This is a genomic window from Streptomyces sp. NPDC050658 (assembly GCF_044457025.1).
GTDB lineage: Bacteria > Actinomycetota > Actinomycetes > Streptomycetales > Streptomycetaceae > Streptomyces.
In genome coordinates, this window is sequence record NZ_JBITGM010000015.1 from 49,161 (window position 1) to 106,831 (window position 57,671).

General features: G+C 66.2%; 40 protein-coding genes and 2 pseudogenes (1 of these 42 only partly in view). 23 read left to right on the forward strand and 19 right to left on the reverse strand.

All coding sequences use genetic code 11. The features are described from left to right. The first annotated feature begins 243 nt into the window (after positions 1-243). Positions 244-444: a CsbD family protein gene (locus ACIBKX_RS37025; protein WP_363275661.1), complete on the forward strand. Its 201-nt coding sequence runs from the start codon at positions 244-246 to the stop codon at positions 442-444. A gap of 209 nt (positions 445-653) precedes the next feature. Here ACIBKX_RS37025 and ACIBKX_RS37030 read toward each other — a convergent pair whose 3' ends face one another. The 3 genes from ACIBKX_RS37030 to ACIBKX_RS37040 are packed head-to-tail and all read right to left on the reverse strand — an operon-like array spanning position 654 to position 2,640. Next, the gene (locus tag ACIBKX_RS37030) at positions 654-1,343 is read right to left on the reverse strand and encodes an HAD family hydrolase (RefSeq protein WP_363275662.1); all 690 of its coding nucleotides are present in this window, start codon (positions 1,341-1,343) and stop codon (positions 654-656) included. Next, positions 1,340-2,302, reverse strand: coding sequence for a TIGR03557 family F420-dependent LLM class oxidoreductase (locus ACIBKX_RS37035; protein WP_363275663.1), 963 nt, complete (start codon positions 2,300-2,302; stop codon positions 1,340-1,342). The genes ACIBKX_RS37030 and ACIBKX_RS37035 overlap by 4 nt, the downstream gene beginning before the upstream one ends. Before the next feature lie 11 nt (positions 2,303-2,313). Beyond that, positions 2,314-2,640 carry a plasmid stabilization protein gene (locus ACIBKX_RS37040; RefSeq protein WP_363275664.1) on the reverse strand — a complete coding sequence of 109 codons (327 nt, stop codon included), beginning with the start codon at positions 2,638-2,640 and terminating at the stop codon, positions 2,314-2,316. A gap of 569 nt (positions 2,641-3,209) precedes the next feature. Here ACIBKX_RS37040 and ACIBKX_RS37045 point away from each other — a divergent pair. Beyond that, positions 3,210-4,451, forward strand: coding sequence for a cytochrome P450 (locus tag ACIBKX_RS37045; protein WP_363275665.1), 1,242 nt, complete (start codon positions 3,210-3,212; stop codon positions 4,449-4,451). Positions 4,452-4,553: 102 nt separating this feature from the next. Here ACIBKX_RS37045 and ACIBKX_RS37050 read toward each other — a convergent pair whose 3' ends face one another. Both ACIBKX_RS37050 and ACIBKX_RS37055 read right to left on the reverse strand, forming a co-directional pair. Continuing rightward, positions 4,554-5,681 (reverse strand): Ppx/GppA family phosphatase, encoded by a 1,128-nt coding sequence (locus tag ACIBKX_RS37050; RefSeq protein ID WP_363275666.1) that lies wholly within the window; start codon positions 5,679-5,681, stop codon positions 4,554-4,556. Positions 5,682-5,831: 150 nt separating this feature from the next. Then, positions 5,832-6,233, reverse strand: coding sequence for a VOC family protein (locus ACIBKX_RS37055; RefSeq protein WP_363275667.1), 402 nt, complete (start codon positions 6,231-6,233; stop codon positions 5,832-5,834). A gap of 658 nt (positions 6,234-6,891) precedes the next feature. Here ACIBKX_RS37055 and ACIBKX_RS37060 point away from each other — a divergent pair. The 3 genes from ACIBKX_RS37060 to ACIBKX_RS37070 all read left to right on the forward strand — a co-directional run bounded on the left by ACIBKX_RS37060 (position 6,892) and on the right by ACIBKX_RS37070 (position 10,076). Further along, on the forward strand, positions 6,892-8,412 hold the full coding sequence (locus ACIBKX_RS37060) for a catalase (protein ID WP_363275731.1): 1,521 nt from the start codon (positions 6,892-6,894) through the stop codon (positions 8,410-8,412). 86 nt (positions 8,413-8,498) lie between these two features. After that, a complete protein-coding gene (locus ACIBKX_RS37065; RefSeq protein WP_363275668.1) occupies positions 8,499-8,678 on the forward strand; it encodes a hypothetical protein in 180 nt (59 codons plus the stop codon). A gap of 294 nt (positions 8,679-8,972) precedes the next feature. Next, positions 8,973-10,076, forward strand: coding sequence for an amidinotransferase (locus ACIBKX_RS37070; protein ID WP_363275669.1), 1,104 nt, complete (start codon positions 8,973-8,975; stop codon positions 10,074-10,076). A 204-nt stretch (positions 10,077-10,280) separates the two neighbouring features. On the opposite strand, the gene ACIBKX_RS37075 is transcribed toward ACIBKX_RS37070, so the two are convergent. Continuing rightward, entirely contained in the window at positions 10,281-10,502 is a 222-nt protein-coding gene (locus tag ACIBKX_RS37075; RefSeq protein WP_363275670.1) for a helix-turn-helix transcriptional regulator, read from the reverse strand. Then, the gene (locus ACIBKX_RS37080) at positions 10,502-10,993 is read right to left on the reverse strand and encodes a DUF2975 domain-containing protein (protein WP_363275671.1); all 492 of its coding nucleotides are present in this window, start codon (positions 10,991-10,993) and stop codon (positions 10,502-10,504) included. Before ACIBKX_RS37080 ends, ACIBKX_RS37075 begins: the two co-directional genes overlap by 1 nt. A gap of 233 nt (positions 10,994-11,226) precedes the next feature. Here ACIBKX_RS37080 and ACIBKX_RS37085 point away from each other — a divergent pair, with 233 nt between their 5' ends. From ACIBKX_RS37085 to ACIBKX_RS37115, 7 genes are all read left to right on the forward strand, one after another. Continuing rightward, a complete protein-coding gene (locus ACIBKX_RS37085) occupies positions 11,227-12,183 on the forward strand; it encodes a peptidase (protein ID WP_363275672.1) in 957 nt (318 codons plus the stop codon). A 1,110-nt stretch (positions 12,184-13,293) separates the two neighbouring features. After that, positions 13,294-14,889, forward strand: coding sequence for a SulP family inorganic anion transporter (locus ACIBKX_RS37090; RefSeq protein WP_363275673.1), 1,596 nt, complete (start codon positions 13,294-13,296; stop codon positions 14,887-14,889). 216 nt (positions 14,890-15,105) lie between these two features. Then, positions 15,106-15,258: a hypothetical protein gene (locus ACIBKX_RS37095; RefSeq protein ID WP_363275674.1), complete on the forward strand. Its 153-nt coding sequence runs from the start codon at positions 15,106-15,108 to the stop codon at positions 15,256-15,258. A gap of 95 nt (positions 15,259-15,353) precedes the next feature. Then, positions 15,354-16,580, forward strand: a complete 1,227-nt coding sequence (locus tag ACIBKX_RS37100; RefSeq protein ID WP_363275675.1) for a hypothetical protein — start codon at positions 15,354-15,356, stop codon at positions 16,578-16,580. A 102-nt stretch (positions 16,581-16,682) separates the two neighbouring features. Then, positions 16,683-17,213: a hypothetical protein gene (locus ACIBKX_RS37105; RefSeq protein WP_363275676.1), complete on the forward strand. Its 531-nt coding sequence runs from the start codon at positions 16,683-16,685 to the stop codon at positions 17,211-17,213. Continuing rightward, positions 17,210-18,553, forward strand: a complete 1,344-nt coding sequence (locus tag ACIBKX_RS37110) for an MFS transporter (RefSeq protein WP_363275677.1) — start codon at positions 17,210-17,212, stop codon at positions 18,551-18,553. The genes ACIBKX_RS37105 and ACIBKX_RS37110 overlap by 4 nt, the downstream gene beginning before the upstream one ends. A 98-nt stretch (positions 18,554-18,651) precedes the next feature. After that, positions 18,652-20,277 (forward strand): NAD(P)/FAD-dependent oxidoreductase, encoded by a 1,626-nt coding sequence (locus tag ACIBKX_RS37115; protein WP_363275678.1) that lies wholly within the window; start codon positions 18,652-18,654, stop codon positions 20,275-20,277. A 1,349-nt stretch (positions 20,278-21,626) separates the two neighbouring features. On the opposite strand, the gene ACIBKX_RS37120 is transcribed toward ACIBKX_RS37115, so the two are convergent. Next, complete coding sequence (locus tag ACIBKX_RS37120) at positions 21,627-23,051, reverse strand: lytic transglycosylase (RefSeq protein WP_363275679.1); 1,425 nt, start codon at positions 23,049-23,051, stop codon at positions 21,627-21,629. 118 nt (positions 23,052-23,169) lie between these two features. Beyond that, positions 23,170-26,235, reverse strand: a complete 3,066-nt coding sequence (locus tag ACIBKX_RS37125; RefSeq protein ID WP_363275680.1) for an FG-GAP-like repeat-containing protein — start codon at positions 26,233-26,235, stop codon at positions 23,170-23,172. Between the two features lie 439 nt (positions 26,236-26,674). Between ACIBKX_RS37125 and ACIBKX_RS37130 the strand changes: the two genes are divergently transcribed. After that, complete coding sequence (locus ACIBKX_RS37130) at positions 26,675-32,953, forward strand: RHS repeat-associated core domain-containing protein (RefSeq protein WP_363275681.1); 6,279 nt, start codon at positions 26,675-26,677, stop codon at positions 32,951-32,953. Between the two features lie 1,351 nt (positions 32,954-34,304). Here ACIBKX_RS37130 and ACIBKX_RS37135 read toward each other — a convergent pair. The 5 genes from ACIBKX_RS37135 to ACIBKX_RS37155 all read right to left on the reverse strand — a co-directional run bounded on the left by ACIBKX_RS37135 (position 34,305) and on the right by ACIBKX_RS37155 (position 40,632). Beyond that, entirely contained in the window at positions 34,305-35,909 is a 1,605-nt protein-coding gene (locus tag ACIBKX_RS37135) for an FAD-dependent oxidoreductase (protein WP_363275682.1), read from the reverse strand. A 147-nt stretch (positions 35,910-36,056) separates the two neighbouring features. Further along, positions 36,057-37,139: a cytochrome P450 gene (locus ACIBKX_RS37140; protein WP_363275683.1), complete on the reverse strand. Its 1,083-nt coding sequence runs from the start codon at positions 37,137-37,139 to the stop codon at positions 36,057-36,059. Between the two features lie 162 nt (positions 37,140-37,301). Further along, positions 37,302-38,648, reverse strand: coding sequence for a cytochrome P450 (locus ACIBKX_RS37145; protein ID WP_363275684.1), 1,347 nt, complete (start codon positions 38,646-38,648; stop codon positions 37,302-37,304). Beyond that, on the reverse strand, positions 38,645-39,865 hold the full coding sequence (locus tag ACIBKX_RS37150; protein ID WP_363275685.1) for an aminotransferase class V-fold PLP-dependent enzyme: 1,221 nt from the start codon (positions 39,863-39,865) through the stop codon (positions 38,645-38,647). The genes ACIBKX_RS37145 and ACIBKX_RS37150 overlap by 4 nt, the downstream gene beginning before the upstream one ends. A gap of 296 nt (positions 39,866-40,161) precedes the next feature. After that, positions 40,162-40,632, reverse strand: coding sequence for a hypothetical protein (locus ACIBKX_RS37155; protein ID WP_363275686.1), 471 nt, complete (start codon positions 40,630-40,632; stop codon positions 40,162-40,164). A gap of 683 nt (positions 40,633-41,315) precedes the next feature. Between ACIBKX_RS37155 and ribA the strand changes: the two are divergent. Further along, positions 41,316-41,939 (forward strand): annotated as a pseudogene (ribA, locus tag ACIBKX_RS37160) (GTP cyclohydrolase II); the annotation flags it as partial. A gap of 157 nt (positions 41,940-42,096) precedes the next feature. Then, positions 42,097-43,044, forward strand: a complete 948-nt coding sequence (locus ACIBKX_RS37165) for an SUMF1/EgtB/PvdO family nonheme iron enzyme (protein ID WP_363275687.1) — start codon at positions 42,097-42,099, stop codon at positions 43,042-43,044. Positions 43,045-43,640: 596 nt separating this feature from the next. Here the strand turns inward: ACIBKX_RS37165 and ACIBKX_RS37170 are convergent. Together ACIBKX_RS37170 and ACIBKX_RS37175 are read right to left on the reverse strand one after the other, a co-directional pair. Next, positions 43,641-44,089, reverse strand: a pseudogene (locus ACIBKX_RS37170) (LysR family transcriptional regulator); the annotation flags it as partial. A gap of 126 nt (positions 44,090-44,215) precedes the next feature. After that, entirely contained in the window at positions 44,216-44,536 is a 321-nt protein-coding gene (locus tag ACIBKX_RS37175) for a hypothetical protein (protein WP_363275688.1), read from the reverse strand. A 264-nt stretch (positions 44,537-44,800) separates the two neighbouring features. Here ACIBKX_RS37175 and ACIBKX_RS37180 point away from each other — a divergent pair, with 264 nt between their 5' ends. From ACIBKX_RS37180 to ACIBKX_RS37190, 3 genes are all read left to right on the forward strand, one after another. Further along, positions 44,801-45,121 (forward strand): hypothetical protein, encoded by a 321-nt coding sequence (locus ACIBKX_RS37180; RefSeq protein WP_363275689.1) that lies wholly within the window; start codon positions 44,801-44,803, stop codon positions 45,119-45,121. A 1,574-nt stretch (positions 45,122-46,695) separates the two neighbouring features. Then, positions 46,696-47,631, forward strand: a complete 936-nt coding sequence (locus ACIBKX_RS37185; RefSeq protein WP_363275690.1) for a DUF11 domain-containing protein — start codon at positions 46,696-46,698, stop codon at positions 47,629-47,631. Between the two features lie 166 nt (positions 47,632-47,797). Further along, a complete protein-coding gene (locus tag ACIBKX_RS37190) occupies positions 47,798-49,045 on the forward strand; it encodes a hypothetical protein (RefSeq protein WP_363275691.1) in 1,248 nt (415 codons plus the stop codon). A gap of 155 nt (positions 49,046-49,200) precedes the next feature. Here ACIBKX_RS37190 and ACIBKX_RS37195 read toward each other — a convergent pair whose 3' ends face one another. Then, complete coding sequence (locus ACIBKX_RS37195) at positions 49,201-50,709, reverse strand: polysaccharide biosynthesis tyrosine autokinase (RefSeq protein ID WP_363275692.1); 1,509 nt, start codon at positions 50,707-50,709, stop codon at positions 49,201-49,203. 272 nt (positions 50,710-50,981) lie between these two features. Here ACIBKX_RS37195 and ACIBKX_RS37200 point away from each other — a divergent pair, with 272 nt between their 5' ends. The 5 genes from ACIBKX_RS37200 to ACIBKX_RS37220 all read left to right on the forward strand — a co-directional run bounded on the left by ACIBKX_RS37200 (position 50,982) and on the right by ACIBKX_RS37220 (position 56,268). Next, positions 50,982-51,485, forward strand: a complete 504-nt coding sequence (locus ACIBKX_RS37200; protein WP_363275732.1) for an LPXTG cell wall anchor domain-containing protein — start codon at positions 50,982-50,984, stop codon at positions 51,483-51,485. Between the two features lie 16 nt (positions 51,486-51,501). Next, positions 51,502-53,337 (forward strand): DUF4012 domain-containing protein, encoded by a 1,836-nt coding sequence (locus tag ACIBKX_RS37205; protein WP_363275693.1) that lies wholly within the window; start codon positions 51,502-51,504, stop codon positions 53,335-53,337. Next, the gene (locus tag ACIBKX_RS37210) at positions 53,330-53,851 is read left to right on the forward strand and encodes a BPTI/Kunitz domain-containing protein (RefSeq protein ID WP_363275694.1); all 522 of its coding nucleotides are present in this window, start codon (positions 53,330-53,332) and stop codon (positions 53,849-53,851) included. The genes ACIBKX_RS37205 and ACIBKX_RS37210 overlap by 8 nt, the downstream gene beginning before the upstream one ends. A 203-nt stretch (positions 53,852-54,054) precedes the next feature. Continuing rightward, positions 54,055-55,404 carry an O-antigen ligase family protein gene (locus tag ACIBKX_RS37215; protein ID WP_363275695.1) on the forward strand — a complete coding sequence of 450 codons (1,350 nt, stop codon included), beginning with the start codon at positions 54,055-54,057 and terminating at the stop codon, positions 55,402-55,404. 33 nt (positions 55,405-55,437) lie between these two features. Further along, on the forward strand, positions 55,438-56,268 hold the full coding sequence (locus tag ACIBKX_RS37220; RefSeq protein ID WP_363275696.1) for a class I SAM-dependent methyltransferase: 831 nt from the start codon (positions 55,438-55,440) through the stop codon (positions 56,266-56,268). 40 nt (positions 56,269-56,308) lie between these two features. On the opposite strand, the gene ACIBKX_RS37225 is transcribed toward ACIBKX_RS37220, so the two are convergent. Both ACIBKX_RS37225 and asnB read right to left on the reverse strand, forming a co-directional pair. Continuing rightward, on the reverse strand, positions 56,309-57,589 hold the full coding sequence (locus ACIBKX_RS37225) for a polysaccharide biosynthesis C-terminal domain-containing protein (RefSeq protein ID WP_363275697.1): 1,281 nt from the start codon (positions 57,587-57,589) through the stop codon (positions 56,309-56,311). Further along, positions 57,582-57,671, reverse strand: partial view of an asparagine synthase (glutamine-hydrolyzing) gene (gene asnB, locus ACIBKX_RS37230; protein ID WP_363275698.1) — the 3' portion only. Its footprint extends 1,830 nt past the window's final position; 90 of the gene's 1,920 nt are visible here — the last part of the coding sequence; the start codon falls outside the window, past its right edge; it ends in the stop codon at positions 57,582-57,584. The genes ACIBKX_RS37225 and asnB overlap by 8 nt, the downstream gene beginning before the upstream one ends.

The following is a 57,671-nucleotide window of genomic DNA, read 5'->3' on the forward strand; positions in this document are numbered from 1 at the left end:
TCCCAACACCGCCCCCGCCGCGCTCCCCCGGACCGCCCCCGCGGCGGGGGGGGGGGGGGGGGGCGCGGGGGGGGGGGGCGCGCGGGCGGGGGGGGGGGGCGCCGGCGCGCCCCCCCCCCCCCCGAGACCGGCGCCCGACAGGGCCGCATGAGCCGACGACCACACACAGTGAGGTTCCAAGGTGTGCGAGAGGTGGGCCCCGCCTACGTTGGAAGCGCAAGTCTTTCCGAACAAGGAGGCGTCATGGCCGACAAGGGCGGCATGGACAAGGCAAAGGGCAAGGCCAAGGAAATGGCCGGGAAGCTCACCGGCGACCGCGAGCAGGAGATCCGGGGTAAGACCGACCAGGCGCGCGGTGAAATGAAGAAGCGCCGTAGCGAGGCGGAAGAGCAGGCCCGCAAGGCACGGCGCTCGGCGCCGGAGGGTCCTGCGGACCCCATGTGACATGAGCACCGGTGAGCCCGGAGCGCCGCAACCCGCCAGCACACGCGGGGTGGGCACGCCGGGCTCTCGCCGTTCCCGGCCACCACGTCCCCCGAGGTTCCCGAGCGAGCCGAGGACGCACAACTCCGCGCCGACGACGAGCAGAACGGCACCGATGGTGGTCGTGAGAGGTGGCCGCGAGTCGTAAGTGGTGGCCGCGCATCCCCTGTTCAGTTGCGGCGTACGCGGTCGAACACGCCCGTGTCCAGCCGGGCGAGCAGGTCGGCGGGGCCCTGATGGATTTCCTCGGCACCGGCCTCGCGCAGGTCGGCGCGTGGGATGCCGCCCGAGAGGAGGGCGACGGGCCGTACGCCGGCCCGGGTCGCGGACTGCATGTCCCAGACCGTGTCGCCGACGAACACCGCCCGGCCGGCGTCGGCTTCGGCCAGGTCGAGTGCGCGCCGCACCGGCTCCGGGTCCGGCTTTCCGTCGGCCACATCGTCCGCGCTCGCTGTTCCCGTGATCGCGTCGTCCGCGTCGATCGCCCGCTTCAGGGCTTCCAGTTCCCGGCCGCCGGCCGAAGTGACAAGGATGGTGCGCCAGCCCCGGTCGGAGAGTTCGCGCAACAGATCACCCGCGCCGTCCAGCGGCGCCAAACGGTCCGCGTAGGTGCCGTAGAGGGCCTTGTGCGCGGCACTGATCTGGTCGTCCTCGCCCGTGTCCCGGTCCTCGCCGAGCACGTGCTCGACAAGGTCGCCGGACGGGAGGCCGATCGCCCGGTGGATGGCGTGCGTGGACACCCGGTGCCCGGCCTGGCGGAAGGCCTCCCACCAGCAGGTCACGTGCAGGTGGTTGGTGTCGACCAGCGTGCCGTCGACGTCGAACAGCGCCGCGCACCGACCGTCCGGCGCGGCCGTCATGCGGCGCCTCGCAGGCGGGGCAGGACCTCGGCCCCGTAGAAGTCGAAGAAGCCCTGCTGCTCGCCACCGATCTGACCGATGTACACCTCGTCGAAGCCTGCGTCCTCGTACGCGCGGACGGAGCGCAGGTGCTCGTCCATGTCGTCGCCGCACGTCATCGTCGAGCGGACCATGTCCTCGGTGACCAACTCGGCGGCCTGCTCGAAGTGCCGGGGCATCGGCAGCAGTTGGCCCAGCTCGCCCGGCAGGAAGAGGTTGGCCCAGAGACGGTGCGCGGTCTTGACGGCCTGGTCGCGGTCTCGGCCCCAGCAGACCTTCAGTCCGCCGAGGACCGGTTTGCCGCCTCCGCCCGCGTCACGGAAGTGCTCCACGAGGTCCGCGTCGGGCGTCATGGTGACGAAGCCGTCGCCGATCCGCCCGGCCAGGGCCGCCGCCTGCGGGCCGAAGGCAGACACGTAGAGCGGCGGCGGCTCGTCGGGGAGGGTGTAGATGCGGGCGTTCTCCACGGTGTAGTGCTGTCCGCGGTAGGTCGTCTGCTCGCCCGTGAAGAGCTGCCGCATGATCTGAACCGCCTCTTCCAGCATGCCGAACCGTTGGTCGGCGGCGGGCCAGACGCCGCCCAGGACATGCTCGTTGAGTGCCTCGCCCGTGCCCACGCCGAAGCGGAATCGGCCGTTCGTCAGGACCGCGGACGTGGCTGCCGCCTGCGCGTTGAGCGTCGGATGCATCCGCACGGTGGGGCAGGTCACCAGCGTCGTGACCGGCAATGAACTCACCTGGGAGAGAGCACCGATCATCGACCACACGAACGGGCTCTGCCCCTGTTCATCGTTCCAGGGGTGGTAGTGGTCCGAAATGGCCAGAGCGTCGAACCCTGCTTCTTCCGCCGCCTTCGCCTGAGCGATGAGTTCGGCGGGGCCGAATTCCTCGCTCGCCAGGAAATACCCGTACACAGTCATCGAGAATGACCTCAGCCGCCAAGAGCCTTGCGCAGTTCAGCCTTGTTCATGGAAGAGCGACCTTCGATGTTGCGCCGCTGCGCCTCTTCGTAAAGCTGCTCCTTGGTTCGCCCCTGCTTACCCGTGTGCGAGCGCTCGCCGCCCTTCTGGGACGGAGACTTTGAACCACTGGTGGAGCTCTTGCTCGCGGTCTTCGATTCCCCGGAGCGTGCTCGTTCCTTGTTCACCGTCCGCGCCGCGATCTCCTTGGCACGGCTTTCCGAGGCGCCACGTTTCTGGGCGCTTTCCTTGATGTGCTCGTACTGCCGCTCTCGTTTGGCACTCGATCCTGATGGCATGGCACGGCTCCCCTTTACGCTGATGGGTGACTGTTTCGCTGTGACTTTCGGTGACTGTTTCGCCGTAAGCCGAGGCCACCGGGCGGGCGTGCCCCCGAGTGCCCACCAGCTTCCACCCCAAACCCATATGACCGAGCGCCGCGACTAATGCGGGCCCAGTCGAGCTAAGGCTGCACGAATGCCCCACCGGAACCTCCGGCGTGATGTCGGCCGCCTTCCAAGTGGTGACGGGATGGAGCGCGGGAGACCATGGAGAAGCGCCGCAGCACGGCGAGAGCGGCTCACCCTTCCAAGCCCCGATCGTGGATCGTCATCGCGGATCGTCGCGTATTCGACGCCCAAGAGGCGCTTTATGGCCGCCGTTAAGGTGCGTCGGCCGGGCCCCCACCTCATGACCCCACCTGGGGTGTACACCCCGTACTGACGGCACCGATGCCACGCTGCGCGGCCCCTTCGAAAGGCACGGGCCAGGTGACGTGACGAAGCCTGAGCAGGGCACTCGGCAGCCCTCAGGCACCATCACACGCTCACGCCGGCCACCCGAGACGCGCACCCACCAAGGGGATTCCATGATCGACAGCACCTTGTCCCTGCTCAGTCAGGGCTACGCCTGGCTTCCCGATCTGACCCGCCGCAAAGAGCCCGACGTCGTACGCACACGGCTCCTCGGCAGCCCCTCCGTCGCCCTGCGCGGGCCGGCCGCCGTCGGGTTCTTCTACGACGGGGGCCACGTGCAGCGCCGATCGGCATTGCCCGACCCCGTCCTCAGCACGCTCTTCGGCAAGGGGGCGGTGCACACGCTCGACGGTGCGACGCACCGTCAGCGCAAGGCCCTCTTCGTATCACTGCTCAAGGACACGCCCGACGTCGCTGCCCTGGCGGAGCAGGTCTCTGAGGAATGGGACCGGTCACAGACGGAATGGGCCGGTCGCGGGTCGATCTCCTTGTTCGACGAGACGAGCGTCCTCCTCACACGAGCGGTCTGCCGCTGGGTCGGCATCCCCTTGCCGGAGCCCCCGGACGACGAGGTGTCACGTACCGCGCGGGACCTGGTGGCCATGGTCGACGGCTTCGCCACCGCCGGGCCGCGCCACTGGCGGGCCAGGCATGCCCGGCGTCGTCAGGAGCAGCGCCTCGCCGGCCTGGTCGAGGAGACCCGCCGATCCGGCCGTCCCGCGGACGGCACCGGACACAGCACCGCCCTCCAGGCCGTCGCCGGACATCGGGACGCCGACGGGGAGTTGCTCGACGCGCGGACGGCCGCCGTCGAACTCCTCAACATCATTCGGCCCACGGTCGCGATCACCTGGTACGTCGTCTTCAGCGCGCACGCACTACAGCGCCGGCCTCGACTCCGGGAACCGCTTGCGACCGAACGGGAGGGGTACGCGCGCGGCTTCGCACACGAGGTGCGTCGCTTCTATCCGTTCGCTCCCTTCGTGGCGGGGCTCGCCCCCGACCACATCGAGTGGCGTGGAGAAGCGATCGCCGAGGGAACACTGGTCCTGCTCGATCTCTACGGGCAGAACCACGACCCCGGCCTGTGGGACGAGCCCTACACCTTCGACCCCGAACGCTTCGTTGGCCGCGAACCCGGACGGGACGAGCTGGTCCCACAGGGCGGCGGCGAGGTGGCCGAGGGACATCGGTGTCCCGGCGAGGACATCACGCTCGCCGTCCTGAACACCGTGCTTCCTCGCCTCGCGCGGCTCGCGTACACCGTGCCCGAACAGGATCTCCGTATTCCCCTCAACCGGATGCCCACACGGCCTCGCAGCAGGTTCGTGATCAACTGTGCGCCCAAGGACTGAGCCCAAGGACTGAAGGTGCCCATGCCGGTGCGCAGGTCACCCATCAGGGCGCACCATGTCGTCGCACGAGCGAGCGCGGCTGAGCAGTCCCCCTGCGTGGACTCACTTCCGGCCCTGTGAAGCTGCGGGACTGGCGTCGCTCGGCAACTCAGACGAGTACGCGGACAGGCGGACCGGGCGAGGCGGAGAGTGTGGCACTACCGCGTCGGGTGACCCGCCCGGATCAACCCTGCCTGGCTGCGACCGCAGTCCCAGTGGGTCCGCGTGCTGCGGCGCCTGGCCGTCTTGGGAGATCTCCGCCCACCACTGCCCGCCGTCTTCCATGTGCCGCAGCAGCACCCCTTCGCGGATGGCCCAGGGACAGATCGTGACCGTCTTGATGCCCATCAGCTTCATGGCCGAGTGCCCCACCACCGCTCCGGCCAGGCTCTGCGCGGCCCGCGGTGCCGAGACGCCGGGCAGCCGGGCCCGCTCGGACGCCGGCAAGGAAGCGAGCCGGTCACGACAGCTGCGCAGATCGGCCCGGGCCAACTGCCGTGCCGCGAAGAGGCCCTGACGCCCCGGTGCGGCACCCGCGAGCCGGGCCAGCTGCTGGAAGGTCCGTGACGTGGCCACGACCGTCTGCGGCCCCTCCCAGCAGATCCGTGCCGCCACGTCCCGCAGCTGGTGGCGCACCTTGCGGCGAAGCTCCTTCACGCGCTGCTCGGTCGGCGGGGCGTCACCGTCGAAGAACTCCCGCGTCAGACGCCCGGCTCCGAGCGGCAGCGAGGCCACGAAGGTGGGCAGGCGGCCCCTCCCGAAAGCCACCTCCAGCGAGCCGCCGCCGATGTCGAACAGCGCCAACGGACCGGACCGCCAACCCATCCAACGTCGAGCACCGAGGAACGTCAGCTCGGCCTCAAGCTCTCCCGGCAGGGTGCACAGCCGTACCCCGGTCTCCGCGCGCACGGCCCGCAGCACGTCGAGCCGGTTCGGCGCGTTCCGCACGATCGCGGTCGCGAAGGCCAACGGGTCTCTCGAGCCCCACCGCCGGGCCGTCACAGCGGCCGCCGACACCGCTGTGACGAGCTGTCCGACGCACCGCTCCGGTATCGCTCCATGCGGCTCGACCTGCTCGGAGAGGCGCAGCCTCCACTTGGCCGTGTGCACCGGCAGAGGCGCTCCGTCCCCGGTGTCCACGATCACCAGTCGAACCGTCTTCGAACCCACATCCAGAACACTCAAACGCATGTCGCCGTGAGTACCCAACCCGCCTGCTGTCAGTCAGCCCAATCGGTTTCTATCCGACCCGGGAACCCGTTTGTCCGACCCCGGGAACCCGTCGTTGTTCGGTCAACTTCCGAGCGAGAGTTCGCTCTTGCGGGGCTGTTGGAACCCTGCTCAGTCCGTCTTCGGGCTGTGGCTCGGTGACGCGCGGACGGTAAAGGAGTGGCCGGCCGGGTCTGCGTACAGGAGTGCCTCAGTGGGACCGCCGCGGCCGGATGCGTCGATGGGCGTGCCTCCCAGAGCCACGATGTGGCGTTCGAGTTCGTCCAGGTCATCGGCTTCGACGAGGAATTCGACATGGGCCTGGAGCGAGTCCTCGGGCCGGGGCCAGCTGGGTGGCGTGGCGTTGAGGTCGCGGCGGAATCCCATGCGCAGTCCGCTCTGCGTCTCGATGTCAGTGCGATTGCTGCTCATGTCGGTGCCCGGCTCGGCGTCGAGCAACTTCAGGTAGAAATGGGCGAGTTCTTCCGGTTCCGAGCAGTCCAGCACGATCGCGCCCGCAGTGATCAGCCCCATGTCGCCTCCCTTGACCTAGGCTCCGGGTCTCCGGGGCGGGCGGTCGGCAAACCGCCTCTTTCAGGCATCTCGCGCGGCCTCCAGGTACCCGGCCGTACATGTCCGTGGATCGTGTATGGCCCCCGTCCTCCCCGGCCAGTCATGGCATGGCCTCGGCGACCTGGCTCCTGCTCGTCCGCAGGATGCCGATGTTTCGCAGGATGCCGATGTTGAGGACGAATGCGAGGATGAGAAGGATGACGCCGAGGGTGAGCACGGCCTTCTCCCCTCTGCCCGGGCCGCATGGCTGCCGGAGACGCCGCCGGATGGTTGCGGAGGTGGCCGTGCGCTTCCGTCACTCGGTATCAGTCGGTATCAGTCGCTTCGGCCGTGACCGTCGTTCGAGTCAGATTTCTCTTCTCGTCGGTCTTGCCGAAGTAGGCCAGTGGCGGCGAGGTGCCGCTCAGCGATTGATCGATGAATTCCGGGTACCCGTCTTCCCTTCAGCCCCCTGAGGCGCGGAGAGAGGTCGGACGAGAAGGCCCCAGAGCCGCCGGAGTGCCCCGGGCCTGACAGATCAACGTTGGCGGGTCTCTCCGAAGGAAGTTTGGCGCGGCTGCCAAGGGTCACGCGCCTCGTGGGTCCCGAAAATGTCAACTGCGACGAAGGGAAGCGAGTCATGACAGACATCCACGCCGCCACCACAACCGACTCGGGTGCCCCGGTGGAGAGCGACGAACACTCGCTGACCGCTGGACCTGGTGGGCCGGTACTCCTGCAGGACGCCTATCTGATCGAGCAGATGGCGCAGTTCAACCGGGAGCGAATCCCTGAGCGTCAGCCGCACGCCAAAGGGAGCGGCGCCTTCGGTCACTTCGAAGTGACGCACGACGTGAGCGCCTACACCAAAGCGGCCCTGTTCCAGCCCGGCACGCGGACCGACCTGGTCGTCCGGTTCTCGACCGTGGCGGGCGAGCGGGGCAGCCCGGACACCTGGCGTGACCCGCGTGGCTTCGCGGTGAAGTTCTACACCAGCGAAGGAAACTACGACATGGTCGGCAACAATACGCCGGTCTTCTTCGTGAAGGATCCGATGAAGTTCCAGCACTTCATCCGGTCCCAGAAGCGTCGCGCGGACAACAATCTGCGTGACCACGACATGCAATGGGACTTCTGGACGCTCTCTCCGGAATCTGCCCATCAGGTGACCTGGCTGATGGGAGACCGTGGGATTCCACGGACGTGGCGCCATATGAACGGGTACTCGTCGCACACGTACATGTGGATCAACGCCGACGGTGAGCGATTCTGGGTGAAGTACCACTTCAAGACGGACCAGGGCGTCGAGTTCTTCACGCAGCACGAGGCCGACCAGATGGCCGCCGTCGACACGGATTACCACACGCGCGACCTGTTCGAGCACATTCGTGACGGGCAGTATCCCAGCTGGTCCCTCAAGATGCAGATCATGCCGTACGGGGACGCGGCGCATTACAGGTTCAACCCCTTCGACCTCACCAAGGTCTGGCCGCACCGTGACTACCCGCTCATCCCGGTCGGCCGCATGACGCTCGACCGCAACCCGACCGACCACCATGCCGAGATCGAGCAGGCTGCCTTCCAGCCCAACAATCTCGTCCCCGGGATCGGACCGAGTCCGGACCGGATGCTCCTGGCCCGGTTGTTCTCGTACGCGGACGCGCACCGCCACCGCATCGGTGCCAACTACCAGCAGCTGCCGGTCAACGCGCCTGTCGTTGACGTCCACACCTACTCAAAAGACGGAGCGATGGCGTACCGCAAGTCGACCGACCCCGTCTACGCCCCGAACTCCAAGGGTGGTCCGGCCGCGGACACGGCCCGTTACGGAACCCCGCCCAGCTGGCAAGTGGACGGCGAGATCACCCGTGCCGCATACGTTTCGCACCCGGAGGACAGCGACTGGGGCCAACCCGGCACTCTCGTACGCGAGGTCATGGACGACGCGGCCCGCGACCGCCTGGTCGACAACGTCGTAGGGCACCTCCTCAACGGGGTGAGTGACCCCGTCCTCCAACGCGCCTTCACGTACTGGTCGAACATCGACGAAACCATCGGCAAACGCATCGCCGACGGCGTGCGAGCGAAGTCTCACGAAAAGGACCCGAAGAAGGCGGAACAGGGCAACCCTGCTCGCCGAACCATGCAGCACAAGGCATAGGACCCGTCAGCTGCGTCCGCGTTGAGCGGCACAGCCAGGGAATCGGAACCGGAAAAGGGACTCGGAACCGGAAACAGGAGAACTTCATGAAGCACCGCCGTGACATCGACACACCCCAGGCCGACGGCAAGACGCGCCAACGGTCCGCGGAGCAGCGGAACATCGTCGCACCCACACCGCGAGACATCCGGGACAAGGCCGAGGACGAACGGGACAAGGCCAGGAGTGAGGACGAGCCCGAGGACTCGGTCGAAAACGGTTCCTGACTGCCGGTTGCCGGTTGCCGCTTGCCACTTGCCGGGCAGCCGCGTTCTTGACTACGCGGGGACGCATTTCTCTTGGACGGGCTCGGGGATGCCCGGCGCGCTCGTTTCGTCGCATCATGCGAGAAGCGTCCAGATTGAGGGTTTGGGAACCAGGTCGTGTGACGCTGGAGCAGCGTCGGCGAAATTGACCCAACGGGCGCTGCTGCGTGCCGCCGGGCACCCTGTCAGGCTCCACTGAGTAGGATTCCAGGTCAAGGGGTCACCGAATCCTGTGAGTGAAGGCAGTGGATCGTCATGACCAATGACACCGCGGAACCCCTTGTTTCGCCGGTAAGTTCCCACAATGAATGGGACCCCCTGGAGGAAATCATTGTCGGGCGCCTCGACGGCGCTGTGATCCCCACCCGTCATCCGATCGTGGCCTGCAATATTCCGAACTGGGCAGCCCGTCTGCAGGGACTCGCCGCCGGCTTCGAGTATCCGAACATGCTGATCGAGCCGGCACAGGAAGAACTCGATCAGTTCATCGATCTCCTGAACTCCCTCGGGGTCACGGTCAGGCGCCCGGACGTGGCCAGGCACCAGGAAACGTTCAGCACCCCCAAATGGTCGTCGCGCGGCTTTTGCAACGCCTGCCCCCGCGACAGTTTGCTCGTGATCGGCGACGAGATCATCGAGACGCCGATGGCATGGCCCTGCCGATATTTCGAAACCCACTCCTACCGCGCGATCCTCAAGGACTACTTCCGCCGCGGCGCACGCTGGACCGCTGCGCCGCGACCGCAGCTCACCGACTCATTGTTCGAGCCGGATTTCTCCCTCCCTGAAGCCGACGAACCGATGCGCTACATCCTCACCGAGTTCGAGCCGGTGTTCGATGCAGCCGATTTCGTGCGGGCCGGACGCGACTTGTTCGTCACGCGCAGCAACGTCACGAACAGGATGGGCATCGCCTGGTTACGCCGTCACCTCGGCCCCGGCTACCGCATTCACGAAATCGAGAGCCGCTGCCGTGCGCCCATGCACATCGACACGACCTTCCTCCCGCTCGCCCCGGGCAAAGTGCTGGTCAATCCCGAATACATCGACGTCGACCGCCTGCCTGACGTTCTGAGCTCATGGGACGTGCTCGTCGCCCCCGAACCCAATCCCATCGACGCGTCGCTGCTCAAGCTCACCTCGATGTGCGGCAAGTGGCTCAGCATGAACGTTCTCATGATCGACGAGAAACGAGTGATCGTGGAACGGCACCACACCAACATGCTCCGCGCGCTCGAAGGGTGGGGATTCGAGCCGATCCCCTGCAGCCTTCTGCACTACGCACCGTTCGGCGGCTCATTCCACTGTGCCACGCTCGACATCCGGCGCCGCGGCACCCTCGAATCGTATGTCCAGTGATCGCCTCTGCTTCTCCCGGCCGCGCAAGCCTTCCTCACGGCAGGGATCGGGGCATTCGCCGCCCGATGCGTAGACCGGCTGCTCGGTCCGAAGCGGAGGACTCGCACGCAGCCAACCCCTCTTTCACCAGAAGACGGCCCCGGGCCGCTCACCGAGTCGGTCAACGTCACGCGGGATCGGCGATGACGCGTCGGCAGGCACGGTTCATTCGCCCGCGGTGTCCTCGGCCTCCCACCGAAGCAGGTCGCCCGGCTGGCACTCGAGCACCTCGCACAGCGCGGCGAGCGTCGCGAAGCGCACCGCCTTGGCGCGGCCGTTCTTGAGTACCGCCAGGTTGGCGGGCGTGATCCCCACGCGGTCCGCGAGCTCGCCAACAGACATCTTCCGCTTGGCCAGCATCACGTCGATGTCGACGGCGATCGGCATCAGATCACCTCGTCCAACTCGGCCTGCATCTGCGCCGCTTCGACGTCGCGCGCTACCGCCTGGGCGAGCAACATCCGCAGCACGAGCACGATGAGCGCGACCCCCAGGATGGCCACGCCAATCCCGCCCATGATGAGGGTGACGCCCGGATCGTCCCGCTGGCCCGGCGCGTTCACGGCCGTGACCGCGAACCACACCAGAGCAGCCGCCACGATCGAGCCCATGATGATGTCCACGTACCGGAAGGCGGCGTAGGAGAACACAGTTCCGCGCCGCACCATCGATACCAGCCGCCATACACAGACCAGGGCAACCTGGACCGTCCCGATACCCAGGATAGTGATCAATCGCAGCGGGGTCAGCGGGAGCGACCCGTCCTCCGGATCGCTCCCGCTGACCAACGCCCACACCATCAATGCCTCTACGAACACGGTGCCGGTGAGCACCACCACGAGCACGGCGCGCAGCGCGCGCATTGCCAGCTTTCCCATGCTTCATCCTCCCATCGAGTTTCGATGAGAATCTATCGACTTTCGATAGGTCAAGCAAGGGTTGAGATTTGCAACCTGATGTACGGGGACGACGTCACGCACGCGATGGCCTGACGCGCTCCTGACAGACCTGTTCCTGCGTGGCAGGCTGCCTCACGCACGTCGATCCGCACCGTTCTCATCCCCACCTGCCCCGGCGCCACCCCGGCCGGGCACGGCAGAAGGAGACATGCGTGAGACGCCATCGCACTGCCGCAGGCATCCTGTTGACCGTCGGAGCCCTGCTCACGGGCGGACTTTCGGCCGCCACCGCGGCCAACGCGGCCGCCCCCGCACCCGTTTCGGCCCACAGCCCCTCGGCCGCCGAGAAGGAGAAGGCCGGCACCTTCTGGACCGCGGACCGCATGCGCGGCGCCACCCCGCTCGATCTGCTGCTCACCCGGAACGCGGCCAAGACCCTCAAGGCCCCGAAGCCCGCAGGGAAGGCGACGACCGTCGCCCCGACCGCGTTCCCGCAGGCCGGCGGCCCCTGGACCGGTGGCGGCGCCGTCGTGAAGACGTCCGGCCGGGTGTTCTTCACCTTCCAGGGCCGTACGGCGTCCTGTTCCGGCAACGCCGTGACCAGCCAGAACTCCAGTACGGTCATCACGGCCGGGCACTGCGTCAAGTACCAGGGCAGCTGGCACACCAACTGGGTCTTCGTTCCCGCGTACAACAACGGCCAGGCGCCGTACGGTCAGTGGACCGCCTCCAAGACGCTCACCACACCGCAGTGGGAAGCGAGCGAGAACATCAACTACGACGTCGGCGCGGCAGTCGTCGCCCCGCTGAACGGCCAGAAGCTGACGTCGGTGACCGGCGGACAAGGCCTCCAGTTCAACGGGGGCTACAACAAGCAGATGTATGCCTTCGGCTTCCCGGCGGCTTCACCGTACGACGGCACCAAGCTGATCTACTGCAGCGGCAACAGCTCGAAAGACTTCCTGTTCTCGCAGGACCACAGCCTGGGCTGCAACATGACGGGCGGCTCCAGCGGCGGCCCCTGGTTCACCGGCTTCAGCGAGACGGCCGGCACCGGCCTGCAGGTCTCGGTGAACAGCTTCGGCTACACCTTCCTGCCGAATCGGATGTTCGGTCCGTACTTCGGCAACGAGGCGAAGGCGCTGTACGACAAGGCACAGGCCTCGTGACGACATAGGCGCATGGCGTAGGACGCCTTGTGGAGCCAAGATGCCCTGTAGCAGGGCATCTTGGCTCCACAAGGCTGGCCGCACTCCTCCCGTCAGCGCTTGGCGCCGGAGTACGGGTTACGAACGGCGGGCGAGCGTCGGCCGGTTCGGTGCGGAGCGGACACTGGCGAGGGCTCGGTAGGCACAGTCGGCGACGGGCCCGGAAGGCCACGCCCCGCATCCCGACGCGAACGTGACGCGGGCCAAATCCGATCTGCGGTCACTGCTCCGCCACGTTCGGGGCGCCGACCGCCGGTGGTTCAGTACCGGGCAGGCGGGTCAGTGGTCGAGCGGACCAGCAGTCCAGCAGTCCAGCGGGAGTTGCCCCCCTCGCATCCGGCCAACCATCATGACAACTCGCCGTCAAAAGAACCACTGCCGAACGAACGCGAGAATGGCGTATATCTCTCCCCTATCTGATGTGCACTCATCAAGTGGCGAGTCGGCGAATTCCATTGCCCTCAACCTGGCCGGAATCCAATCTGCCGTTTCCAGGTAATGCGATGGCAAAGTAGGCATCTCGAGGCGCATCACGCGGCGTCCCGGATTGATTTCCCCTGCCCCGAGTTCCCGCAGTGCTGTTCTTCACCGACCCGACCCAGCCTTGACCCGACCCGACCTGACCCGACCACACCGCGCCGACGCCCGACATCGCTCCGACGCAGGAGGCAGGCCACCATGACGTCACCGCTCGTCTCCACACGACGGCAGACACGGCCCGGGCCGCACGTGGCCGTGCCGTCGCGCACGACGGGTGATCGCAGGACCGCCACCGCGCCCGCGCCGCACCCCGGCACCAGTCAACTGGCCCCATGCGCCCGGCACTCCGGGTAGCGCGCCGAGACCGCACTGTGCACCGGGCCATGCCGACATAGGCCTGCGCCCCGGTCCACGCACGTCGTCCGGCGCACCAGACCTGACTGAGCACCCCATCTCCGTACCACTGCGAGCCGCGCCTCGTCGTCGACCGCGCAGCGCGGCCCGGCAGCACCTGGAGGCTCTCCCTGCACATCAGTGGACCGCCCCTGTACCGACGCCGTTCCTTCACGCCGACAAAGGAACCCCCAACTCATGGCATCTACCCGCACCTATCTGAACGCCACCTTCGGTGAGTTACGCAGACCCGGCGTCCTGCGCCAGGACGCGCTCGCCTCGCTCGTCGTCTTCCTCGTGGCCCTGCCCCTGTGCATCGGGGTGGCCGTGGCGTCCGGCGTCCCGGCCGAACTCGGTCTGATCACCGGCATCGTCGGCGGGCTGGTCGTGGGCTTCTTGCCCGGCAGCGCCCTACAGGTCAGCGGCCCCGCGGCCGGGCTGACCGTGCTCGTCTTCGAGGCGGTGCAGACGTTCGGCCTCGGAATGCTCGGCGCGATCGTCCTGCTCACCGGCGTACTGCAGATCGTTCTCGGTCTCTTGCGCTGCGGACGCTGGTTCCGCGCGATCTCCGTCTCCGTCGTCCACGGCATGCTGGCCGGCATCGGGCTCGTTCTGATCTTCGGCCAGCTGTACACGATGGCCGGGCGTGAGCAGCCCCGCTCCGGCCTCGACAAGGTCCTCGACGCTCCAGGCCTGGTCGTCGACACGCTGCGGGACCGAGGTGCGCTGACCTCGGCGGCCGTGGGCCTCGGCACCATCGCCGTACTCGTCCTGTGGCCCAGACTGCCCGCACGGGTACGGCTGGTGCCCGCGCCGCTGGCCGCCGTCGTGCTCGCCACCGCCGTGGTCGCCGGGTTCGGACTGGACGTGGCGAACGTGACGGTGCGGGGTCTGTTGGACACCATTCAAACTCCGGGCCTGGATGATGTCGCCGCGCTGGGCGGGCTGGCCGTCATGGGGACCGTCATCGCCTTCACACTCATCGCCTCCGCCGAGTCCCTCTTCAGCGCGGCGGCCGTGGACCGGATGCACAGCGGCCCCCGTACCCACTACGACAAAGAGCTGGTGGCCCAGGGCGTCGGCAACAGCGTGTGCGGGATGCTCGGCGCGCTGCCGATGACGGCGGTGATCGTACGCAGCTCCGCCAACGTGCGGGCGGGCGCGCGTACGGCGCTCTCGCGCATCCTGCACGGCGCCTGGCTGCTGCTGTTCACTGCCCTGCTGCCCATGACGCTCGGTGTCATCCCGCTCGCCGCCCTGGCGGGGGTCCTCGTGCACGCGGGCTGCAAGCTCATTCCGGTCGCGGAGATCCGCCAGCTCGTGCGCCTGGACCGCGGCGAAGCGGTCATCCTGAGCGTCACCGCCGTCGCGATCGTGGTGGCCAACCTGTTCGAAGGTGTCCTGCTGGGCCTGGCGATGGCGTTGGCGAAGCTGGCCTGGGACACCTCGCAGGTCCAGGTCGACGTACGCGAACTGACCGGCGGCCGACAGGTGGTGGCCCTGACGGGGTGCGCCACCTTCCTGCGGCTGCCGCGGATCCTCGAGACGCTGGAGGCCCTGCCGAAGGACCGTCAGATCGAGCTGGACCTGACCGGCCTGCACCACCTCGACCACGCCTGCCGGTCCACGCTGGGGAGTTGGGCGGTCCGGCACAACGGCGCCGCCGCCCGGTCGACCGCATCGTTGCCCGGCCCGCCACCCGGCCCACTGCCCGGCTCGGTGCTCGCCGGTGCCGATCCGGTGGCGGGAGCTGGGGAGTCGGGCCACGCCGATCCGGCGGAGCGACGCGACTGATCTCCTCGCCAGATGCACAACTCTCCGACCACCACGAGCAACCATTTCGAGCCACTGCGCTTGACCGTCTATTGACACATGCTTGACCTTCTCTTTACGTTCGGTGCGCGGCTCGGCGAAGATCTATTTCACTGCCCGTTCCGCATTCCCCAGGCAAAACGAGTCCAAGCAAACGAGCCCAGGCAAACGAGTCCAAGCAAATCGAGGAGGTCCGTCATGGACAAGCTCATCAAGCAGCTGACCCAGGACACCAATTGGTCGAAGTGGGTGGCCGCCAATTCGGCGCAGGGCGCCAAGGACGGCTGCATCAGCGCCACCCCGAAGGCCGGCTGCATCAGCGTGGCAGGCAAGAGCGGCTGCATCTCCTGACCCACGCCCGCCCACAAGGGGCCGCCGACGTCCCTTCGCGGCGGCGGCCCCGGCCTGCCATCCCGGACCCCGGCCCGTCACCCCAGGGAGACCTGATGAACCCGCTGCCCAGCCCGCACGTCGTCGACCGGGTCCGGGACATCCCGATCTATCGCGCGTCCGTCGCCCGTGGAGACTTCCCGATCCTGGAGAAGACCGAGATCGCCCGCGGTTTCCCGGACAACTGGATGACACCCGACCTCGCCACGGCGCTGGAGTCGGGCGAGGCGGAGTACGTCCTGTCGACCGGCACCAACCACGCCCGGATGCAGCTGATCCGGCCGCCGTACTTCCTGCTCCGCTCCTACTACCGGCTGTGGAGCGAACATCCCGACCTGCGCGCCACCTGGGAGGCGGGCGCCAAGCGCATCTCCCTGACCACCGTGCTCGCCACCGAGCACGTCGCCCGGGTCAACGCCAAGAAGCCCGGCGCCACCCCGGGAGAGCGCTGGCTCGACGACCGTACGCTCTACCTCAACCGCACCCTCGACCCGGCCGACTGGGACCGAGCCGAGGTCCGCCGCATGCTCACCGAGATCCGCGCAATCAGCGACGCCCACCCCACCGGCACCTACCACTTGGACTGCTCGGGCCACCATCTCGCCCACCTCGTACGGAAGGTGGACGCCTGGGGGCTGTGGGACGAGTTCCCCCAACCGGGCAGCATCGTCCTCGCCTACGAGTACACCCCGCTAAACGTACGCGCCCTGCTGCGCCGGCACTTCCACTGCCCCGTCGTGGACCTCTTCGGCAGCACCGAACTGGGCTATCTCTACTCCAGCGACCCCCTCACCGGACGTTACCGGCCGCACCTGGACGACATGAGCGTCGAGCTCATCCCCATCGCCCCCGGCAGCGGCATCCACTGCCTCATCGTCACCAGCCTGCGCAACCCCTTCATGCCGCTCGTGCGCTACCGCTCCGGCGACTGCGTACGCACCTTCGACGGCTCCGCCGACCCCGGCCGCATCTCGGTCTTCTGCGGCCGGGAGAAGGAACTCCTCGACGCGCCGCGCGGACCCGTCGCGCAGGCCGACCTCGACGCCCGCGTCCACGACGCGTCCGACCGCGTCTTCCTCACCCAACTGCACCTCTCCGAGACCTCCGGCGACGTCACGCTGCGCTACTCGACCTTCGATGGCACGCCGCTCGACACGGCCGCGACCGAGCACCTCGAAGGACTCGTCGGTGAACTCACCGGCCGGCCCTGCACCTTGGTGCACCGGACCGACCTGCCGATCGGCCGCTCCGGCAAGTACAGCTGGCTGGTGCGTCCCGCCTGACCGAGGCCCCGACAGGCCCCTCTCCTCTCCTCACCTCGCCTCGCCTGCGCTTCTCTTGCGCCGCCCCTCCCTTCCCTTCACGCCCGAACAGGACCCCGCCCCTTGACCACGTCAGCAGTTCCCGCCCCCACCGCCGAAGAACTCCTGGGCAGCGCCCTGCACGGGGAGGTCGTCGGGTACTTCGCCGCCAAGACGGAACACCACCGCACCCATGTCGAACACCAGGTGCGCGAATGCCTGCGCTACCTGTACCTGGTCTCCCGTCATCCCGACCGGCTCGGCGGACTGTTCCTGCCGGTGGAGCAGGAGATCGACGAGATCTGGCACTTCCTCATCCTGCAGACCCGCGAATACCGGGAACTGTGCGAACAGCGCCTGCCCGGCGGGCACTTCATCCACCATCGCAGCATCGCCTACACCGACTACCAAGGCGGCGGCGACGGGGCGAAGGCGGGACGTCGGGTCGCGGCGGAGGAGGCCCTGCGCTGGATTCCGCTCTACACCGCGGCGTTCGGCGCGTTCGACGAGGACGCGCTCCCGCACTGGACCATCGTCCGCTTCCTCCACCAGGAGATGGGCATGAGCCTGGCCGAGATCTCTGCCCTGGAACCCTCCGTGGGGCCGCTGGCGTGACAGCGGCGACCGGCACCCCGCAGTTCGCCGGACCCGAGGTACAACGCCGCGTCCTGACCGTGCTCGTCGCCTCACAGGCGCTGGGCGGGGCCGGAATGGCGGCGGGCATCACCGTCGGCGCGCTGCTCGCGCAGGACCTCCTCGGCTCCACCGCCCTCGCCGGGCTGCCCGTGGCCCTGTTCACCGCGGGTGCGGCGGTCGGCGCGCTGCTCATCGGCCGGATCTCCGAGCGGTGGGGGCGCCGCCCCGGGCTGGCCCTCGGGCATGCGGCCGCCGCTCTGGGCAGCATCGGCGTGATCGTCGCCGCCTGGGCCCGTACCGTGCCGCTGCTGCTGTCCGCCCTCGTCGTGTACGGCGCCGGCACGGTCACCGGCCTGCTCGCCCGGTACGCCGGAACCGACCTCGCGCCACCCGGGAGACGCGGTCGCGCCACCGGCGCCGTGCTCGTCGCCACCACGCTCGGCGCGGTGGCCGGGCCCGCCCTCGTCGGCCCCACCGGAACCCTGGCCGACTCCCTCGGTTTGCCCCGCCTCACCGGCCCCTTCCTGCTGGCCGCCGTCGTCTACATGGCCGCCGCACTCGTCGTCGCCCTGGGGCTGCGTCCCGATCCCCTCCTGCTCGCCCGGAGTCTGAGGCAACATCAGGACGCCGCTGGGCCGCAGGTCGGCGAGGGGCACGGCCCCGCTACGGGAACAGGAGTCGTCACCAGTACGGGAACAGGCGTCGTCACCCGAGCGGGAACCGGTGTCGTCACCCGAGCCGGAACCGGTGTCGTCACCGGGGCGGCCGTGATGATCAGCGGGCAGCTCGTGATGATCGCCATCATGGCGATGACCCCGGTGCACCTCACCCACCACGGACACAGCACGCAGACGGCCGGGGTCGTGATCGGCCTGCACGTGGGCGCCATGTTCCTGCCCTCTCCCCTCACCGGTCTCGTGGTGGACAGGATCGGAAGCCTGCCCGTGGCCGCGTCTTCCGGAGGCGTACTGCTCGCCGCGGGTCTCCTGGCCGCCTTCGCACCGCCCACCGGAGCCATGGGAATCGCCCTGCTCGGCACCGCACTGGTGCTGCTCGGCATCGGCTGGAACATGGCGCTCGTCAGCGGCACCGCGCTGGTCGCGCAGGCCGCACCCGACGGGGCAGGAGCCTCCACACAAGGGCTGGTCGACGTGGGGATGTCCCTCGCCGGAGCCACCGGCGGCATGGTCTCCGGGCTGGTCGCGGCAGGCGGCGGCTACCCTCTGCTCGCCGTCTGCGGCGGAGTGCTGGCCCTCGCCGTGATACCCCTCACGGCTCACGCCGCCGCCCCGGGCACAACACCGCGCATCAGAAGGTGAGTTGACACACCATCAGCGCGCGCCCCGCACACGCAGACCCCAACGCCGGGTCCCCGGCCCAGAACGGTGTTCCCCACTCCCCCCGTCAGGAGAACAGCTTGCCCAGCAGCACCCGCCCGTCCCCGCCCACCGTCCCGCAACTCGACGCCGTCGTGGTCGGGGCAGGCTTCTCCGGCCTGTACCAGCTGTACCGGCTGCGCGAACTGGGCCTGTCCGTCCGCGTCTTCGAGGCGTGCGACGACATCGGCGGTACGTGGCACCGCAACCGCTACCCCGGCGCGCGCTGCGACATCGAAAGTACGTCGTACTCCTACTCCTTCTCGCCCGAACTGGACCAGGAGTGGGAGTGGAGCGAGCGGTACGCGACGCAGCCGGAGCTGCTGCGCTACCTCCACCACGTCGCGGACCGCTTCGGGCTGCGTACGGACATCACGCTGCGCACCCGCGTGACCCGTGCGGTGTACGACGAGGACGAGCACCTCTGGCAGGTCACCACCGACTCCGGGCAGACGCTCACCACCCGGTTCGTCATCCTCGCCACCGGCTGCATGTCGGCCGTCAAGGAGCCGGACATCCCCGGCGCCGCCACCTTCGAGGGCCGGGCCCTGCACACCGCCGACTGGCCGCACGAGGGCGTCGACCTCACCGGCAGGCGCGTCGCGGTGATCGGCACCGGCTGCTCCGGCGTCCAGGCCATCCCGCTCCTCGCCGAGCAGGCCGCCGCCCTCACCGTCTTCCAGCGCACGCCGGTATACGCGCTCCCCGCCCACAACCGTCCGCTGTCAGCCGAGGAGAACGCCGAACTGAAGGCGCGCTACCCGCAGTTCCGGACCGCCCAGCGGCAGTCCAGGGGCGGCACCGTCTTCGAGCCGCCCACCCGGTCCACCCTGCAGGCCGACGACGCCGAGCGCACCGCCACCTACGCGGCGGCCTGGGAGTCCGGGCTGCTCAGCGGCCTGCTGCGGACGTACAACGACATCCTCGTCGATCCGGCCGCCAACGAGACCGTCGCCGAGTTCGTCCGCTCCCAGATCCACTCGATCGTTACCGACCCCGAGACAGCTGAGGCGTTGTCACCACGGGGCCTCCCCTTCGGCACGAAACGTCCCTGCCTGGACACCGGCTACTACGCCACATACAACAAGCCGCACGTCAGCGTCGTGGACCTCGCCAAGACCCCGATCGTGCGGATCACACCGGGCGGCGTCAGAACCTCGGAGCGGGACCACCCCGTCGACGTGATCGTCTTCGCCACCGGCTTCGACGCCATGACCGGCTCCCAGCTCGCCGTCGACATCGTCGGCAAGGGCGGCACAACACTGCGTCAGAAGTGGGCCGACGGCCCGCGCAACCATCTGGGCCTGCTGTCGTCCGGCTTCCCTAACCTCTTCACCGTGCTCGGCCCACTGAGTCCGTCGGTGCTCAGCAACGCGGTGGTGGCCATCGAGCAGCACGTGGAGTGGATCACCGACTGCATCGCGCACTTGCGCGAGGGCGGCCTGACGGAGATCGACGCCACCGCGGCCGCCGAGGAGCAGTGGTGCGCCCATGTCGCAGACCTCGCCGGCCGGACGCTCTACCCGGCCGTCGCCTCCTGGTACACAGGCGCGAACGTACCGGGCAAGCCACGGGTGTTCCTGGCGTACACCGGAGGCCTGGACCACTACCGGGCACAGTGCGATGCCGCGGCCCTGGACGGATACCGGGGCTTCGCCCTGAGCTGAGCAGCGAACGCCTCCCTGTTCGTTGGCGCCACTTGTATCAGCACGGACCCGGCACGCATCACGAGTAGACCGCCGAGTGAATGCGGTGTTCCCGATCCCGCGGTGGGATGTGCCGCCCGGGAGGCGCCGCGGTGCCAGGGCCCGTCAGTCGTGGGGTGCCTGTCCGCTCACCCAGTGGTCGGCATCGCTGAGCACCTCCATGACCATGCGCCTCCAGTGGCCCACCCCGCCGACCAAACCAAGATCGCCGCTGCCAGATCGGTAGGGAAGCACGCCAAGAGCATCGTCGCCGGCCGCTACGAGACCGCGTCGTCAGCACACGACGACCTCATCGCCCAGTGGGTCGACGGCGAACTCAGCCTCTACGCTGGCATCATCCGAAACGGGCGCAGCCAGGACACACCCTTGCGCCCCCGAACCGACTTTGGGCCCAGGCAGACACACTCACTGCCGGATCCTTCGGCTTCTCGACGACGTCCCAGGAGTGGGTCTGACAGCTGCCCGGCAACCGCAACGGCTGCCGGGCAGCTATCGCATCAGGCGCCCATCGGCTTCAGGGCCGTGGCTAGCGGCAGACCCACTGCCCGGGGCACCAGACCCACATCCACTGGCCGTAGTGGTACGACCACTGCCATGCCCAGTACCCGTGTTGCCAGTGGCACCCGTGACCGCCACCCGACGTGGGACCCGACCTGCCGCTCCCCTGGAGATCTGCCGCAACCGCGGTGGGTGAGGAGGGCGCAGCGGAAGCACTGCCCGCAGTGGCGATGGCGGCGCCTCCCGTGAGTGCGAGGCACGTGGTACTGAGAACGAGGGCACGCTTCAACCGTTGAAGCACGATTTTTTCCTTTCTGCTGAAATGTCGGCTCGTGGTGCGGGGATTTTTTACTGCCGACACCCTGCTGCGGCAACGCTGCCGCCGGCATGAAGTCCGGATTCCGATCTGCCAAGCCCGGAATTCGGCGAAGTCGACTGACCCCATGGCCGGGCCTTTCCTGACCTCTTCTGAAGTGCTGATGCCGCGAGCAGGCCGGAGCTGACACTGGCCGATACAGATCTGTTCCAGCACCGGGCGCGCGGATGGAACTTCGAAAGTTCCATGCGTACGGTCGTCAACGTCGGTGTGCGGAGCTGTTTGAGAGGGAAACTGAAGCGGCGTGGCTCGGCCAGAGACCTGAGTCGTTGGTGCGTCGTGTAATGACTACGAGGCGTCCGGGGCTGCGTCTGGCCGGGCTGGTGTTGTCCGAGCTCGTCGTCAGCCGCCGACTCTCCCTCTTTCCCCGAGGGGGCCCTTCCGCGCGGTCCTACGCATGTTCACCCCACGGCCACCCGCCTTCGACGGGACGTATCTACTGCCGCCGGTACACCGCAACTGGGCGCAGGGTGTTGTCGGGGAGGGCTCGCTGATCGGCAGGGCGTGCGGTCACGGTCGCCGTGAACCCGGCCTTGGCGGCCGGGTGTTCTGTGATGACGGCGTGCAGGGTGAAAGTGCCAAGTTGCCCGCCGGCGGTGAGGCGCGGGGCGGTGGCGATACCGTGCCGGTCGGTGGTGACGGTGGCCTCGCGAGTGCCGTCGGGGAAGTGGGCCTGGGTAGTACCAGTGATGGTGTAGCGGACCTTGATGCCGATGGCAGGGGTGTTGTCCATGCGGTGGGCGATGGTCCTGGCGGGCTCGGGAAAGTCCTCGTCGGCGGTTGCCGTCAGCTCGGTCGTCCTTACGGCAGTCAGGCGGCCGAGGGGCGCGGGGCGTGTGGGCGTCGTGGGTTTGGGTTTGGGTTCCGATCTGGGTTTGGGTTCCGGATTGGGCTTGGGCCTGAGTTCCGGATGAGGCTTGGGCTTGGCAGCGTGCTCATCGGGTGTCGTGGGTTGTGGGTCCGGCGGGCCGGACGTTGTCGCGTGGTTGCGAGGGGTCGGCGTATCGGCAGAGGCTTCGGGTGCGGAGCCGTCGCGGGCCTCGCTGCCCGTGGGACGGGTCGTGTGCTGTTGGTAGTAGCGCATCCAGGCCAGCACCGTATTCACGTACTGACGTGAGTTGTTGTAGCTGAGAACCGCCCGGTCCCGGTCCACGGCAGCGGACAGGTCGCGGTCACCGGTGCACAAGTACAGGCCGGTGGCGAGGGCCGCGTCGTGGATGTTGCCGGGGTCGCGCTTGCCGTCGGCGTTGCCGTCCGCGCCCCAGGTCTTCCAGGTGGAAGGGATGAACTGCAACGGGCCGACCGCCCGGTCGAACTCGCTGTCGCCGTCCCACCGGCCGTTGTCGGTGTCGCGGATGAGGGCGAAGTCCTTCCCGTCCAAGCGGGGCCCGAGAATGGCGCGTCTCGTGGTGCCGTCGGGGGCGAGGCCGTAGCCCTGGGCATGCACGGATTCCACGCGGCCGATCCCGGCCAACAGTTCCCAGGGCAGGTGGCAGGAAGGCTGGGTGGAATCCAGTATCTCGGCTGCCTTCTTGTATGCATCGAGCGCGACATCAGGGATACCTGTGGCGGCATCGGGAGCGGGCTCGGCGCCTGGTGTGGTGCCGGATTGCCCGTTGAGCGGGGGCAGTTCGGTGACGTACGGGCCGTGGGACTTGGACCGGTCGGATGAGGTCCCGGCGGGTGGCTCGCCGGCGTCGGCGGGCGGAGACGTGACGGCACCCGTGGCGGAGGCGAGGGTCGCGGCCAGGACGAGGGCGCAGGCGGCAGTGCGACAGGTCAGTGTGAGCGTGAGGGTGGGGGTGATGCGATGGTAGTTGCGGCGGTGGTGTTTGCGGCGTCGATGGCGTCCGTGGTGCACGAGGTGAAGTCCTGGGTCGTGGGGCAGTCGAGAGAGAATTAGTGGGTGGGGAGTTCGCGGGTGGGGAGGCTCTTGCGGGGCTCCCCACCCGTCATCCGGCTTACGCTTGGCTCGGCCGTCAGCCCAGGGCCGTCGTGCCGCTCCAGGCACCGATGCCGACACCGGCCGGATCACCGAGGCCGCCTGCCGTCAGCCGCGGGTAGAAGTTCAGCCCTTGGTCAGCGTTGTCGGTGGTGGACCACAGGTCGGGGACACCATCGTTGTCGGCATCCGCGGCCGAAGTGATCAGCGGCCGGGCTGCAGGGGTGAAGCCGGTGGCGGTCCGCTTGCGGTCTGCCTCGGCGCCGAGTCCTTCGCCGTTGGGTCCGGTGCCTTGGTAGGTGAACAGTTCGCCGGTACCGCGCCGACGGGCGAGGAGGTCGATGTGGCCGTTCTTGGTGACGTCGCCGGGGGCGGCGAGGTCGTGGTCGGACCAGCCGCCGTCGCCGATGAGGACGGGTTCGGCGTACTCGTCGAGGTAGCCCGAGGAGTGGCCGAAGTAGAGCCACAGGTGGTCACCTTCCTTGACCAGCAGGTCGGGGAAGGAAGGCAGGTCCCATGTGTCGGTGCGGCCGTTGCCGTCCAGGTCGGTGGGGCCGTCGACGTCGCCGATGGCCAGGATCTGGTCGGCGTTCTTGACGTGGTCGTCGGCCGGATCGTGCAGGTTCAGGTCCCGGCGTCCGTCGCCGCACGCGGAGCCGGTTGCTTCCTCGCCGTAGCTGGTGCAGGCGTAGCCGAAGCTGTTGTTGGGATGGACGTGCAGCTGTCGGCTGCCTTTGGCGCCGGTGGTGGCGATGAGGTCCTCGTGGCCGTCTTGGGTCCAGTCTCCGCGGCGGGTGATCAGGGAGCCGGTGAAGTCCTGGGTGCTGGCGGTGCCGGCGGTACCGATGCGGCCGTTGCCCTGTCCCGCGTACAGGCGCAGCTGTCCGGTGCCCTGCAGGGCGAGCAGGTCGGGGTTTCCGTCGCCGTTGAGGTCACCGGGCTTATCCGTCTTGCCGGTGGGGTTGGCGTAGAAGAGGTAGGTGCGGATGTCGGACTTGTTGTTGGCCTTGTCCAGGGACCGGGCGAAGACGCGCTGCGGGCCGGTCGAGGGAGGGGTGAGGTTGACGGTCGTGCTGCCACCTGTGGAAGAGGGGGTGGTGGAGCGGACTTGGGGGTCCCAGTCGGTCCAGTACTCGTACTTGGCGACGTCCTTGATGCCGGCGGCGGACAGCGTGAAGGTGCCCTCGGTGCGGGCCGGTGAGGTGTTCTCGGGCCAGCCGTCCTGGCCGTCGGGGAACTGGGCGGAGGCGATGCCGGGCGGGTTGCTTGGCCGGTTCGGGTCGAAGGCGAAGCGGCATCCGGGGGCTCCGCCGTTGGGGGTCCAGTCGGAGCCTGTCCGGCCGTCGCGGGCCTGGACCATCCACGAGTAGTTGCCGTTCGAGGCGCCGACGTGCTGTGACAGCAGGTTCTTGGACACGGTGGTGCGGGCGATGCCGCCGGAGGTGACCTTGACGTCCCGGTTCACGACGGTGCCGGGGCCGGTGTCGTGCTTGCCGGTGGGCCACAGTTGGAAGCGCGCAGTGACGCTGCCGCCGTCGGGGTCGGAGACCTTCGCGGTCAGCTGCACATCGGTGTTGCCGACCGTGGCGTAAATGCCTTTGTCACCGCAGGTGTTGTTGATTCGGGTGCTGGGCACCGTGTCCAGGCTGGATGGCCTGTTCGGCACGGAGTTGTACTCGGTGGACAGCACGGCAGTGGAGGCGTCGAACTTCTTCCACGCATAGATGTCGCTCTCACTGGCGCGCAGACCGAAGGCGAGTTTGTCCCAGTTCTTGGACGCGGCCTGTGTGGTGGCGCCCTTGACGTCGAATTCCAGGTTTCCGGCCGGACACGAGGACGACCAGCCCTTGGCGGCGGTGACGGTGGCGTACTTCGTTCCCCAGGTGGGCTGCTTGTTCCACGTGGTGGCCGAGGAGATCGCACCGGTCAGCCATGCCTCGACGGGCTTCTTGGTGCAGGACCAGGAGTGCGTGTTCTTGATGCGCAGGGTGGACTTGGCGATCTGCTTGCCGTGCAGCTTGCGCGGGTCGAACTGGACGAAGGAGCGCCATGTGCCGCCGGTCTCCGGCTCGTGGCCGACTCTGGCGATCTTCGAGGAGTGGTTCCAGTACGAGGTGGTGGGGTGCTGCTTGTCGACCGCTGTCCAGCCCAGGCGAGGGCTGGAGACAGTCGGGTCGATGTACACGGGGAAGATGGTGTCCGGGTCGGACAGCACCTTCTGATCCGGTGTCACGACGAGTTCGCCGGCGGTGGCCTTGAGGGGCATACGGGTGGTGGCGGCGCCGTAGCGGGGTTCGAAGAGGTCCTCGCCGGGCCTGGCGGGGCTGCTGCGGTGCTTGTCCGACAGGGCGGCGACATCCTTGGCCTTGGTGGCGGACAGCTCTGTGTCGGGGACACCGGCCGAGTCCCACATCTCAGGAGCCGGGGCGGTGAACACTTCCTGCCCGGCGGGGTTCACCGCGGTGAGGTTGCCGGTCTGGTCGGTGCGCACCCTCACTCCGTCGGCGTCGAGACCGTAACGGACCTGCTTGAGCAGGGGGTTGTCGGCGGCCTCACGGGTCTTGACCACAAGGAGTTGCTGATACCCGTCCACGCCCGCCTGCATGCGCAGGTCGATGCCCGGCGCGACGTCCGGGTAGAGGGCGGTGTCCCCCTCCAGGCGCGGAGATGGCAGCTTGCCGGGCCAATCCACCGTCAGGGAACGGTCGTTGCGGGTGATCTTGACCAGCGGGGCGTCGCCGCCTGCCGAGAACTCCAGGCCGACGTCGACGGCTTGGGGGCGGACGACGCCGCCCTCCCGACGCAGGGTGGTGTCGACGCCGACCAGTGAGTTGTTCTGCCTCACACGGACCGGAGCCGCCGCTGCTTCTTCCGTGAAGGTGCCGTCCGGGTTGGCGTAGACGGTGTCGAACTGGGTGCGATGGGAGAGCACTTCGACCCGCTCACCTGTCCGTGCGGCCTTGAGCGATGCGGCCGTCTCCGGATCCGCGCCCGGTGCCTGCCCCTGACTGGTCTGCTCGGGCGCGGCGGAGGCTTGCGACGCGGCCAGGACCGGAACGGTCAGAACCGGAACAGCCAGGGCCGTGGCCAGCGCCCAGGCCAACGATATGTGCGGTAACGCACGGCGGGAGTTTCGGGGTGGACGGCCCGTTTTCAACACGGTTTCCCTTCACGGAAATTTGGATGCCACGGATCAGCACAGCGGAACGTACCTCAAACCGAGCCACAGACCAGTCCGTGCAATGCGGCTCAGATATCTGGAGTGGCTTTGGTCCCTGCCATTCGGGACCTTCATCCTTTCCCGTCGGCCGAACGTCCTTACGCGTGAGAAGCGCCTGGGGATTGGTCAGAAGGCAGGTAAAGCCTGTGTAATCTCTGAGCGGATCATTCGTACGCCTTGGGGAGAGGTCTGCGTCGTGTTATTTGCTGCCGTCCGTGCTGAAGTCGACGGACCACCGGGCAAGCTGCCCAAGGGGGCACGGTGGCGTCGAGGTGGAGCGCGGACCGTCACGACGCTTACCTCAGCCGCACTACTGGTGGGGTTGCTGTCCGCTGAGGCCCTGGCCATCTCGCCACTGGCGCTGCCGGATCTGCAGGAGACGCCGCCGGTGCCGGTCTCGAAGGTGGGCGGCGCCAAGGCCTCACCCAAGTCCTTACCCAAGGACGAGACGGCGGGCGAGGAATGGAAGAGCATTCCTGACGCCGCTTGGCCAAAGGCCGGTAAAGCCAAGGCGAATGTGGTCGGCCGGGGCGCAGCCGACCTGAAGGCCGGTGCGGTTCCGGTCCGAATAGCGCAGGCACCCGCCCCGCGCGGCGCCCGGAATGCAGATCCTGTGAAGGGCGAGGTCGGCGTCGAAGTTCTGGATCGAAAGGATGCCGAACGGGCCGGAATCGACGGCCTCGTCCTGGCCGTCGATTCCGCCGGCGGGAACGCCCAATTGTCCGTCGACTACGGCGCGTTCCGCAATGTCATCGGCGGTGACTGGGCCTCCCGCCTGACCCTCGCGGAGCTGCCGGAGTGCGCCCTGTCCAAGACCGGCAAGGGCAAGGGCAATGGCAAGGACAGGGACAGGGACAGGGACAGGGACAAGGGTGACTGCACCCCGACCCCACTCCAAGGAGTCGACAACGACGACGCCAAGTCCCAGCTGACGACCCGGGTGGCCCTTGAGAGCGCTCCCGTCTCGGAGACGGACAAGGAGGCGGACGCGCCGTCGACGAGCGCGGCGCGCAAGCCCCCGAGGGCCCGCACCCTGTTCGCCGTGACATCGAAGTCGGCGGGCTCCAGCGGCGACTTCAAGGCAACCTCGCTGTCCCCGTCGGGCAACTGGCAGGCCGGTGACTCCTCCGGCGCCTTCACCTGGTCCTACGCCCTGGAAACCCCCGGCGTCGCGGGAGATCTGGGACCCGAGCTGTCCCTCGAGTACTCCTCGACCGCCGTAGACGGGCGTACCGCGGCCACCAACAATCAGGCCAACAACGTCGGTGACGGCTTCACTCTGGAGCCCGGCTTCATCGAGCGCCGCTACAAGGCATGCAGCGCCGACATGACGGGTGGCACGAACAAGGCCAAGAACGGCGACTTGTGCTGGGGCGGCGACAATGCCGTCCTCTCCCTGGGAGGCGCCACCAACGAGCTGGTGAAGGACGACAAGACCGGCGTCTGGAAGCTCAAGCATGACGACGGCAGCAAGGTCGAACTCCTCAAGGACACCTCGCTCGGCAACGGCGACGACGACGGCGAGTACTGGAAGGTCACCGACGCGTCCGGCGTGCAGTACTTCTTCGGCCGCCACAAGTTGCCGGGCTGGTCCGACGGCAAGGAGACCACCGGTTCCACGTGGACGGTTCCGGTGTTCGGCAACCACTCCGGCGAGCCCTGCCACAAGTCCGACTTCGCCTCCGCGTGGTGCCGGCAGGCATGGCGCTGGAACCTGGACTACGTGGTGAACCCGCACGGCGACGCGATGGCCTACTACTGGTCCAAGGAGGAGAACCACTACGGCCGCAACGTCCAGCTCTCCACGGGCAAGTCGACGGCGACCTCCTACACGCGCGGCGGCTACCTCAAGCGCGTCGAGTACGGGCTGCGCTCCGACAACCTCTACACCGGCACCCCCGCGGCGAAGGTCACCCTCAACACGGCGGAGCGGTGCGTGGCGTCCGGCTCGTTCGACTGTGCGACCGACAAGTTCACCGCCGCCAACGCCAAGAACTGGCCGGACGTGCCGTTCGACCGGTACTGCGCGCCCGGCACCGAGTGCAAGAACCGCTACAGCCCCTCGTTCTGGTCACGTAAGCGCATCGCGTCCATCACCAGCGAGGTCCGCGTCGGCAACGCGTACGAGAAGGTCGACTCCTGGGCCTTCGACCACAGCTTCCCCTCCACCGGCGACGGTTCCTCACCTGCCCTGTGGCTGAATTCGATCAAGCGAACCGGCTACACGGGAGGCACCGCGACGGCGCTGCCGCCGATCACGTTCATCGGCAAGCAGCTCGCCAACCGCGTCGACGGCACCGGAGACGGCATTCCGCCGCTGATCCGCTACCGGGTGCAGGCGATCGAGAACGAGATGGGCGGCACCATCGCCGCCACCTACAGCGCCCCCGAATGCAGCCCTGGCAGCCTGCCGTCGGACACCGGCAACACCAAGCGCTGCTACCCGGTGTACTGGTCGTCGGCGGACGCCCCCGGAGACGACTACAAGCCGGTCAAGGACTGGTTCCACACCTACGCCGTCACCCAGGTCCGCGAGGAGGACAAGGTCGGCGGCAGCATCGCCAAGCAGACCGACTACGCCTACACCGGCGGCGTGGCATGGGCCAAGAGCGACGACGCCTTCACCGAGGCCAAGTACCGCACCCATTCGGACTTCCGCGGCTACGCCCGCGTGACGACGACAGTCGGCACCGGCGACGACGGCGCCAAGCAGGTCAGTGAGGCCCGCTATTTCCGGGGCATCCCCGGCGCGAAGGTCGCCGACAGCGAGGGCAACGAGGCCGATGACCACCCCGCCTTCGCCGGCATGACCCGGGACGAGGCCACCCTCAACGACGGGAAGATCATCGAGGCGTCCGCGTCGACCCCGTGGAAGTCGGCCGCCACGGCCGTCCACAAACGCGGCGACGGCCTGCCGGACCTGGAGGCTTTGCACGTCCAGGAGGCCCGGATCGAGGCCGGGCGTACCCAGGTCGGCACCTCCTGGCAGCGCACCAGACTCGAGCGCACCTTCGACTCCTTCGGCATGCTCACCCACGAATCCGATCTGGGCGACACCGCCAAACCCGGGGACGAGACCTGCACGTCGACCACCTACGCCCGCAATGCGGCGAAGAACATGCTGGAGTTCGCCTCCGCGGTCAGGACCGTGGCCAGGGCATGCGGCACCGACCCCGAACTCCCCGACGACCTGATCTCCGAGACACGCACCTATTTCGACGGCAAGAGCCTGGGAGCGGGCCCGGACAAGGGTGATGCCACCCGGGTCGACGAGCAGAACGCCGACGGCACCGGATTCGTCACGGTGGAGAAGAACACGGTCGACCAGCACGGCCGCGTCACCGCAACGCTCGACGCCGCCGACCGGAAGACCACCACCGACTACACCCCCACCACCCTGTACGCGGTGACCAAGCAGGTCACCATCAACCCGCTCGGCCACACCGATACAGCGGAGCACGACCCGGGCCGTGGTGCGCCGGTGGCGTCGGTCGACGCGAACGGCAAGCGCACCGACGCGGTCCTGGACGGCCTCGGCCGCACCGTGCGGGTATGGGAGCCGGGCTGGTCCAAGAAGGACCACGCGGACACCCCCAGCCGCCGGTTCGCCTACGCGGTGACCAAGACCGGCCCGAACGTGACCGAGACCAAGTCACTCCAGCACAACGGGAGTTACCGCACCGAGTACGCCATCGCCGACGGCCTGGGCCGCGAACGCGAGACGCAGGCACCCTCGGCGACCGGTCAGGGCCGGATCATCACCGAGAAGCTGTACGACTCGCGCGGCCTGGAGTGGAAGTCCTACGACGGCTACTACGCGAGCGGCGACCCGTCCGGCGGACTCGTGACCGGCGACGACACCAAGACACCGAAGACGACCCGCACCACATACGACGGTGCGGGCCGGCCCACGGTACAGATCAAGGAGAAGTACGGGGACGAAGTCTCGCGCACGACAACCCGGTACGGAGGCGACCGGGTGACGGTGATCCCGCCCAAGGGCGACACCGCCACCACCACCGTGACCGACGTGCGGGACCAGACCACGGAGCTGATCCAGTACACGAACGCGGACCGCACCCTGTCCCAGTCGACGAAGTACACGTACACGCCGTCGGGCAAGCTGCGGACGGTCACCGATCCGACCGGCGCGAAGTGGACGTACCACTACGACCACCGCGACCGCGCGATCAAGGTGGAGGACCCGGACAAGGGTCCGTACACCACCACGTACGACCATCTTGACCGCCCCACCACTGTCACCGACGCGGACGGCAAAACCCTGACGACGGGCTATGACGCCCTGGGCCGCAAGACGTCCCTCAAGCAAGGTGACACGGTCCGGGCCACCTGGAGCTACGACACCCTGGCGAAGGGCCGGTTGACGAAGTCGGTGCGCCACGAGGGCGGGCAGGACTACATCAACGAGATCACGGCACTCGACGACCGCTACCAGCCGACCGGCACCAAGGTCACTGTCCCCGCCCGGGAAGGAACCCTGGCCGGTACCTACGCCTTCACGTCCGGGTACAACGCGCAGACCGGCCTGCAGGACTGGCTCCGCCAACCGGCCCTGCCCGGCCAGATATCCGAGAACCTCACCTATCGCTACGGCCCCCAGGACCAGTTGGTCGGCGCCGTCACGACCGCCTCCGTCCTGATCAACAACCGGACGTACGACCCGTACGGCCACGTGCTGCGCACCGAGTACGGGCGCAAGGGCCAGAAGGTGTGGCAGACGAACGAGTACGACGAGCACACCGGCAACGTGGCCCGCACCACCACCGACCGCGAAACCGGCCCCTCGCGCATCGACGACATCCGCTACACCTTCGACACCGCCGGCAACATCACCCGCCTCAACACCACCTCCGGCCAGGACGAGGAACGCTCCACCGACACCCAGTGCTTCACGACCGACGCACTGCGCCGCATCACCAACGCCTGGACGGCAACCGACAGTTGCAAGGCCCAGCCCGATGCGGACGGCGGAGACGGCGGTGACCGGCCCGAGGTCGGCGGCCCGGACGCGTACTGGCACTCCTACACCTACGACGCCATCGGCAACCGCCAGACCGAGACCCAGCACAAGGTCGAGGGCAGCGCGCTGACGCCCCACGACATCACGCGCACCTACCACTACGGCCAGAACGGCGCGACCAAGCGCCGGCTGACAGGCGTCGAAACCGAGGAGTCGGGCAAGCAGCCCAAGACCACCACCGACACCTACGCGTACGACAAGACCGGCAACGCGACCAAGCGCACCCTCGACGGCACCGCTCAGGACATGACGTGGAACCCGGAAGGCCACCTGGAGACGGCCACCCTGTCGGGACAGAAGACGGAATTCGTCTACGACGCCGACGGCAACCGGCTACTGGCCAAGACACCTGCACGCAACACGCTGTATCTGCCGGGCGGAAACGAACTGATAGCCGAAGCCAACGGCACGAAGTCATCGACCCGCTACTACGAGGCGGGCGACGAAACAGTCGCGGTCAAGACCGACAACCAGACCAGCATCCTCCTCAACGACCACACCGGCACCGCCACCGCTGCCGTCCTCCTGGCCGCGGGCCAGACCGTCACCCGCCGCAGGATGAAAGTCTTCGGCACACCGCGCGGCCAGCAGAACATCAACTGGCCCGGAAACCGCGGCTTCGTCGGCGGCACGATCGACAACACCGGACTCACCCACCTCGGAGCCCGCGAATACGACCCCCAACTCGGCCGTTTCATATCGGTCGACCCCGTCATCGACACGGCTGACCCACAACAGATGCACGGCTACACGTACGGCAACAACAACCCCCTCATCCACACCGATCCCGACGGCAAGTTCTTCGGCAGCTTCGTCAAGAAGATCAAGAAGACGATCAAGGCGACCGTCAGGGTGGCCAAGAAGGCCATCAGGCGCTACACGCGCTGGTACAGCAGGCTCAAGCCCTACCAAAAGGCACAGGTCCAGATCGCACACGCTTCCCGAGGGGTCAGCCACAGGTGGTTCGCCGGCATCGAAAAGGCCAGAGCAAAGGCCAAGGCAGACGCCGCGGCCCGCGCGGCCCAGAAACGGGCTGACGCACAGCGACGCAAGGAAGACGAGGCCAAGAAGGCGTCGCAGCCCTGGTACAAGAGAGCTGGCGGATGGCTCATGGACAAGGGCAACAGGCTAGCTCAGAGCTTTAGTGGGGACACCACTGGCATGTGCCTCAGCGGCTCGGTTGGGATCGGCTTCGGCGGGACGGCGTCTTTGTGTTTCGTCAGCACACGTCGGCCGGATGGCAAGAGTGACTACGGGTTCAGCTTCAGCAAGGGGTCTGAGACTCCATCAGCTGGCGGCAATTTGGGCATTACATTCATGAGTAGTAACGCCACAGACTTTGAACAATTGCGCGGCGATGGCTGGGGCGGCACGCTGACCGGCGCTTACGGAGTCGGTGGAACCTTTAGTCACGAAAGAGCCATCGGGGCGGTAAATAGTCGTGGCGAACCAGTGGGAACTACAAATGTTGGCCTAGTAGGCGGCTTCAGCGCCGAAGCGGGTGTCACGACATCGCACGACACGCAGGTGGGGCGAATTGGGGACATATTCAAGTGGTAAGCAGAATCCAGACTCTCGACGCTGGTGAACTTATGACATTCGCCGGACGCGTCTCCTCACAAGTAAGTCCTATCGATTTCGTAATTCCCGGCATCCTGTTCTCCGTCGGCTTGTTTCTGGCGTTCAATATTGCCGATTCGTCGACTCGATTCTATTCACTACTGATGGCAACACTTCCCGGCCCGACGGATAGGGTGTCGCCACGAATTCTCCGCCTGGTTGGTTGCGTCCTTGCATTCTTGGGAGCAATCGGACTGATCCTCGCAGTTCGTAGACTTATTTCATGAGCTCGGGGTAATGGGAACGCTCCCATGGCAACGCTACCCGGCCCGGCAGATACACGTAGGTCTACTTTCAAATCGAGGTATACGTTGAGTGGAGCACCGGTGATACTGCGAAGGAAATGGTCTGCCAGGGCAGGGGTTGTTGCGGCCGCGGTAGTGCCCGGCTACATGGTGCACCTTGCGTACAACGCGGACGATCCGCTGCTTCCTTGGGGACCTGTGCGCGCAGGGCTGGTCGGGGGATTTATAGGGCTACTTGCGTGGCGCGCGTCGGCAATTCCTTGTGTTGTCGTCTCGGCTGATCGGATCACAATTTTTGGCCCCCTGTCTCGGGCAGACGTGGCACTCCGGGACATCGCGTATGCCGAGGGGAACGGCGGACTGGCGATTCATCTGAAAGATGGGCGAAGTGAATACCCTTGGGCCTTCAGTTCTTCGTTGCTGGACATGGGGCGCAGCCGGAGGGCGGCAGATGAGATCAACGCCGCAGTGGAGAGCGCACATGCCCGAGAGGTCTCTAGTGAAAGCTGTCGGGGAATGTCCCGATCGCTTACCTTGCCGTGGAAGTAAGCAGTCGCGTTCGTCGTTATATGCACAGGGATGTGCTTCCTGGCGGTGGCGGTGGGTCGTTGATATCTCGATGGGCAGAGGAATTTTAATCGCCACAGATTTCGCACAACTCCGAGATAAACCACGAAAGGGCGATTGGCACGGTCGCCAGGAGAGGTGAACCGTGACGGGCCTACGTTGCCCGCAGGCATCCCGAAGTGGCCTTCCTGCCCGGCCGGTTGTCCCGCTCCACGATCTGGCCGAAGGGTGGCGAAGACCGGTATCGACGGCCTGGCTGGCGAGTGCGAAGGCAGCCTCGAGGCGTTCGCAGGGCGAGGAGCCGACCGCGATGTCGAGCACCACAGGGGCTTGCCCTCAGTGCCTCCTCGGGCCGCGCGCCGGTCGACGTGCCGGCCCCCGCGGGCGAGCGCTTCCATGGACCTCAGCCGTGCGTACGCGACCATCGTTAGTCAGGCAGACCAGAACCCTCGTCCCTCACGGCAGGGAGAATCTCAAGGTCAGGACATGACCCGCTGATGGATCGCGGTGACGACTCTGCGGGCAGACATGAATGCGCCGTGCTGCCAGGCGATGGCATTCGAGAGGTGGTCGCCGGCGAAATAGATGCGCCCGACGGGTTCGAGCAGCTTCTTGAACTCGGGTGTTGTGATTCCTCCGTGGTTGTACCCGGCTCCTTCCCACGATGCCCATGCCGTCTCGGAGTACTTCAGCCGACGCCAGCTTCCCGAGAACGAGGATGTGACGTTCTTCCGGTACACGTCACCGTGGATCTCCGCACCCTGTTCCAGGGCCTTGGCCAGCCGCCTCTTGTGCGTCAGAGATTCGAAGACCTCGTGTGCGCGACCGAAGTTGTAGTACCCGACGACCACTCCTCGGTCGGCGTTGTAGTGCTCGAAGGGGTACATGATCTGACCGATCTCCTTGTCGGTGTGGCTGGCACCTCCGAAGATCCTGTGATCGAGCTCCCACCAGCGCCGGGAGTACTCGATGGCGAGTTTCCCCGAGGCGAAGGGCCGGGCTGCCTGTTGTGCGCGCAGCACATCGGCGGGCAGGTTGTTCCGCAGGCGGCCGACCAGATTGGGCGGGATGGTGCAGACCACGTAGTCGGCGTCGAGAGACCGTTGCTCTCCCCCGAGCTTGTATTGGACGCGTGCACCCGACGACGTGTTGTGCAAGGCGGTCACCTCAGCACCGTAAATGATCCTGTGGGCGCCGATCCGATCCTGGAGGGCGTGGTAGATGCGGTCCATGCCGCCGATGGGCGTGAACATCATCATCGCCTGGTTGTAGTCGAATTCGAAGGCGAAGTTCCGCCCGATGCCCGAGCGGATGACATCTGACATCGCATACGGCTTGGTCTCAGCGGCGACGACATCCCCCGGACCTGGTTCCGTGCTGTAGCCGCGGCGGGCGGAACCCAGGTAGCGTCCGTCGCCCGAAAGATCGCCGAAGGCGGACAGAAACTCCGACAGGGCCTCCTTGTCCTCCCGGCTCAGTACCTGGTCGAGCGCGCCCTGATGGGTGGCCTTGTGGAGCAGCTCCGCCACGTACCCATAAGTGTCCGCCTTGGCTGCCCGGTAGGTGATCGAGGCCTTCGACAGTGCCGTATCACCTGTGTAGTTGACCATCGCGTTGGCGTTCTGGTTGGGAAACGCCTGTAGCTGCACACCCAACTCGCGGCAGTAGTCGATGGTGATGTGGCCTTGTGGTATGCGTGTCCCGCCCAACTCGAAGATGTGTCCCGTCGAGAACGTGCATGTCTGTGTCTCGCCGTTCAGGTCGGTTTCGGTGGCTCCTTTGCGGACCGTCCAAATGCGGCCGCCCGGTCGGGTGCGCGCCTCGAGAATGGTGATGTGGTATCCGGCTTTGCGCAGTTCGTACGCCGTGCAAAGTCCGGCCGCGCCCGCACCGAGGATCGTGACTCTCGGTGCGTTCTTGACCCGACCGATGATGAGGTCGTCCATCGAAGGGCTCCGGAAGGAACGGGAAGGCACGGCGGTGGCGTCGGGCGCCAGACCGATGGTGGCCATGGCGCCGTAGGCGAGCCCGGCACCGCCGCTGACGCCGAGTCCTTGTATGAACGATCGTCGTGTGACAGCCACTTGGTGTTCCTCCTTGCGTCGTCCGCGACGCGCGGCCAGATGTTCTCAAAAGTGTTGGTTCAGACGTGATGGGTGCTGTCGAAGGGCTGTGAGAGCGACCCCGGACAGCGGCCCTGACCCGTCGGTGCAGGGTTTTGTACGACCGGTTCAGCGATCTGCGGCGACAGTCAGCTGCTGGAGAGTGGGTGCCGTCCATCCGTGGCGCCAGGTGGGCGAGCCGACCAGCACGAGCCGCGGGTGTTGGCGAAGGGCGGCCATCGTCGCCCGCAGAATGGTGCGGGCAAGATGCGTCCCTGGGCAGTAGTGCATGCCGAACCCGAAGACCATGTCGTCGCGGGGCAATCGAGTGCAGTCCAAGCGGTCCGGCTCCGGGAACACCAGGGGGTCGTGATTGGCGGAGTACAGCGAGACAATGGCTGCTTGCCCGGCTGGGATCAACGTGTCGCCTATGGATACATCCTCTGTGGCCAGCCGAGGGGTCAGGGAAGTCGGGTAGCGCTCAAATCTCAGGAGTTCCTCGACTGCTGGTTCTACTCGTGAAGGGGACTCTCGAATGAGCTGTTCTTGCGCAGGGTCGCCGGAGAGCGCAAGGACGCTGTGTGAAATTCTGCGAGACGCTTCCTGCCAACTGACGACAAGGAGGCCACGGATCAGCTCGCTGATGTCGGTGTGGGTCAGTCCGCCGGCCTCATTGATGGACGCAAGGCGCCCGAGGAGCGTGCTGCGGTCTTCCTGTGCCCCTTGCTGGTCGAGGAGATACTTGGACCGCTGGGTCAGGCGTTCCTGCGCTTCCTGTAGTTCTTCTTGCCGGGCTCGGCTGATCCCGAAGACGACGTCGGCGTCCTCAGCCAGTTCTTGCATGAACGAGAGCGAAGTTCCGATGAGCCGGCTCATGACCGTCATGGACAGGGGGCGGGCCATCTGAGTCACCAGGTCGAATGGGGAGTTGAGGGCAATCAGCGATCCGAGCCTGTCAAACGCCAACTTATAGATCCAGGGCGCTGCGTCTTTGGCTTGTTTGGGGCTAAAAAAGGGTGCCAGGGCGCGACGAATGGAAAGGTGTGCAGCCTGGTTCCTCGGTTCAAGAGTTTGCCGCGCCAACTGTGTGGGAGTGGCCGCGATTCCCGCCGCCGCGGCGGCCGATCGGGACATTCTGGGATCGGCGAGTACGGAACTGATTTCGGCATGTCCACACACCATGAGCATGTGCTGTTTGGTCGGTACTTCCACCGGCGCAATTCTGGAACGTGCCAATCTGTGTTTGATTTCTCCGGGCTCAAGCCACGGGTACGAGTCGAGTGGGGGTGCAGTGCCAGAAGTCAGTTCCATGAGCTTTTTGCCTTTCGTGACGGCCGACCTGCAGAGCCGAGAGTAAATAGAGCAGAAGAGGATCTACTTTCGATTCTCCATGAAATGCCGTTGGCACATTCTTTTGCGGCGCGCATCCAATAGGATCACAGCGCCCAGCACGAACTGCTTTAGGCTACGAATGAGATTCTCCCAGTCGTCGCGGCGTTTCATATGTGCAAGCGGCCGCTCCACATCTTTGTTCCCCTGTTGACGGGGGACCAGAATGCAGGGTCCTCGGTTTGGAAGAGAACGGATGTGAGATGCGCTTGAGTAGAGCGAAAAATCACGCAACACTTCAACGGCGACTACGCGCATGAAGACAGTCGCCAGACGGCGTGCTGGACAAGGGCGGTTCCCCGGCATGCCGAAGGGGATATAGGTTTGATCTCTGGGAGTGAGATCGAGCCATCGCTCAGGATTGAAGATGCCGGCGTCCGGAAACCCCGATCTCTGATACTTTTCAAAGTCGAAGCACAGAACCGAACCGGCGGGGATGACACCATCTTCGACGGGGATGTCGGCAGTAGTGACGCGCTGAGCGACTCCGAACAGTGGGTACATTCGCAAGGTTTCTCGCACCGCCCTTTCCGAGAAGGCGACATCACCAGGAGACGAGGCCATCCGCTGCTGGCTGTCCGGGTTCTGTGCGAGTGCCAGGATGAGGTGACTGGCAGCTTCGGCCAGTTGGCCGACGCCGGTGCCGAAGATGTTGCTCTGCAGATAGAGCGCACGGTCCTTCTCGTCGAGTGAAGCAGGGAGTTGGTGGACCGTCTTCCTGGACCGGATCTGACCAAGGAGATAGCTGGTCAGCACCGCGCGGCGGCGCATGTGCCTGAGTGAATTACATTTCAGGGCGTTAAGGACATCGTCCACATGATCGGTGATCGCATCACGAGCGCTGGGAGGACAGGGCGCTCCGAAAACCAGTTCATGAAAGAATTCTGCTGCCATGGGGGAAATAAGATCTCTGAGTCGCACGGTGATAAACGGAGAGTCAGGCAGCCGTGAAATTGCTCCCCGAGCACACCGGCGAGCAAGTTTTTCGATATGTTCGTTCCGTGCGGAGACGATGCTGCGCGTGCTCTGGGAGATCTCGTCATAGAGAGAACCGTTCTCCACCTGTTCTTGATGAGTATGAGCCCCGGGAGACACCCAATACCAGATGAGGTCGGACAGCTTTGACCCTTGTGCGCGCCCGCAGGCTGCGGGATGTGCGTACACCTTCTGCAACTGCGCAGCAGAGACTTTGGGGCCGGGGATGGAAACGCCGTCGTGTCCGTTGACGGCGGTGAACAGGCTCTTTCTGGCACGGATCACCAGCGGTGGAACCCATGACGAAGTGCGCTCCAGGATGAGTCCGCGTACACCGCTTGACCATTTGTAATTCATAATCCCTCGTGTAGTAGTCGGGACACTCGGGTGACCTGTTCCGGAGTGTTCATCAAGCCGGCGGCCAGACGGACCGCGGGCCGCACGTGATCCGGAGTGACCGTGCCATACACTCCGGCTTCTGCCAGACGGCCAAGTACGCTCCTGGCAGAGTCGTTTCCATAGTGAAAACACACCAACCCCGATGCCATCCGTGTGTCTTCTGGTGTCAGCAGTTTCACCTGCTCGACTGTTTTCAATTCTTCACGCATCATCGCGTTTAAGTGCAGAATCCGATCGGAAATCTGTTTCCTTCCGATGGCTTCATGAAACGCAACGGCGTCCGCCATCGCCAGACGATGTTCAATTGCCTGAAACCCGCCGGGAGAGAACCAGTGGGCCTGCGGTGAAGGCGACGGTCGGCCGGATTCGTGCGCCGACCAGTAGTCCGTCCATCGGTCGATGTCCGGGATGATGGCTGCCGAGCTGGGCATCAGATGTGACCAGGCGCCAGAGGCACCCCAGACGAAACCTGTACCGCTCGGAGCGAGCATCCACTTGTGGGTGCCAGCCACGAAAAAATCTATGCCGGATCGGGCGACATCCACGTCCTCGACTCCCAGCCCTTGAACACCGTCCACAACCGAAAGGCAATGGTCCTGCTCAGACCTCGATCGATTAACGCCGGAGACAACCTCGGCAATGAGCGCCAGAGGGAGCTTCACACCTGTTCGGGAGTCAACCCACGGGAGACCCACCACTCGCGTCCGCGGTCCGATCTCCGCGAGCAGGCGCTCGGCCGCTTCGTCGGCAGTGGCATGTCGAGGGTGGTCGTAAAGCCTGATCAAGCGACATCGTGCTCCGAAACGTGCCGCTGTCATCCGGGCAACTTCTTGGTGCACACCATGGTCGTGCACGGTCACGACCACTTCATCCGTGGGCTTGAGGCGGAGCCCGTTGTATACCGCAGCTAGCCCCGAGGTAGTGCTGGACGTCAACGCGATCTGGTCGGGGGACCCGCCTGTGTAGTGAGACAACGCCCGAAGGACGCGATGGTACAACGGGCCTACACCAAAGAACTCTTGCTCGGCCCACATGACATTTTGCGCCACTGCCGATCGAAATCTTTCCACAGCCGCCCTGACCGGCGTCGGCAACGTCGCCAGAAAGCAGCAGGTGAAATGAGCCTCATTGAGATCGAGTGCGAACTCTCGTCGCACGTCATTCCAATCAACCACAAGCCCTCCAATGGACATCGCGGGAAACCAGATATCGTCCGATGAGGGCCTTGACGTGCAAACGCCCGTGTTGCGACGCCTACTTGCTCCGCGAGAGAGGGGCGCACGATGGGTGAAGTCTCGCTGTCAGGAGTCCCTGCACAGTCGGAAGAGACTCCTGACAACAACGTTCTCTTCAGATTCCATGCCGTCGGCCTCCGGCCCCTCTCAGACCATGTCGACTGGAGTGGGTCAGGCCGGCGAGATCGCTTGGCTGAGCCTACGACGACAGCTGGCGAGATCTGAAGCCGAGCGGGTCAGACTCCCACAATCGTGAGCGTGCCATTGGCCGTGATTTCATCGATACCCTGTGTCAGGCAGTCCAGGGGATTCACGAGCCCGGCCATCTGCTGCACCAGGCTTCCACCCTCAAATGCGCCGCTGGTGACGGTTCCCGTCACTGTCACGGTTAGTACGCCCGCCACGACTTCAGAGAGGCGTGTGAAGCTGACGGTGCTTGAGCTGCCATCACTCCAGTTGATGACACGAGTACCGGTTTGCGTCCCGTTGAGGCTCGCACACGAGACGTTGAATGTACCCGAGCCGGACGGTGAACCGCCGGACACGATCTGCGGTTTGGTGGCGGATACGCAATCCGTCAGATCCGAGCTGACGACTGAAACTGTCGTCGGCTGTGATGTCAACTTGAGGCCGGGATCGTACGTGGTGGTCGTCTCGGCCGCGCAGGTGATCTGATCGACCTCAGCGGCAGTGTTCGGCGCCGCCATCGCAGCGCTCGCCGAGGCGAGTATGAGGGCAGCTCCAAGCGTAGCTGCTCTTCGAATTGACCTTAAACCTCTAGACATGATCAACCTCCGTGATGTTCTTGATGCGTGTGATGCGCGTGATGCAGAAACCGCAGTCAGTCCCATGACTGCGAACTGATCCTCGAGGCTTGCCCACTCGAGGGTGTTTTAGAGTGACGGCTTGTACCCACTGCCAGAAGAGCGCGCAAAGGCATATAGAGGGGAAAGGTGTGCGCCCCGGCGCAGGATACGGAGCACACATGCGGCAGTGATCGCACCGCGACTCCGCCGATCAGCATCTCGCTGATCGAGGGCGCCCGCGCAATGCGACAGCCCCGCCTCAACTCCAGGGTCAACGTGAATCTCTGGCTCTGTGAATCAGCCAGCCGCCAGCCAAACAAGCAGCTTGACAGCGTCGTACTTGATCCCCCGTCGACCCAAAGGACGGAATTCTCGATCACTTTCTGTTCACAAGCACACAATGTTGCGGCATGTGCAACGCATTATCTGCCTCGCTCCTCTTCCTGGAACCAGGTCCAGGCATTCCAATGGAGGCCTCTAACCACCTGATGCTGGACGCCGTAGAGATATGGAGCGGTACCATGAGCCGAAACTCTGTCGACTCCGTTGTCTCGGCAGATCAACGATCCGTTGGCTTCGCCGGAGAAGTCACGGTCCGACGCAAGGCTGAAGTGGATTTGCCGACCGCCTTCGGCCGATTCACTGCCTACGGTTATCGCTCTATGGAAGACGGAATTGAACATGTCGCGCTCGTCCACGGCACCCTTGGCGATGGCGAGAACCTGCTCGTCCGAATTCACTCCGAGTGTCTGACCGGCGAGGCCCTACACTCACTGCGCTGTGACTGTGGTCCCCAGCTACAGGAATCTATGCGGCGTATTGCCGAGATCGGGCGCGGGATCGTGGTCTACCTGCGCGGCCACGAAGGCCGTGGCATCGGCCTGACGGCCAAGCTGCGTGCCTACGAGCTCCAAGATCGCGGACGCGACACCGTCGACGCCAATCTGGAGCTGGGCCTGCCGGCCGACGCCCGTGACTACACGGCGGGCAGCCACATCCTCGGCGTCCGCAGCGTCGTACTCATGACCAACAACCCTGAGAAGATCTTCGCGTTGTCTTGTCAGGGAGTGTCCGTCCTCGGCCGGGAGCCGATGACCGTCCAGGCGAGCGAGCACAACCTGCGGTACCTCCGCACCAAGCGCGACCGGATGGGCCATGACCTGCTCTGGCACCCCTCACCCGCAGCGCCCGGTGAACAGAGTGCGTAGGGAATCCAGTTCCGTGAACATTGCCCGACTTCTGGAAGGTGAAGTCATTTCAGGGTTGATGATTATCCCGCTGCCTGAAATGCGACACCTCGATCCCATAGGTTCAGAATCCTGAATCTGGGACCAGCCAATCACACCGAATCCCGGAGGTGTACTGATGCCGGAGTACTTTGACTGTCTAGCGTACGACAACAACGACCTTCGCGAATTCCCTCCGCTATCGGGTGGGGTTCCCACGCGTACGCTTCCTGACCACAAAGACCCAGTCGCTCTCGTCGCCATCACGGAGGATGACAGTGCCGAGTTCGCCGATCGGCTCACGGCAGGGTGTCTGCTGGGAATACAGGGAGATCCACGCGTAGGTACCGTTCCATCTCTCACGTATATTCCAGGGGGCGATGTAAAGATCGGCCTGCCCTGTGCCGACGTACAGGGGATCGTCAACCGATGGAAGCACGTCGGAGTGCGCGAGGAGTACATCACCAAAGAGACGCCGGAGCACGTCGTCCAGGTTGATGACTTCCTGATCGGAACCCACCCAGTCACCAATTCCCAGTACAGGGCGTTCCTTTCCGCGACCAACTACGCTCCCCGCCCCGCCTCGTGGCTCTTTGGTGGCTACCCCTGGGACCGCGCAAACCATCCGGTGCACAGCATTAGGGCCGCAGATGCTGATGCCTACGTCGCCTGGCTGCGCGATTTCACAGGAAAGCCGTTTCGACTCCCCAGCGAAGTTGAATGGGAGTACGCGGCAAAGGGGAAATCAGGGCTGGCCTACCCTTGGGGAGACGAGTTCGACACAAGGAAGGCAAATACTTTCGAGTCGGGAATCCACACCACGACGCCAGTCGGGATATATCCCGGCGGCCATTCACCTTTCGGAGTTTGGGATATGGGCGGCAACGTGGAAGAGTATGTCGCCGACGAGTACTCTCCATATCCTGGCGGGACAGAGGTCAAGGATCACCTCTTGGAAGGACTGGGCGCCTACCGGATCGCTCGGGGCGGCTGCTTTGCACGACACGGCGATCTCGCACGGACTCGGCGACGTCATGGAATCATAGGAAGTGCATGCGGCTTCCGGGTGGCTACGTCGGAGGAATAGCGTCGCGAGGCCTGTCTCATCGCACCATCCCCGCTGGGACGTCGCCGTCCGGACAGGACGTCCCCGAGGCCGACCGGCATGACCTCGCACGCCCTCATGCGAAAGGCACCATGCCGCACGCGGGCCGGGGCCCGACGGCGGTCAGTCCGTCCAGGTGAACAACCGCGGCGTGGTCCGCTGGGTGAGCGAGTTGATGGGAGCGCGGGCCGAGTCGATCCTGGGGCCACGGCCTCGATCCAATGGACGGCGATGGCCTGCCACTTGTCGACGACAGCGGGCCGACAGCGGGCAGTTCATCGACGGGGCAAGGTGGACTTCACTCAACCACTGCTGGCGCATGCCGGAGGTCGGCAGGGCGTGGAGATGGCGTCGTTGCTCCAGTCAAGCCGCTCATCGTGGCCTCCGCCTGCCTCTCGCCCACCGGATATCCGGGGGACTTCAGCGCTGACTCCACCGTAGGCTCCACCACCGCGCGCGGGCAGTGATGCCCGACGACAGCATCGGCTTCGAGGGGATGGGCGCCGCCGGGCCTAGCCAGGGTGTCATGGGGCACTGACAACAGGCCGCAGCGCGGCGCCGACAGGAGCGGCTTCATCGGCGATGGTGTCGAACAGCGGCTCGATTCCGAAGTTCTGGCCGACCATGTCGACGACAAGGCCGAGGCGTCCGCCGGCTCGTCGTAGCGAAATGTCGCGTCCATGGCTCCGTCCCGAACGGCGGCGATGGCGGTGTCGGAGTCGAATGATGGCGGTGTCGGAGTCGAATAACGTCACGACGTCCAGCTCGGCGTCGGGGTGGACCTGGTGGAAGCCGCGCAGCAGGCCCGCCAAGGAGAGACGCCGCGCGATCACGTCGACGCGCAAGGCCCTGCTGCCCGGTCGCACCGAGGCGACGGCCCGCTCGGCGGCTTGGAGCAACTCGCGGGCGTGAGGCAGGAACGCCTGCCCGTCGATGATGAATCGCACGCCGTGCGCATCCCGGACGAAGACCCGGGCCCGAGGGCCCTTTCCAGGGCGGCAAGGTGCTTGGAGACTGCCTGCGGTGACGGTTCTCCCCGGCGTCACGATCGGGCATGGCGCCGTGGATGGAACGGCTGAGCGACGGAACAGGCAGGGACTGCCGAACATGCACCCGTCTTCCGGACGCCCGCCTACCGTGGCCCGAGCCACTGCTACGTGTTGGCGAAGAGGGCGGCTGTCGGAATGAACGGAGCCAGCACGCTGAGGCACCAGTACGTACGCGGAGCAAGCTCCGACCTGCGCCTGAGCGGTCTACTGGCCAGCCACCAGAGTGAGGCGTAGAGCACGACGACGGGTACGCCGATCGGCAGCCAGACCAGCATGCCGTCGTTCTCCGTCGGCTCCCGTACGGTCAAGCCGAGATCGGCGAGTGGCCAGTTCGACATGAGGTACCAGACCAGCCAGATCGGCACCACACCCGGGAGCCCGAGCAGCACATTGACCAGTAGCGGTGCCGCCCAGTGCTTCGTCATCCGTTTCCTTTCAGCGGCGTGTCCAACTACGGGCTCAGTGTGGCCGACTGAAATGCTCAATGGCCAACTGAAGCGCTCGGTCACACGCGATCCGCTCGGCGAGCAGCAGCTGCGCATCCTGGCGTGTGCTCGAAAGGAGAAACGGCCGTCGCGCTGTCGCCGCCATGCGTCTTCGATATGGACACCCTAAACGGCGACACGAGGCAGCAACCCGCCACAACCTTCTCTACTCATGGTGTTACGGTCTGTCCGGAAGGAGACCGCATGCGCAGAGCATTGCTGCCTATTGCTGCCGTCAGTGGGGTGTTATTAGCCCTGGTGACCCCATCGGAAGCCTTTGCCTCTTCCGGATTTTTCTATTATCGACACGCCTATACCGATCTACTCGTCAGCCTCCCGGATCCTGGGCATTCGAATTGCATCACCGCGACAGCGAAGGGGACGGTCACCAACGCGACTTCGCGTGACGTCACCTTTTACCCGGACCATCATTGCGGCGGCGAGCCATTCGGAACACTGCCACCGGGATACACGACCGATCTGGTTCCCGGGTTCCATAGCATCATCTTTACGCCCACGTCATGATCGAACCCAATCTCTCGATGCCTACCACCCTGAACTGTCTCAGGCTCAGGCATTGAGTGCGGCACTGCGGATCCCGAAGATCTGACATGCCATCGCATGCCCGTTAATCAAAATTCCTACGGATGGGAAAGCAATGAGATTGCGATTTACCTTAGCTGCCACAGGTGTGGCCGTCCTGCTGGGCGTTGCCTCACCGATCAATGCTCATGCGGCAACTGGAACTTTCCATTACACGCACGCGTATACTAAATTGCCGGTGAAAATCTCCAACCCTGCCGACAACACCTGTCACCAGACCACGGGTATGTCGGAGACGGTGGGCGCGCTCGTCGAGAACAAGACGAACAGCGAAGTTACTCTGTACTCTCTTCCGGGCTGCGCAGGGGAGCCGCTTGGTACCCTGTCCCCCAACCAGAGCACCCCGAATGTCCAGGCATTCGGTAGCGTCAGATTTACGGCCGTCACTCCTTAAGCGGCCCATTAAGTCTTCTCACGCATGATGTTGCGGCAGCGACGGGGCTGCCGCAACATCATGAAATCCATCGATTGCTGCATCTTCCTGCGATCGCACCCTGATTTTCTCTCCGCTTTCTTGAGCGATCTCAGCGGCACATGTACCCCATTACCTGCTTGGAGTCATCTGCATGTGCTGGCGACATGGAGCGCTGTTACTGTGTCTTTCCATTGCGTTATGGCTGCTTGAGACTTCATCGGCACTTGTACCGCACGCGACCGCTATGCCTGATCGCCGTTCGGCCTTGGCGCCATCCTGTGCTCCAAGCGCGGGCTTCAATCACTGCATGCGCTACTCCGGCACCGGCACGGACCAGACCTTCCGAGTCCCCACCGAAGTGACGCAGGTGCATGCCACCGTGAAGGGCGCCGGTGGAGGGGGCGGTTCAGATCGCTTGTCCATGCGCGGCGGCGCCGGTGGCACATCCATCGCAGACCTCTCAGTCACTCCTGGACAGGTGCTCACCGTGACCGTAGGGGAGGGAGGCACGGCCATGGGGGGAGCGGCCACGTACGGGGGAGGAGGAGCAGGTGGCCGAGGAGGGGCGCGCGACGGGGGCGCGGGCGGCGGGATGAGCGCTATTTGGGGCGGGCCTTACGGCCATTCCCCCCTCCTCATCGCGGGCGGAGGTGGAGGTGCGGGAGCCTCGTCGGGCGAGAAGGAGTCAGCCCCGGGCATGGGTGGTGGCCCGTACGGGACGAGCGGCACCATGAGCGAGTCCGGGCAAGAAGGAACCCAGGCCGCTGGTGGAGCGGCCGGCAGCTCAGATCATTGCTCGACATCGCCAACTCCCGCCTCACAGTACGTGGGTGGCAGCGGAGGTTCCCAGGCGGTCTTTGACTCAGGGGGCGGCGGAGGGGGCGGATGGTACGGGGGCGGGGGCGCCGGATGCGGAACTCCTCACGGGGACGCGGGAGGGGGCGGCGGCTCGGGGTTCGTCAACGTCCAGCAAGGAGCTACGGGAACGAGTTCCGCAGGAGGGGGTGGCGAGGGCGGCGTACGGGATCGAGGGCGAGGCGCAGACGGGTCCGTCGTCATCGAGTGGAGCGCTTCTGCCGACGTGGCCGACGTGGCGGTGGTCAAGGCGGTGGAGGGCACAGCGGCACCAGGTGCCCCGATCACCTGGAACATCGAAGTCGAGAACCACGGGCCCTCCCCCGCCACCGACGTCACCCTCACCGACACCCTGCCCAACGCCGTAACCGACCCCACCGGACACATCAAAGACGGCGCCCCCTGCACGACAGAGGGCAGACGCGTGACATGCACCCTCGGCACCCTCCCCGCCGGCGACAAAGTCTCCTTACACATCACAGGAGTTCTCACCCCCACCGCCACCGGCAAGCTGACCAACACCGCAACCGCCAACTCCACCACCAACGACCCCCACACCAACAACAACACAGCAACCTCACGCGTCTGGCTGCAGCCCGTTGCCCAGTCCGCTGATGTGGCGGTGACCAAGGCAGTGGAAGGCACAGCGACACCAGGCGCCCAAATCACCTGGAACATCGAAGTCGAGAACCACGGGCCCTCCCCCGCCACCGACGTCACCCTCACCGACACCCTGCCCAACGCCGTAACCGACCCCACCGGACACATCAAAGACGGCGCCCCCTGCACGACAGAGGGCAGACGCGTGACATGCACCCTCGGCACCCTCCCCGCCGGCGACAAAGTCTCCTTACACATCACAGGAGTTCTCACCCCCACCGCCACCGGCAAGCTGACCAACACCGCAACCGCCAACTCCACCACCAACGACCCCCACACCAACAACAACACAGCAACCTCACGCGTACGTGTCGCTGAGACCCCTGTACCGGCCCCCACTCACCCACCGCGAGGTCCCATGCCTGCTACCGGCCCTGGCCCCACGTTCATCATGCTGATCATCTCTGGCGTTCTTGTCCTGCTCGGCTTCTCGCTTGTGGTGGCGGCGCGCCGTATAAGGAGCAAGTGGGAGGCGGAAGGTTCGCAGGAGGTGCCTGGGTAGGCAGTCGGCGCGGGGCGGAGCCGCTGGAAGCTGGGGCACTTGTCTGCGAGGGCAGTTGACGTAGGCGGCACTACAAGAGAGTTGGGCGTCTACGTGCTCTCGTGTGGCTGCACCTGGGTTATCCATTTCTATTCACCTACGAGAGCTGTGCACTTAAGGAGACAGCATGTTGGACCACGATGACCTGCCTGCCAGGAGCAAGAGTGGCGAGTCCCTCACTCCACCCTCTCGAGCATATTCTGGCGGAAATCACATTGTCGCCGAAGTGAATGGCTTTAACTACGTCCTCCATATGGACAAAACAGCGGTCGGCTATCTCAAGTCGGCGAAAGAGCTTTTTAGCCGGACCTTGAAAATTGCCACTGACGCGTTCGAAGCACTCGAACCGATGGCCATTCTCTTGGAGGCTTACTGCACCTCCGAATTGATCGTGATACAGGCAATGTCACAGCAATCCCCGAACGGGCAGGTCAAGGTATACGGTGTTATCCCTCTACCGCCCGTTGGGGCACTGCCGGACCCGGACTACACGCCTCCCGACGGATGGAACCCTCCGCCCCGACAGAACGATTACCAAGGGTTTACCGTCAATTCCATCAACATACAAGGAAATGAATGGTTCTTTACCGCTGACAACGTCAACTTGAGTTACGGTTCCCCGACATTTCTATTCTCGACGCCACCCGATGGAAACACCTTCCAGATCATTCCTGAGAATGTAAATAGCAGCTGGTACGGGTTTCCTGCCCTCCAGGGGCGCGCAGAATTCAAGGATACGCTGGATACGTGCGCTCGCGACCCCAGGGACGGCACTTGGTGGGTATTCAACGGCCGGTATGCGGCACGCGTGAACCCGCAAAGAACCGAAATCATCAATGGACCTGAAGATTTCCTGAGGACCTTCCGCGGCCTGAGGAGAATCATGGACTTGGAATACGGCGAGGAGGAGAAGCGTCATTGGGAATACGGAATCTCCTGTGCCACGATCAATGAAGATGGCATCCTCACGCTGATCGCAGGAAACAATAGAATGGCAACTCTCCGTCCACAGGATGACATGGATTTCGTGCACATTCCCGGGTTTCAGGTCCCTGGACTTACATGCCCTGGACCCATCTCCAACATATGGGACGGTCTCTCGGATGAGAAGCTTTCCCGCTATATCCAGCAGAACAGGCTCATGAAGGCACTATGCCGAGTGACGCCCGGGAGCGGGATGGGCTACAAAGGGAGGGGAGCCTGGCTCTTCGTGTTCCAAGACACGTTGATCATGCACGTCGACGAGGCCAAAGCCCCCTGGGTCTACAACTGGATGATGTGCCCCTCCGATAAGCCTGGCTCAAACGAATGGTGGTACGGCTGGCAGGCCATGGCTGCCTGCATGGGCGGCGGATGGTCGCACCCACGCTGCTGATTTCGCATCCCACTGAGTCATTGTCAGGACCTGGACGGTCCGGGCGGCAGCCTTGGACCGCATCACTGCACGCTGAACGTGGTGGTCTGCCGGAGCGAACCCTTCCCGCACAGCCCACGAGGCCGTTCAACGAGGGGGTTCGCCCTGGGCTGCCGTCAGCGGGGGCTGCCGCCGGTTGATCCGCCGGCCCCCGTGGAAGCGGGCGCGTGGTGCAAGGGCGCGGGCGGCCTGGCGGGTGTCGGCAGTCCGCCGGTCGGCGCGGGCTTCCGGCGGGTCCAGAGCCGGGTCCGGCTCGGTGGCGCGGTCGCCGTGTGATCCACGTACTCGTACGCGTGGTGATCTCCGTCGCCCTTTGTCGGCGTCATGTTGAGGATGCCGCCGAGCATCGTGGCTTCGACGCCCCGCAGGGTGTGAACGGCGTCGGCGACCTGGTGGCGGCTGGTCTTCGCGCAACGCGTCACCAGCAGGTAGCCGTCCACCGCCGGGGCGATCGAGGGTGTGTCCGTCACCGGAAGCACCGATGCGGTGTCGACGACCACATGGTCGAACTTTTCCGCGAGCGCGCGGAGCACCGCCCGGAACCGCTCAGAGCCGAGCATCTCCGCGGGGTTGGTGGGAATGGCCCCGCTGGTGAGCACCGCGAAGGAGTGCGCCGACTGCAGCACCTGCTCGGGCTGTGCCTGGCCGGTCATCACCGTGGTGAGTCCGGGATGCTGATCCAGGCCGAGAGTGCGCGCCACAGTGGGCCGACGCAGGTCGGCGTCCACCAGGCACACGGAGGAACCGGCCTCGGCGAGCGTGGCGGCCAGGTTGACCGCGATGCTGGTCTTGCCCTCTCCGTGCAGGGCACTGGTGACCGCGATGATCTTGGGCGGGTCGTCGATGTCCACGAACTGCAGGCCGGTGCGCAGCCGTCGGAAGTCCTCCGCGCGTCGGCCGGCCGTGTCGTCGCGGGTGGCCAACGGGCAGTCGGGCGTGCGCGCGTCATGGGTGACGCTTCCCAGAACAGGCGGCCCGCCGGCTTGGACCAGACACTGCGTGAGAGCGCCGCGCGAGCGCACCGAGGTGTCCAGGGACTCCCGTACGAACACGAAGGCAGCTGCCAGTACGAGTCCGCCCGCGAGTCCCAGTGCGACATCGACCGCGACGTTCGGCGAGGAGGGTTCGGAGGGCTTGGCCGCAGGCTCGGTGATGCTCAACCGCACGGGTGAGGTACGAGCGTTCACGGGCCGTTCGATGTCGGCGATGACGTGCGCGAAACGTTCGGCGACGGCATTGCTGAGGCGAGCTGCCTCGGACGGCGTGGTGTCCGTGACGGTGATGTTGAGCAGAACGGTGTCGAGCGGCACCTCAGTGGTGATCTTCTGGGCGAGTTGACCGGGCGTCATCTTCAGGCGCAGGTCCCGCACGACCGGCTCGGTCACCTTCGGGCTCACCACCACTTTCGCGTAGGAGAGGACGCGTGCCTGGGCGAAGGTGTTGCCCTGGTTGAGTTTGACCGTGTCGTCCCAGTCCTGAAGCGACACGAAGAGTGTTGACGTAGCCCGGTACTGCGGCGTGGCGACCTGGGCGGCGAGCGCTCCGATCGCCGTTCCCAGCAGGCCTAAGACCACGAGGGCGCGCCAGCGGCGGCCGAGGATCCGGAGGTAGTTGGGCAGATCCAAGATATTCCGTCCCCTTTGAGGCGGTCAGCAAGGGATGCGTGGTTCTTCAAGAGACAAAGGGAGCGTACTGCTCTAAAGTCGTCGAATTGCGCAACCTCGACCTCTGTGCTCGGTCCTTCTGACGCCAGTCCGGTGATTCGCATGCGCCACTTGGAGGCTTGTTACGCCACAACGGTTATCAAGCCTTGCCGACAGCTATGTATGTGCACATCCACAGGCGCGGGTCGCACCATGCCGTCGGCCTGATCTCATATCTGAGGAGCGTGAATGCGATGACGGCCTTATCGAGATGGCGTGCCGCCCTCGCCGTCGGGGCGACATCCGCTGTCCTGACAGCCACACCACTGGTCGGGGTACCGACCGCCTATGCCGCACCGTATCCGCCGACGGATGAGACTCTCGGCCTCAGCGATACCGTCGTCGAACCAGGAGACCCGATCACTTTCGAAGGGGCGGGTTTCGAATCGGTCGATGAGATCGAATCGGCGCTCTTCTCCCGCAAGGTGGTGCTGGGTCAGCACATCGCCGACATCAACGGCCGTGTGGTGGACACCGTCACCATCCCCAAGCACATCCCTCCGGGGAGGCACGAATTCCGGCTCACGGCCGTGGCCCCGGAGCACACCGTCTCGGTCTGGATCACCGTGCACAAGGACCGGCCGAATCTCGCCAACACCGGTGAGGACGACAGCACCGCCCTGCTGGGCGGAGCGGGTGTACTGGTGCTGGTCGGCGGCGGCGCGGTCTTGGCAGCCCGGCGCCTGAAGCGCCGCTGAGCGTCGAGGCCTCGTCGTGCGACTGAGACAACTGCGGTGCCGCCTGTGGCGGCCGGAAGGAACGCACCCCTCCCTGCGCACGCCTTCACGGCGTCGCGTCAGATACCTGCTGGCGGCCGCTGCCGTGCTGTGCCTGGCGGGCACCGGTTGGATCCTCGTCACCGGAATGCTCGCCCGCACCGAGTTGCTGGCGGCCCAGCGACAGCTGGGTGCCGTCCGGCAATCCGTCGCGGATGCCTCGGCCAAGGCCACTCCGGGCGGCCAAGAGGCGAAGCTGCGGTCCGCGGCCGCTCATGCCGACCGGGCACATCGGCTCACCACCGGACCTGCCTGGTACGCGGCCTCACACGTGCCGTTCCTGGGTCGGCCGGTCAGCACGGTCCGCGGTGCGGCGGATGCCGCCGACCGGTTGGTCCACGATGTGCTGCCTCCGATGGTGCACATGGCGTCCCAGTTGGGCGGCAAGGCACGGCACGGCGGCCTTCCGGTGCTGCTGTCCTCGCTCGAGAGCAGCGCCCCTGCCCTCGAGCAGGCGGCTCGGGCCACTGCCGAATCCCGCGCCATGGCCGCCGCCCTGCCCCGTACGCCCTGGCTGCCGGCCGTCGATCACGCGCGGGCCCAACTGGTCTCCCAACTTGACCAGATGGCACCCCACACGTCCGAGGCCGCGGTGGCGGCCCGCGTCGTTCCGCCCATGCTCGGAGCACACGGTCCGCGACGGTACCTCCTCGTGATCCAGAACACGGCCGAATCCCGGGGTACGGGAGGGCTGCCCGGCGCCTTCGCCGTGCTGAGGGCCCATCAGGGAAAGCTGAAGTTCGAGACCTTCGGCACCGACACCGTGCTGGAAAATGTGCGTCCTACGCTCGACCTGGGGGCCGAGTACCGCGCGCGGTACCGCGCCATGGACCCCACCGGCACCTGGGCCAACTCCAACGTCAGTCCTCATTTCCCCCATGCGGCCCGTATCTGGGCTGCGGCCTGGCGTAAACACAGCGGACAGCGGTTGGACGGCGCGATCGCTCTCGATCCCAGCACACTGTCGCGGCTTCTCCGGGCGACGGGACCGGCCCGGCTGCACGACGGAACGACGGTCACCGCGGGCAACGTACTGGACCTGGCCGAGCGCACCGGTTACGCCCGCTTCTCCGACAGCCGGGAGCGCAAGGCGTACTTCCTTGAGGTGGCGCGCGCCACCTCCACGAGGCTCGTCGGCGCCATGGACGACGCCCCTCAGTGGCTGCCGGGGTTGTTCAGGGCCGCATACGACGTCGCGGGTGAGGGACGCCTTCAGGTCTGGAGCGCGCAGCCTCGGGAGCAACGCCTGCTGCAGACCCGGCCGTTGGCCGGTGCCCTGCCCGCGGAACCAGGACCTTTCGCCGGACTGATCGTCAACAATGCCGCAGGCGGAAAGCTCGACTACTACCTCGACCGGAAACTGCACTGGATTCCGGGCCGCTGCACCTCCGAGGGCCGACAGGTCGCCGCGCGGATCACCCTCACCAACCGGGCTCCCGCATCAGGCCTCCCTCCCTATGTCACCCAGCGCGTGGACAAGCCGCACTACCGCACCAAGCCGGGTGACAACCGGCTGCTCGTCTCCTACTACGCCAGCTCGGGCGCCGAGTTGACCGGTGCGACCCTGGACGGCCGTCGTGCGCTGGTGTCCAGCGGCGTCGAACGCGGTCATGGCGTCCACACGCTGGACGTGGAGCTGCCCGCGCAGCGCAGCCGCACGGTGACGCTCCACCTCCTTGAGCCGATCAGCGACCGGCCCCCGGTGCTGTTGCGCCAGCCGCTGGTCACCCCGCTGCACACCCGCGTTGAGCCCTACCCTGCCTGCGGTGGCTGACCGGGACGCGACGCGCCCGGCCCTCAGCGTCGAAACGGGGCGGGCAGCCCTCAGCGTCGAAGCGGGGCGGGCAGCCCCGGGCGTCGGTCGCCATGCGAGTGAATTCACGCTCCTGGCAGTTCCCCTCGGCCTGACCGTGGGGACTTCTCCCGCCATGAGATTACATAAAGCCCTCGGCACCGCCGTCATGCTGCTCGCAATGATCGGCGCACCCGCACTCACCCTTGCCCCGACAGCGACCGCGGCCGCCACGGCCGCCACGGCCGCCACGGCCATGCCATGCAAGGCCCAAGACGACACATGCACGCTTCCCCCCGACCCGGGCCCCTGCAGTAACACTCTCCTGCGCTGGTACTACAACCCCGCGACCGGTGAATGCGAACCGTTCATCTATGGCGGCTGCGGAGGAAACGCCAACAACTTCGCCACGAAGGAGCAGTGCGAAATGCACTGCCCAACGGGTATCGGCGCCCCCGGCAAGGCCGATGGGAACATGGGCACGCGCATCAGCTGACGCGGGCCATCCGCGCAAGCAGAGCCATTCGGATCAGTGCCCGGCACGGCTGGAACTGGCCGGCACACTCCTCGGGCATGATAGGCGACATTGCACATATAGGGGCCCACATAGGTGTTTTTGGGCTTCTGCCAGGGAGAGCGGAAGAAGTGAGCGACAGCCCGTTACGGGGACAGCGAGCCCCGTTACAAGGACAGCGAGCAGTGAACCGGGTTACCGCAGCCGTCGGTTGGGGCGCCCTTCTCGTGGCCGGGTCCGCGCTGGCGTGCTTTCTCCTGGCACGGGAACAGGCGCCGGAATGGGCGCCCGTCGCCGTGTGCTCCCTTCTCCTGGTCGGGCTGCGTCCCCAACTCCCGCTCCTGGCGCTGCTGTGCGCCCTGCCCCTGGTCGCCGCAGCGGGTTTCGGCGGCATGGCGGTCTTCGCGGTGGTGATCGCCGCCGTGACTCTCGTCGGCTTCCACGCCGCGGTGAAGGGCTTCCGGCCGGGCATCGACGTGGCTCTGATCGTGCTCCTGGCCGTCGTACTGCTGGTGAGTTGCGTGCTGCCTCGGATGGCAGGGGCAGCAGCGACCGACGGCGCGTGGAACGATCTGCGCTACCTGCTGGCGGGGCTCGCCGTGCTGGCCGCCTGCCTGGTGGCCGCACCGGACCCTCGCCGCGTCGCGCAACTGACCGCCTGTTGCGGATCAGGCACAGCGGCGTACCTGCTCATGTGCGGTGATCACGCTCAGGGCCGCCTGTTCGGACTGGGCCTGAACCCGAACTACGTGGGTGTCCTTCTCGCCCTCGCCACGGTCGCGGCCGTGGGTATCGCCAAGGCGAGCAGGAACTGGATGTGGCTGCTGCCCGCTCTGGTCTGCGCCGCGGCCGTCTTCGAAACGCGCTCACGTGGCGCGTTCCTGGCGGTCCTCGCAGGCCTCGCCTGTCTGTTCCTCGCCGGTCGGCCGGCACGCCAGAAAGTACTGCTGGTATTTGCGGGCCTCGTCGCCGTCCTGGTGCTCCCCGGCACCCTGAACTCCCAGAACGGGCTGACCGGCGACAGGAGCAGCACGGAACTGGCCGCCAACAGCGAGGTCCGGACGCAGGCAGCGCTCCTGGCGGCGCGCGTGGCCTTCGAGAACCCACTGCGCGGGATCGGTTACGCGAGGTTCCCCGACTTCGCCGCGTCCGCTGCCGACCTCCACGTCTCCATCAACACCCACAACGACTACCTGCGGCTCGCCGCGGAGGCCGGCGCCCTGGCCCTCGTGCTGTTCGTGGCCCTGATGTGGCGGGGCCTGGCACGCCGCTGTTCGGGATACGAGGCCGTACTGCGGGCCGTTGTCGTGGCCTACGCGGGGGCGCTCGTGTTCGCCAACACGCTGTCGAACCTCGTGGTGACCATCGCGTTCTGGATGGCGCTGGGCTGCCTGCTCGCCCGTACCTCTGACAGCGGGAGCCCCGCTCCACCCGCGTCCGGCCGACGCCGGCCGCGCCCTCCGACCCGTACGAAGAAGAACCATCCACGCGGTGCGCGGTGCCACACCGATCAACGCGCCGCCTGCTTGTCCTGAATCCCACCGCCTGCTTGTCCTAAGGAGACAACAGTGGTCGATTGCCAGACCGAGATCAGCCAGGGCCGCCGATTCGCGTTCGGCCAGAACTGGCGGAAGTTCGGGCAACTCATCGACGAGGAACGCATCATCGGCGCCCAGAAGTCCCTGGAAAACGCCCTGGGGACCACGGACCTGACGGGGCGCACCTTTCTCGACATCGGCTGCGGCAGCGGTCTGTTCTCCCTCGCCGCCCTGCGCCTTGGGGCACGCGTCCGGTCCTTCGACTACGACCCCGACTCGGTGGCCGCCGCCCGGAAGGTGCGCAAGGAGTTCGCCCCGGACAGTGAATGGGACATCGAGTGCGCCTCCATTCTCGATGCCGGATTCGTGAAGAAACTCGGGCAGTTCGACATCGTCTACTCGTGGGGGGTGCTGCACCACACGGGTGCCTTATGGAAGGCGATGGACGCCGCCTGCGGGCTGGTCGCCCCGAACGGCGCCCTGTACGTGTCGATCTACAACGACCAGGGAGGGGAAAGCCACATGTGGACCTCGGTGAAACGCCGGTACAACGAGTCCGGGCCGGTGATGCGGCGCCTGCTGCTGGTCGGCAGTGTGCTCTATCTCGGCAGAAGGCTTCCCTTGCGGGTGGCGACCGGGCTGATGCGACGCGGAGCCGGATCCAAGGTCCGGACCGAGCCCCGGCCGCGGGGGATGTCACGCAGGCATGACCTCGTCGACTGGGTGGGCGGCTACCCCTTCGAAGTGGCCTCACCGGAGCAGGTGTTCGGCTTCTGCCGGGACCGCGGGTTCCATCTGCGCCACATGAAGACCTGCAAGGGCGGGATCGGCTGCAACGAGTTCGTCTTCCGCCGTCTGTGAACCCTTCCCGGCCTCGCTTTCCGCCCTCGCCTCCCCCTCCTCAGCGCCGCGCGCCCCGCGTCGCAACCGCGATGTCCGCAAGGTCGGAGGCCCCTGGCAGCAGCCGCCGCCAGGGAGTGCCGGACACCCGGACGAAGAGGGCCAACTGGACTGCGGCCAGGGCGACATAGGCGAGGGTGGACGCGACCGCACAGCCCGCGGCGCCCCAGACCGGGATCAGCAGCACGTTCAGCGCGACGTTCACCAGCAGCGCGAGCAGGGACGGGACAACGGTGAAGCGTGCCGGCCGGCAGCGCAGCAGATACGCGACGGCCGGCCGGCTCCCGGCGAGTACCAGCACACCCGGCACGAGCAGGGCGACGATGCCGGCCACGTCCGCGTAGGCACGTCCGTAGACGGGGGTGACCAGGGCGGACGTCACCACGACGGTCGTCACCGCCGACCCGACCACCAGCAGGACCATGGTGCGGGTGATGCGAGCGGTGACGGCCGCCGCCAGGTCCTGGCTGTCGGCGAACTGGCGGGACAGCGAGGTCTGTGACACCGCGTCGATGACGAGCCGACCCCACTCCGCCAAGGTGACCGCGAGCGAGTAGATGCCGACCGCGTGGGGGCCGCTCAGCGCGTTGAGGAGGAACAGGTCGGATCTGAGCAACGCGTACGACGCCGCCGTACCGGCATGCAGCTTCAGGCCCTTGGCACAGGTGAGCCGCGCGGCCTTGAAGTCCGGCCGGCGGACGGGGAATCCACCGGCGGCCACCAGCGTGAGCAGCGGCACGGCGAGGGACAGCACCCAGATGACCACCACCCAGTACACGGTCAGCCGGCCGGTGAGGCCGAGCGCCACCAGTGCCCCGCATTGGACGACCGCGCCCAGCAGCGTCGCCGTACCCGACAGGCCCGCCCGGCCTGTCAGCAGCGCGATGTTGCTACCGTAGAGCACCCCCACGCCCAGCGGCACGCCCGCACATGCCGTGATCAGCAGCCACAGGTCCGGAAGGTTGGCCGCGCCGCTGAGACAGTTGGCCGCCATGACCGCCAGTAGTGCGGCTCCCGTGCCGATGAGCAGGCCCAGCGGGAGGCTGTTGGCCCGCAGCGAAGCGCGCACCGAACGCTCGGACCACAGGGCGGTCTGTGCCTGCTCCACGGACAGGTGGCCCAGTGCCATGGCGGTACTCGCCACGGTGACCGCCATGTAGTACGTGCCGCGATCGTCCGGGGCGAGCGACCGCGCCACGACAACGCTCGCGAAGGCGCCGAGGACGAGCGTGCCGGTGCGGGCTCCCAGCATTCCCAGGAACTGAGAGCCCCGGTCAGCCACGACGGTGTACTCCGGTGGCCGGCGAGGCCGGGGGCGCGGCGACGGGCTGGTCGACGAACCGACGGTGCCACAGCTCGAACTG

What these genes read in the sequence shown, in the direction of transcription:
- ACIBKX_RS37025 (WP_363275661.1), top strand. Translation starts at nt 244, where the DNA reads ATGGCCGACAAGGGCGGCATGGACAAGGCAAAGGGCAAGGCCAAGGAA.
- ACIBKX_RS37030 (WP_363275662.1), bottom strand. Translation starts at nt 1,343, where the DNA reads ATGACGGCCGCGCCGGACGGTCGGTGCGCGGCGCTGTTCGACGTCGAC.
- ACIBKX_RS37035 (WP_363275663.1), bottom strand. Translation starts at nt 2,302, where the DNA reads ATGACTGTGTACGGGTATTTCCTGGCGAGCGAGGAATTCGGCCCCGCC.
- ACIBKX_RS37040 (WP_363275664.1), bottom strand. Translation starts at nt 2,640, where the DNA reads ATGCCATCAGGATCGAGTGCCAAACGAGAGCGGCAGTACGAGCACATC.
- ACIBKX_RS37045 (WP_363275665.1), top strand. Translation starts at nt 3,210, where the DNA reads ATGATCGACAGCACCTTGTCCCTGCTCAGTCAGGGCTACGCCTGGCTT.
- ACIBKX_RS37050 (WP_363275666.1), bottom strand. Translation starts at nt 5,681, where the DNA reads ATGCGTTTGAGTGTTCTGGATGTGGGTTCGAAGACGGTTCGACTGGTG.
- ACIBKX_RS37055 (WP_363275667.1), bottom strand. Translation starts at nt 6,233, where the DNA reads ATGGGGCTGATCACTGCGGGCGCGATCGTGCTGGACTGCTCGGAACCG.
- ACIBKX_RS37060 (WP_363275731.1), top strand. Translation starts at nt 6,892, where the DNA reads ATGACAGACATCCACGCCGCCACCACAACCGACTCGGGTGCCCCGGTG.
- ACIBKX_RS37065 (WP_363275668.1), top strand. Translation starts at nt 8,499, where the DNA reads ATGAAGCACCGCCGTGACATCGACACACCCCAGGCCGACGGCAAGACG.
- ACIBKX_RS37070 (WP_363275669.1), top strand. Translation starts at nt 8,973, where the DNA reads ATGACCAATGACACCGCGGAACCCCTTGTTTCGCCGGTAAGTTCCCAC.
- ACIBKX_RS37075 (WP_363275670.1), bottom strand. Translation starts at nt 10,502, where the DNA reads ATGCCGATCGCCGTCGACATCGACGTGATGCTGGCCAAGCGGAAGATG.
- ACIBKX_RS37080 (WP_363275671.1), bottom strand. Translation starts at nt 10,993, where the DNA reads ATGGGAAAGCTGGCAATGCGCGCGCTGCGCGCCGTGCTCGTGGTGGTG.
- ACIBKX_RS37090 (WP_363275673.1), top strand. Translation starts at nt 13,294, where the DNA reads ATGGCATCTACCCGCACCTATCTGAACGCCACCTTCGGTGAGTTACGC.
- ACIBKX_RS37095 (WP_363275674.1), top strand. Translation starts at nt 15,106, where the DNA reads ATGGACAAGCTCATCAAGCAGCTGACCCAGGACACCAATTGGTCGAAG.
- ACIBKX_RS37100 (WP_363275675.1), top strand. Translation starts at nt 15,354, where the DNA reads ATGAACCCGCTGCCCAGCCCGCACGTCGTCGACCGGGTCCGGGACATC.
- ACIBKX_RS37145 (WP_363275684.1), bottom strand. Translation starts at nt 38,648, where the DNA reads ATGAATTACAAATGGTCAAGCGGTGTACGCGGACTCATCCTGGAGCGC.
- ACIBKX_RS37155 (WP_363275686.1), bottom strand. Translation starts at nt 40,632, where the DNA reads ATGGCGGCGCCGAACACTGCCGCTGAGGTCGATCAGATCACCTGCGCG.
- ACIBKX_RS37165 (WP_363275687.1), top strand. Translation starts at nt 42,097, where the DNA reads ATGCCGGAGTACTTTGACTGTCTAGCGTACGACAACAACGACCTTCGC.
- ACIBKX_RS37175 (WP_363275688.1), bottom strand. Translation starts at nt 44,536, where the DNA reads ATGACGAAGCACTGGGCGGCACCGCTACTGGTCAATGTGCTGCTCGGG.
- ACIBKX_RS37180 (WP_363275689.1), top strand. Translation starts at nt 44,801, where the DNA reads ATGCGCAGAGCATTGCTGCCTATTGCTGCCGTCAGTGGGGTGTTATTA.
- ACIBKX_RS37190 (WP_363275691.1), top strand. Translation starts at nt 47,798, where the DNA reads ATGTTGGACCACGATGACCTGCCTGCCAGGAGCAAGAGTGGCGAGTCC.
- ACIBKX_RS37200 (WP_363275732.1), top strand. Translation starts at nt 50,982, where the DNA reads ATGACGGCCTTATCGAGATGGCGTGCCGCCCTCGCCGTCGGGGCGACA.